The organism is Acinetobacter sp. YH12108 (assembly GCF_013419055.1).
Classification (GTDB): Bacteria; Pseudomonadota; Gammaproteobacteria; order Pseudomonadales; family Moraxellaceae; genus Acinetobacter.
This window is the reverse complement of the sequence record NZ_VPAW01000005.1, coordinates 1-55,819: the sequence shown is the minus strand read 5'-3', so window position 1 is coordinate 55,819 and position 55,819 is coordinate 1. Positions and strand designations below refer to the sequence as shown.

Annotated in this window: 62 protein-coding genes, 6 tRNA genes, 1 other RNA gene, 1 pseudogene and 1 riboswitch (1 of these 71 cut by a window edge); of the genes and pseudogenes, 39 read left to right on the top strand and 31 right to left on the bottom strand. The window is 43.6% G+C overall.

Going from position 1 to position 55,819, the window contains the following annotated elements; genetic code table 11:
• The 3 genes from FTU46_RS04130 to FTU46_RS04120 form a co-directional block, all read left to right on the top strand.
• A protein-coding gene (locus tag FTU46_RS04130) for a LysR family transcriptional regulator (protein WP_004784775.1) crosses the window boundary here: on the top strand, positions 1–294 show its 3' portion. Its footprint begins 696 nt before the window's first position; only the last 294 of its 990 coding nucleotides appear in the window; its start codon lies beyond the left edge, outside the window; the stop codon is at positions 292–294.
• 131 nt (positions 295–425) lie between these two features.
• Entirely contained in the window at positions 426–1,748 is a 1,323-nt protein-coding gene (locus FTU46_RS04125) for a hemolysin family protein (protein ID WP_180104402.1), read from the top strand.
• A 55-nt stretch (positions 1,749–1,803) separates the two neighbouring features.
• On the top strand, positions 1,804–2,082 hold the full coding sequence (locus FTU46_RS04120; protein WP_180052295.1) for a hypothetical protein: 279 nt from the start codon (positions 1,804–1,806) through the stop codon (positions 2,080–2,082).
• A 38-nt stretch (positions 2,083–2,120) separates the two neighbouring features.
• Here FTU46_RS04120 and FTU46_RS04115 read toward each other — a convergent pair whose 3' ends face one another.
• Positions 2,121–2,627 (bottom strand): hypothetical protein, encoded by a 507-nt coding sequence (locus FTU46_RS04115; RefSeq protein WP_159123480.1) that lies wholly within the window; start codon positions 2,625–2,627, stop codon positions 2,121–2,123.
• Between the two features lie 168 nt (positions 2,628–2,795).
• Here FTU46_RS04115 and FTU46_RS04110 point away from each other — a divergent pair, with 168 nt between their 5' ends.
• The 3 genes from FTU46_RS04110 to FTU46_RS04100 all read left to right on the top strand — a co-directional run bounded on the left by FTU46_RS04110 (position 2,796) and on the right by FTU46_RS04100 (position 4,563).
• Positions 2,796–3,524, top strand: coding sequence for a hypothetical protein (locus tag FTU46_RS04110; protein WP_180104401.1), 729 nt, complete (start codon positions 2,796–2,798; stop codon positions 3,522–3,524).
• Between the two features lie 170 nt (positions 3,525–3,694).
• Positions 3,695–3,780, top strand: a tRNA-Leu gene (locus tag FTU46_RS04105).
• A gap of 93 nt (positions 3,781–3,873) precedes the next feature.
• Positions 3,874–4,563: a hypothetical protein gene (locus FTU46_RS04100; RefSeq protein WP_005236809.1), complete on the top strand. Its 690-nt coding sequence runs from the start codon at positions 3,874–3,876 to the stop codon at positions 4,561–4,563.
• 28 nt (positions 4,564–4,591) lie between these two features.
• On the opposite strand, the gene FTU46_RS04095 is transcribed toward FTU46_RS04100, so the two are convergent.
• The 5 genes from FTU46_RS04095 to rlmE form a co-directional block, all read right to left on the bottom strand.
• Positions 4,592–4,906 carry a DUF5713 family protein gene (locus FTU46_RS04095; RefSeq protein WP_125278212.1) on the bottom strand — a complete coding sequence of 105 codons (315 nt, stop codon included), beginning with the start codon at positions 4,904–4,906 and terminating at the stop codon, positions 4,592–4,594.
• Between the two features lie 105 nt (positions 4,907–5,011).
• The gene (folP, locus tag FTU46_RS04090; protein ID WP_180104400.1) at positions 5,012–5,863 is read right to left on the bottom strand and encodes a dihydropteroate synthase; all 852 of its coding nucleotides are present in this window, start codon (positions 5,861–5,863) and stop codon (positions 5,012–5,014) included.
• Between the two features lie 78 nt (positions 5,864–5,941).
• The gene (locus tag FTU46_RS04085) at positions 5,942–6,556 is read right to left on the bottom strand and encodes a GNAT family N-acetyltransferase (protein ID WP_166137819.1); all 615 of its coding nucleotides are present in this window, start codon (positions 6,554–6,556) and stop codon (positions 5,942–5,944) included.
• A gap of 106 nt (positions 6,557–6,662) precedes the next feature.
• Positions 6,663–8,552 (bottom strand): ATP-dependent zinc metalloprotease FtsH, encoded by a 1,890-nt coding sequence (ftsH, locus tag FTU46_RS04080; RefSeq protein ID WP_034170205.1) that lies wholly within the window; start codon positions 8,550–8,552, stop codon positions 6,663–6,665.
• A 133-nt stretch (positions 8,553–8,685) separates the two neighbouring features.
• Positions 8,686–9,336, bottom strand: a complete 651-nt coding sequence (gene rlmE / locus FTU46_RS04075; RefSeq protein ID WP_004784794.1) for a 23S rRNA (uridine(2552)-2'-O)-methyltransferase RlmE — start codon at positions 9,334–9,336, stop codon at positions 8,686–8,688.
• A gap of 196 nt (positions 9,337–9,532) precedes the next feature.
• Here rlmE and FTU46_RS04070 point away from each other — a divergent pair, with 196 nt between their 5' ends.
• Both FTU46_RS04070 and FTU46_RS04065 read left to right on the top strand, forming a co-directional pair.
• On the top strand, positions 9,533–9,856 hold the full coding sequence (locus FTU46_RS04070; RefSeq protein ID WP_180104399.1) for a YhbY family RNA-binding protein: 324 nt from the start codon (positions 9,533–9,535) through the stop codon (positions 9,854–9,856).
• A gap of 11 nt (positions 9,857–9,867) precedes the next feature.
• On the top strand, positions 9,868–10,407 hold the full coding sequence (locus FTU46_RS04065; protein ID WP_180104398.1) for a DOMON-like domain-containing protein: 540 nt from the start codon (positions 9,868–9,870) through the stop codon (positions 10,405–10,407).
• Positions 10,408–10,683: 276 nt separating this feature from the next.
• Here FTU46_RS04065 and FTU46_RS04060 read toward each other — a convergent pair whose 3' ends face one another.
• Positions 10,684–10,908, bottom strand: coding sequence for a hypothetical protein (locus FTU46_RS04060; protein WP_159123475.1), 225 nt, complete (start codon positions 10,906–10,908; stop codon positions 10,684–10,686).
• Between the two features lie 102 nt (positions 10,909–11,010).
• Positions 11,011–11,499 carry a hypothetical protein gene (locus tag FTU46_RS04055; RefSeq protein WP_004784804.1) on the bottom strand — a complete coding sequence of 163 codons (489 nt, stop codon included), beginning with the start codon at positions 11,497–11,499 and terminating at the stop codon, positions 11,011–11,013.
• A gap of 310 nt (positions 11,500–11,809) precedes the next feature.
• On the opposite strand from FTU46_RS04055, the gene carA reads away from it, so the two are divergent.
• The 3 genes from carA (at position 11,810) to greA (ending at position 16,755) form a co-directional block, all read left to right on the top strand.
• The gene (carA, locus tag FTU46_RS04050) at positions 11,810–12,949 is read left to right on the top strand and encodes a glutamine-hydrolyzing carbamoyl-phosphate synthase small subunit (RefSeq protein ID WP_005236823.1); all 1,140 of its coding nucleotides are present in this window, start codon (positions 11,810–11,812) and stop codon (positions 12,947–12,949) included.
• Positions 12,950–12,962: 13 nt separating this feature from the next.
• The gene (gene carB, locus FTU46_RS04045; protein WP_159123473.1) at positions 12,963–16,193 is read left to right on the top strand and encodes a carbamoyl-phosphate synthase large subunit; all 3,231 of its coding nucleotides are present in this window, start codon (positions 12,963–12,965) and stop codon (positions 16,191–16,193) included.
• A gap of 85 nt (positions 16,194–16,278) precedes the next feature.
• Complete coding sequence (gene greA / locus FTU46_RS04040) at positions 16,279–16,755, top strand: transcription elongation factor GreA (protein WP_005236827.1); 477 nt, start codon at positions 16,279–16,281, stop codon at positions 16,753–16,755.
• 77 nt (positions 16,756–16,832) lie between these two features.
• Here greA and FTU46_RS04035 read toward each other — a convergent pair whose 3' ends face one another.
• The gene (locus FTU46_RS04035; RefSeq protein ID WP_180104397.1) at positions 16,833–17,414 is read right to left on the bottom strand and encodes a TetR/AcrR family transcriptional regulator; all 582 of its coding nucleotides are present in this window, start codon (positions 17,412–17,414) and stop codon (positions 16,833–16,835) included.
• Positions 17,415–17,553: 139 nt separating this feature from the next.
• Here FTU46_RS04035 and FTU46_RS04030 point away from each other — a divergent pair, with 139 nt between their 5' ends.
• Both FTU46_RS04030 and FTU46_RS04025 read left to right on the top strand, forming a co-directional pair.
• A complete protein-coding gene (locus FTU46_RS04030) occupies positions 17,554–17,958 on the top strand; it encodes a RidA family protein (RefSeq protein ID WP_180104396.1) in 405 nt (134 codons plus the stop codon).
• Positions 17,959–18,056: 98 nt separating this feature from the next.
• Positions 18,057–18,692: a CatB-related O-acetyltransferase gene (locus tag FTU46_RS04025; protein ID WP_180104395.1), complete on the top strand. Its 636-nt coding sequence runs from the start codon at positions 18,057–18,059 to the stop codon at positions 18,690–18,692.
• Here FTU46_RS04025 and FTU46_RS04020 read toward each other — a convergent pair.
• Positions 18,676–19,401, bottom strand: a complete 726-nt coding sequence (locus FTU46_RS04020; RefSeq protein WP_180104394.1) for a hypothetical protein — start codon at positions 19,399–19,401, stop codon at positions 18,676–18,678. The two genes, FTU46_RS04025 and FTU46_RS04020, sit on opposite strands and share 17 nt — an antisense overlap.
• A gap of 195 nt (positions 19,402–19,596) precedes the next feature.
• Here FTU46_RS04020 and FTU46_RS04015 point away from each other — a divergent pair, with 195 nt between their 5' ends.
• Positions 19,597–20,175: a hypothetical protein gene (locus tag FTU46_RS04015; RefSeq protein WP_180104393.1), complete on the top strand. Its 579-nt coding sequence runs from the start codon at positions 19,597–19,599 to the stop codon at positions 20,173–20,175.
• 57 nt (positions 20,176–20,232) lie between these two features.
• Here the strand turns inward: FTU46_RS04015 and FTU46_RS04010 are convergent.
• From FTU46_RS04010 to coaD, 4 genes are all read right to left on the bottom strand, one after another.
• Positions 20,233–20,309 (bottom strand) — tRNA-Met (locus FTU46_RS04010).
• 72 nt (positions 20,310–20,381) lie between these two features.
• Positions 20,382–20,759: RNase P RNA component class A (gene rnpB, locus FTU46_RS04005), an RNA gene on the bottom strand.
• A 26-nt stretch (positions 20,760–20,785) separates the two neighbouring features.
• A complete protein-coding gene (locus tag FTU46_RS04000) occupies positions 20,786–21,049 on the bottom strand; it encodes a YfhL family 4Fe-4S dicluster ferredoxin (protein ID WP_034581081.1) in 264 nt (87 codons plus the stop codon).
• Between the two features lies 1 nt (position 21,050).
• The gene (coaD, locus tag FTU46_RS03995) at positions 21,051–21,542 is read right to left on the bottom strand and encodes a pantetheine-phosphate adenylyltransferase (RefSeq protein ID WP_180104392.1); all 492 of its coding nucleotides are present in this window, start codon (positions 21,540–21,542) and stop codon (positions 21,051–21,053) included.
• A 138-nt stretch (positions 21,543–21,680) separates the two neighbouring features.
• On the opposite strand from coaD, the gene smpB reads away from it, so the two are divergent.
• The gene (smpB, locus tag FTU46_RS03990) at positions 21,681–22,157 is read left to right on the top strand and encodes an SsrA-binding protein SmpB (protein ID WP_004784822.1); all 477 of its coding nucleotides are present in this window, start codon (positions 21,681–21,683) and stop codon (positions 22,155–22,157) included.
• Positions 22,158–22,208: 51 nt separating this feature from the next.
• Here the strand turns inward: smpB and FTU46_RS03985 are convergent, their stop codons facing one another.
• Genes FTU46_RS03985 through rluD form a run of 3 tightly spaced genes read right to left on the bottom strand, consistent with a single transcriptional unit; the run spans position 22,209 to position 24,644 of the window.
• On the bottom strand, positions 22,209–22,769 hold the full coding sequence (locus FTU46_RS03985) for a flavodoxin family protein (RefSeq protein ID WP_159123468.1): 561 nt from the start codon (positions 22,767–22,769) through the stop codon (positions 22,209–22,211).
• Between the two features lie 40 nt (positions 22,770–22,809).
• Positions 22,810–23,550, bottom strand: coding sequence for a peptidoglycan editing factor PgeF (gene pgeF, locus FTU46_RS03980; protein ID WP_180002112.1), 741 nt, complete (start codon positions 23,548–23,550; stop codon positions 22,810–22,812).
• Positions 23,551–23,591: 41 nt separating this feature from the next.
• Positions 23,592–24,644, bottom strand: a complete 1,053-nt coding sequence (rluD, locus tag FTU46_RS03975; protein ID WP_004784827.1) for a 23S rRNA pseudouridine(1911/1915/1917) synthase RluD — start codon at positions 24,642–24,644, stop codon at positions 23,592–23,594.
• A gap of 71 nt (positions 24,645–24,715) precedes the next feature.
• Here rluD and FTU46_RS03970 point away from each other — a divergent pair, with 71 nt between their 5' ends.
• A complete protein-coding gene (locus FTU46_RS03970; RefSeq protein WP_180104391.1) occupies positions 24,716–25,708 on the top strand; it encodes an outer membrane protein assembly factor BamD in 993 nt (330 codons plus the stop codon).
• A 196-nt stretch (positions 25,709–25,904) separates the two neighbouring features.
• Complete coding sequence (locus FTU46_RS03965) at positions 25,905–27,809, top strand: DNA primase (protein ID WP_180104390.1); 1,905 nt, start codon at positions 25,905–25,907, stop codon at positions 27,807–27,809.
• Between the two features lie 70 nt (positions 27,810–27,879).
• On the opposite strand, the gene hemA is transcribed toward FTU46_RS03965, so the two are convergent.
• Positions 27,880–29,163, bottom strand: a complete 1,284-nt coding sequence (gene hemA, locus FTU46_RS03960; RefSeq protein WP_180104389.1) for a glutamyl-tRNA reductase — start codon at positions 29,161–29,163, stop codon at positions 27,880–27,882.
• 78 nt (positions 29,164–29,241) lie between these two features.
• Here hemA and FTU46_RS03955 point away from each other — a divergent pair, with 78 nt between their 5' ends.
• From FTU46_RS03955 to panD, 11 genes are all read left to right on the top strand, one after another.
• Entirely contained in the window at positions 29,242–30,945 is a 1,704-nt protein-coding gene (locus FTU46_RS03955) for a tetratricopeptide repeat protein (protein ID WP_159123462.1), read from the top strand.
• Between the two features lie 16 nt (positions 30,946–30,961).
• Positions 30,962–31,540, top strand: coding sequence for a lipoprotein insertase outer membrane protein LolB (gene lolB, locus FTU46_RS03950; RefSeq protein WP_180002117.1), 579 nt, complete (start codon positions 30,962–30,964; stop codon positions 31,538–31,540).
• Positions 31,541–31,561: 21 nt separating this feature from the next.
• Complete coding sequence (ispE, locus tag FTU46_RS03945) at positions 31,562–32,392, top strand: 4-(cytidine 5'-diphospho)-2-C-methyl-D-erythritol kinase (RefSeq protein WP_180104454.1); 831 nt, start codon at positions 31,562–31,564, stop codon at positions 32,390–32,392.
• A tRNA-Gln gene (locus tag FTU46_RS03940) sits at positions 32,391–32,465 on the top strand. The genes ispE and FTU46_RS03940 overlap by 2 nt, the downstream gene beginning before the upstream one ends.
• 26 nt (positions 32,466–32,491) lie before the next feature.
• A tRNA-Gln gene (locus FTU46_RS03935) sits at positions 32,492–32,566 on the top strand.
• A gap of 20 nt (positions 32,567–32,586) precedes the next feature.
• Positions 32,587–32,661: transfer RNA gene (locus tag FTU46_RS03930), tRNA-Gln, on the top strand.
• Between the two features lie 91 nt (positions 32,662–32,752).
• Positions 32,753–32,827 (top strand) — tRNA-Gln (locus tag FTU46_RS03925).
• Between the two features lie 36 nt (positions 32,828–32,863).
• Positions 32,864–33,817: a ribose-phosphate pyrophosphokinase gene (locus FTU46_RS03920; RefSeq protein WP_004784839.1), complete on the top strand. Its 954-nt coding sequence runs from the start codon at positions 32,864–32,866 to the stop codon at positions 33,815–33,817.
• Between the two features lie 100 nt (positions 33,818–33,917).
• Positions 33,918–34,214 (top strand): 50S ribosomal protein L25, encoded by a 297-nt coding sequence (gene rplY / locus FTU46_RS03915; protein ID WP_004784841.1) that lies wholly within the window; start codon positions 33,918–33,920, stop codon positions 34,212–34,214.
• Positions 34,215–34,233: 19 nt separating this feature from the next.
• Positions 34,234–34,815 carry an aminoacyl-tRNA hydrolase gene (gene pth, locus FTU46_RS03910; protein WP_005236857.1) on the top strand — a complete coding sequence of 194 codons (582 nt, stop codon included), beginning with the start codon at positions 34,234–34,236 and terminating at the stop codon, positions 34,813–34,815.
• A 143-nt stretch (positions 34,816–34,958) separates the two neighbouring features.
• On the top strand, positions 34,959–35,339 hold the full coding sequence (gene panD / locus FTU46_RS03905) for an aspartate 1-decarboxylase (RefSeq protein WP_004784844.1): 381 nt from the start codon (positions 34,959–34,961) through the stop codon (positions 35,337–35,339).
• Between the two features lie 67 nt (positions 35,340–35,406).
• Here the strand turns inward: panD and FTU46_RS03900 are convergent, their stop codons facing one another.
• Positions 35,407–35,970 carry a GDYXXLXY domain-containing protein gene (locus tag FTU46_RS03900; protein ID WP_180010590.1) on the bottom strand — a complete coding sequence of 188 codons (564 nt, stop codon included), beginning with the start codon at positions 35,968–35,970 and terminating at the stop codon, positions 35,407–35,409.
• Complete coding sequence (locus FTU46_RS03895) at positions 35,967–37,775, bottom strand: DUF2157 domain-containing protein (protein ID WP_180010588.1); 1,809 nt, start codon at positions 37,773–37,775, stop codon at positions 35,967–35,969. The genes FTU46_RS03900 and FTU46_RS03895 overlap by 4 nt, the downstream gene beginning before the upstream one ends.
• A gap of 171 nt (positions 37,776–37,946) precedes the next feature.
• Positions 37,947–38,103: riboswitch (FMN riboswitch) on the top strand.
• 106 nt (positions 38,104–38,209) lie between these two features.
• Here FTU46_RS03895 and ribB point away from each other — a divergent pair.
• The gene (ribB, locus tag FTU46_RS03890; protein WP_159123456.1) at positions 38,210–38,869 is read left to right on the top strand and encodes a 3,4-dihydroxy-2-butanone-4-phosphate synthase; all 660 of its coding nucleotides are present in this window, start codon (positions 38,210–38,212) and stop codon (positions 38,867–38,869) included.
• 58 nt (positions 38,870–38,927) lie between these two features.
• On the opposite strand, the gene FTU46_RS03885 is transcribed toward ribB, so the two are convergent.
• From FTU46_RS03885 to FTU46_RS16670, 3 genes are read right to left on the bottom strand one after another with little or no spacing between them, the layout of a single operon-like run.
• Positions 38,928–39,539, bottom strand: a complete 612-nt coding sequence (locus tag FTU46_RS03885) for a LysE family translocator (RefSeq protein WP_166137851.1) — start codon at positions 39,537–39,539, stop codon at positions 38,928–38,930.
• Positions 39,540–39,584: 45 nt separating this feature from the next.
• Positions 39,585–40,070 carry a DUF1289 domain-containing protein gene (locus FTU46_RS03880; RefSeq protein ID WP_179992824.1) on the bottom strand — a complete coding sequence of 162 codons (486 nt, stop codon included), beginning with the start codon at positions 40,068–40,070 and terminating at the stop codon, positions 39,585–39,587.
• Positions 40,071–40,073: 3 nt separating this feature from the next.
• The gene (locus tag FTU46_RS16670; protein WP_257218376.1) at positions 40,074–40,202 is read right to left on the bottom strand and encodes a hypothetical protein; all 129 of its coding nucleotides are present in this window, start codon (positions 40,200–40,202) and stop codon (positions 40,074–40,076) included.
• 56 nt (positions 40,203–40,258) lie between these two features.
• Here FTU46_RS16670 and FTU46_RS03875 point away from each other — a divergent pair, with 56 nt between their 5' ends.
• The 4 genes from FTU46_RS03875 (at position 40,259) to FTU46_RS03860 (ending at position 42,840) form a co-directional block, all read left to right on the top strand.
• Positions 40,259–41,191 carry a rhodanese-related sulfurtransferase gene (locus FTU46_RS03875; protein ID WP_004784858.1) on the top strand — a complete coding sequence of 311 codons (933 nt, stop codon included), beginning with the start codon at positions 40,259–40,261 and terminating at the stop codon, positions 41,189–41,191.
• Between the two features lie 206 nt (positions 41,192–41,397).
• Positions 41,398–41,676, top strand: coding sequence for an FUSC family protein (locus FTU46_RS03870; RefSeq protein WP_159123452.1), 279 nt, complete (start codon positions 41,398–41,400; stop codon positions 41,674–41,676).
• Between the two features lie 88 nt (positions 41,677–41,764).
• Positions 41,765–42,382 carry a DedA family protein gene (locus FTU46_RS03865; protein WP_159123451.1) on the top strand — a complete coding sequence of 206 codons (618 nt, stop codon included), beginning with the start codon at positions 41,765–41,767 and terminating at the stop codon, positions 42,380–42,382.
• A gap of 29 nt (positions 42,383–42,411) precedes the next feature.
• Positions 42,412–42,840, top strand: coding sequence for an ABZJ_00895 family protein (locus tag FTU46_RS03860; protein ID WP_159123450.1), 429 nt, complete (start codon positions 42,412–42,414; stop codon positions 42,838–42,840).
• A gap of 87 nt (positions 42,841–42,927) precedes the next feature.
• Here the strand turns inward: FTU46_RS03860 and FTU46_RS03855 are convergent, their stop codons facing one another.
• Both FTU46_RS03855 and FTU46_RS03850 read right to left on the bottom strand, forming a co-directional pair.
• On the bottom strand, positions 42,928–43,452 hold the full coding sequence (locus FTU46_RS03855) for a YecA family protein (protein WP_004784868.1): 525 nt from the start codon (positions 43,450–43,452) through the stop codon (positions 42,928–42,930).
• 71 nt (positions 43,453–43,523) lie between these two features.
• Positions 43,524–43,730: a PA3496 family putative envelope integrity protein gene (locus FTU46_RS03850; protein ID WP_004784869.1), complete on the bottom strand. Its 207-nt coding sequence runs from the start codon at positions 43,728–43,730 to the stop codon at positions 43,524–43,526.
• A gap of 373 nt (positions 43,731–44,103) precedes the next feature.
• On the opposite strand from FTU46_RS03850, the gene rpoD reads away from it, so the two are divergent.
• The 6 genes from rpoD to FTU46_RS03820 all read left to right on the top strand — a co-directional run bounded on the left by rpoD (position 44,104) and on the right by FTU46_RS03820 (position 50,655).
• Entirely contained in the window at positions 44,104–45,990 is a 1,887-nt protein-coding gene (gene rpoD / locus FTU46_RS03845; RefSeq protein WP_180002122.1) for an RNA polymerase sigma factor RpoD, read from the top strand.
• Between the two features lie 107 nt (positions 45,991–46,097).
• Entirely contained in the window at positions 46,098–46,385 is a 288-nt protein-coding gene (locus tag FTU46_RS03840) for a YbeD family protein (RefSeq protein WP_159123449.1), read from the top strand.
• A gap of 163 nt (positions 46,386–46,548) precedes the next feature.
• A complete protein-coding gene (lipB, locus tag FTU46_RS03835; RefSeq protein ID WP_180104388.1) occupies positions 46,549–47,208 on the top strand; it encodes a lipoyl(octanoyl) transferase LipB in 660 nt (219 codons plus the stop codon).
• Positions 47,209–47,282: 74 nt separating this feature from the next.
• On the top strand, positions 47,283–47,816 hold the full coding sequence (locus tag FTU46_RS03830) for a hypothetical protein (protein WP_005236882.1): 534 nt from the start codon (positions 47,283–47,285) through the stop codon (positions 47,814–47,816).
• Position 47,817: 1 nt separating this feature from the next.
• Positions 47,818–49,002 (top strand): iron-containing alcohol dehydrogenase, encoded by a 1,185-nt coding sequence (locus tag FTU46_RS03825; RefSeq protein WP_180104387.1) that lies wholly within the window; start codon positions 47,818–47,820, stop codon positions 49,000–49,002.
• 264 nt (positions 49,003–49,266) lie between these two features.
• A complete protein-coding gene (locus tag FTU46_RS03820) occupies positions 49,267–50,655 on the top strand; it encodes an APC family permease (protein ID WP_004784881.1) in 1,389 nt (462 codons plus the stop codon).
• Between the two features lie 69 nt (positions 50,656–50,724).
• Here FTU46_RS03820 and FTU46_RS03815 read toward each other — a convergent pair whose 3' ends face one another.
• The 6 genes and pseudogenes from FTU46_RS03815 to FTU46_RS03790 form a co-directional block, all read right to left on the bottom strand.
• Positions 50,725–51,114, bottom strand: a complete 390-nt coding sequence (locus FTU46_RS03815) for a hypothetical protein (RefSeq protein ID WP_180104453.1) — start codon at positions 51,112–51,114, stop codon at positions 50,725–50,727.
• Between the two features lie 183 nt (positions 51,115–51,297).
• Positions 51,298–51,774 carry a tRNA (cytidine(34)-2'-O)-methyltransferase gene (locus tag FTU46_RS03810; protein ID WP_180104386.1) on the bottom strand — a complete coding sequence of 159 codons (477 nt, stop codon included), beginning with the start codon at positions 51,772–51,774 and terminating at the stop codon, positions 51,298–51,300.
• 34 nt (positions 51,775–51,808) lie between these two features.
• Positions 51,809–53,182: a siroheme synthase CysG gene (gene cysG, locus FTU46_RS03805; protein WP_180104385.1), complete on the bottom strand. Its 1,374-nt coding sequence runs from the start codon at positions 53,180–53,182 to the stop codon at positions 51,809–51,811.
• Between the two features lie 73 nt (positions 53,183–53,255).
• Positions 53,256–54,527, bottom strand: a complete 1,272-nt coding sequence (gene serS / locus FTU46_RS03800; protein ID WP_180104384.1) for a serine--tRNA ligase — start codon at positions 54,525–54,527, stop codon at positions 53,256–53,258.
• A 100-nt stretch (positions 54,528–54,627) separates the two neighbouring features.
• Entirely contained in the window at positions 54,628–55,386 is a 759-nt protein-coding gene (locus FTU46_RS03795) for a DUF3298 domain-containing protein (RefSeq protein WP_180104383.1), read from the bottom strand.
• A 157-nt stretch (positions 55,387–55,543) separates the two neighbouring features.
• Positions 55,544–55,819, bottom strand: a pseudogene (locus tag FTU46_RS03790) (IS4 family transposase); the annotation flags it as partial.

The following is a 55,819-nucleotide window of genomic DNA, read 5'->3' as shown; positions in this document are numbered from 1 at the left end:
TCGGTATTTACCCGTCATTATCAGATGCCTGGTCTTCTGGCTGCCAATGTCGATCTTGTAGCAACATTACCGACCCGTATTGCACGTCTGCAAGCCAAAAACCAGAACTTACTCATTAAAGATCCACCATTCTATATTCCTGAGTTTGAATTGAAGATGGCGTGGTGTCCTTTATTGCATCATCATCCCGCCCATCGCTGGTTACGTCAGCTGATTCTATATGTAGCCCGTCAGATGATCGAAGAAGAAAATCGTGAATTTTTAATGAATAATTCGCAATTTTCGCATTATTGAATTGAATATTAGCTAAATTGCTCATTTTTAAGCTTATACTCTAGAGACTTGAGTTGCTTTATTTGTACCTCAAGTCTTTTTTTGTGTTAAAAATATTTTTAGCTAGATCATATTAATCCACAGGTGGATTCGTGAGCCTCTTTCAAAACATCGTGATTATCTTATTACTCATCGCGGGGGCCGGTTTTTTATCATTAACAGAAATCGCGCTTGCAGGTGCCCGTAAGGTCAAATTAAAAATTTTGGCTGAATCGGGAGATATTCGCGCTCAAAAAGTTTTAGATTTACAAGAAAACTCTGCTGACTTTTTTGCAGCTTCCCAAATCGGCTTAAACGCCGTTGCCATTTTAGGCGGTATTTTAGGTGAAGGCGCCTTCCGCCCTTATATCATCAATTTACTTTCCAGATTTTATCAAGGTCCCTGGACTGAAACGATTGCGTTCAGCCTGTCCTTCACTGCAGTTACTTCATTATTTATTCTGTTTGCGGACTTGATGCCGAAACGTCTGGCCATGATCGCTCCAGAAAAAATTTCTGTCTCGGTGATTAATCCAATTCAGGTATTTATCAAAATCTGTAAACCACTGGCCTGGTCCATCAATGCCATTGCGAACCTGTTGTTCCGCTTATTTAAAGTGAATACCATCCGAGATGATAATATTACCTTTGCGGATATTTCTGCGGTAATGGATGCGGGTGCTCAGGCAGGTGTGTTACAGAAACAGGAACATCACTTTATTGAGAATGTGTTTGAGCTTGAAGAACGTAATGTTCCTTCCAGTATGACCACACGTGAAAATGTGGTGTTCTTTACCTTGAAAGAATCAGAAGCCAGTATTCGTCAAAAACTGGCTGAATTTCCTTATTCCAAGTTTTTGGTCTGTAATGAAAATATCGACGATGTGATTGGATATGTCGACTCCAAAGATATTCTGGTTCGTATTCTGAATAATCAGTCTTTACTTCAGTTAAATGAAAATACCATCCGTACGGTTCTAACCATTCCAGATACACTGACTCTATCTGAATTACTGGATCGCTTCCGTTCAACCAAGGAAAAGTTCGCCGTCGTTATTAATGAATATGCCTTGGTCGTAGGTGTGATTACCCTTTCCGACATTATGATTACCGTGATGGGCGACTGGGTTACTCCCCTGGAAGAAGACCAGCAGATCATTAAGCGTGACAGCAATTCATGGTTGATTGATGGCAGTACGCCCATTGAAGACATCAAACATGCGCTGGAAATTGATGAAATGCCAGATGAAGAGAATTATGAAACTCTGGCTGGTTTTATGATGTTCAAGCTGCGCAAGATTCCACGTCCTGCAGATATTGTGCTACATGCGGGTTATAAGTTTGAAGTTGTCGATGTTGATCATTTCAAGATTGACCAGTTACTGGTTACACGTATGCTAGAAGTGAAAAAGCCACCGACAGAAGAATCAGAATAATCTGGTTCTTCTTCAATTGTTTTAAAATTCCAAAAACAATAATAATGAGATTTTTATGAATATTGCTGCGCTACTCGCCTGTCTGAGTTTTTATTCGGCCTTATATTTAATCTATTTCTTCTTTATGCAAGATCAACAGCCTGTATTTCTGATCCTAGCAATTGTGCTCATTTTACTTTCAATCTGGCTGACTCCCTATCCTTATGAGCGGCGTCGGCAAGGATTTGATTCGACTTTAAGAATAGGCGAATATTTTTATTATCCACTCATCACCTGGTGGCGGCTGTTTATCTTTCCTGTGCGTTGGCTGCTTTCCCTATTTTATTCTCATTAAAAAAGCACCCGAAGGTGCTTTTTTATATTCAATTCAGTTTAGATTTTTGATAAAAGTGCTTCAAGGACTGCCTGATAATGGATCTGGATATCTTCCTGCAAAATTTTGTAGGTATTATCAAATTGCACCATTGGCCAGCCTTCTTTCCAGAATGGGAAAATATTATGTAAGTCATGAGTGACGACCGCATCTTCACGTAGAATCGCCTGTGCAATCTGTGCCAGTACAAAGGCAGTTTCCGCACCATCAATTGCCAGGTAATCAACACCACGCGCTTTTAAAATACGGATACGGTCTTTCTTATAGCGGATTTTTTTGATTTGGGCTTCATTCAGATTCAGGGCCAGAGAAACTGCTTCAACAAATTTTTCTTCAAATGACTGATTCAATACGACCAGCGCCTGTTTATGCGCTTCCTGACGACCCGCTTTACCACCCTGACGAATAACTTCTTTTGCTTCCGTATCTAGCTCATCATTCTTCATGGTTTGAAGGATGTCTAAAATTTCGATGTCGCTTAGCGTCGCAGGAGATTGATCAGTCATAAACTGTCCCTAAAAAATAAATATGCAATGGACTATTTTCGCATAAATCCTCACTAAAAAATTAAAATCTTTAGCTTCAACTCTAATAATTGCAAAATCCGGATCATCTCTATCATTCTGGCGTAAATTGGCTATAGTAGGCGGCAAGTTTCTTATTTACTTTTTATCATGCAAACCAAACAGATTGATCTTTTATTGCAGCAACTTAAACTGCTTTATCCCGCTACCTTCAAAAGAAATTATCTGTTTTATGGCCAGATCAAGACCAAGGGTATTTTAAGTGATCTCAAGGAACTGATTCCCTGGGTGCTGGCTGCCATGATCTTTGTACCGATTAGCCTGGTTCTCAAAGATGTTTATTCCTCTAAGCTATCAACTGCCCCAGACTTTCAGGCGCAAGCTTATGCAATTCTGACTATTCTGTTATTTCTGATGCTGGTGGTTCCACTAGTGATCAAGCAGATCCGGCACTCTTCTCATTCCCTCTATCAGTTTTTAAGACATACACCGATTAAACTCACTGTAGTCATTGTGCTGGAAGCGCTGAATCTGGTTTTTCTACAAAGCAGTATGACCATGTGGATTCTATTCTTTTTCGGGATCAGTTTTGGTTTTGTACGGTTCTATAAAGAAAATATGTTCCGCCCTGCTACCAATAGCACTGAACAATATCAACTGCAGCAGTTACGTCGCATCTGTTTCTGGGCTTATCAACAAACCTGGAAACTACGTCTGAAATTATTTTTTCATTCCAAGCCGACCTCCCCAAATGAAGAATTGAAAAATCAGCTTCAGCACTATGCGGATTTACATACCCGCTTGTTTAAACTGGAACATGAGCAGTGCAAGAAGATTAAATACATCGATATCGATACTTATCTGGACGAGCACCTGTAAATGTTTTATGAATCACGGCCTGAAATAGAAAATTACATGACTTCTCACGCTTATCATCTAGCACTATGGATTTAATTTTTTAATTTAAACTACTGAATTGCTTGAAAATAAAGCAAACATATTGAAATTTACTTGCCAAGCTTTATTTCGTCCTCTATTATTGCGCACATGCCCGAGTGGTGAAATCGGTAGACACAGGGGATTTAAAATCCCCCGCCCACAAAGCGTGCCAGTTCGAGTCTGGCCTCGGGCACCATTTTAATTCTGATTAGAATGGTGCAATGAAAATCTCCAGCATTCAGCTGGTTTTTTTTATGCGTGATTATCACCAATAGAATGTGCCCTTCCCATGTCTGCATCCCGTTCTTTTGATCTAGCCAGATTGCAATTACGCCATCCTGATGCATTCTTTTGCAGCCTCAGCTATGGCCGTTATAAATATTTGAACCAGACCACTGATCTCTATCTGTATTTACGTATTGGTATTCTGATCATGATCACAGGATTTTGTTGCCTGTGCTTTTCGCTGCCGTTTTACCCTGACTTTGTGACTTCAAAATATCAGGCGCTTAGTGCAGGTACTATTGTAATGATCGGCATGCTCTATCCTTATATCTGGCGCGCCCAGTTTCAGGCGAAATACAGTTCTGTTCGCTATGCCAAGCGTTTGCAACTCTGCCTGTATATGCAAACCCTGATTGCGATTCTGTCATTTATAAATTATCAGTATTTTCACTCAGCATTTATTACCTTGCCTTGTTTGGCCCTGCTTGCTTTCAGTAGCCTCGTTCCGGTTTTAGTTGAGCCCTGCTTTAGAGTTTCGACTCGCAGCACCCTATTGGTACGTTTGCAGAAAATCCGTCAGCTGGCTTACTGGTCTTATCAGCAATCGCAAAGCAAAGAGCCGGAACCGGTGCCTTATCAAAAAGATTTAAAACAGTATTATCTGGATTTGCATCATAGCTGCATGCTGGAAGAGCAGAAATTACTGGATGAAATTCATTATAAAAATTTAAAAGACGTATTTTCAGATTATTAAAAAAAAGCCCTGTTTAACAGGGCTTTTTTTACCATTCGCGATTAACGACCAGTTCTTCCATTTCAATATCAAACAGACCCTGCTCTTGCACGACCATCATCATGGCCTCGGCAATATAGTCTGCGGCAGTATCATCCAGAGAAGAGTCCAGATCTTCAAACTGTGGCTTCATGGCATTGATGTCTGCCACAGTCTCATGGGCCAGCTGATATACATCCTGATCTGATAAACCGGATTTAGATACTTTTGAAGCAAAACGTTCGATGTGTTGCTTGATTTCTGCAACCAGAATATCGGGATAATATTCATCATCGAACATGGGGAGAAGTAAATCTGCAAACATTACAGGCACTCTAAAAGATGACAATCTAACTTAAGCGTGCCTGTATAGCACATTGCTGTTTAAAAGCCAAACAGCTTGTGCTCCTATATGTCTTTCAGCCCAGATTTAGGCATTTTGCATAGCTTTCCAGATTTTGATGGCGTCTGCTGTTACCTTGACATCATGTGCTCGAACCATACTGGCACCTTGCTGAATGCTCAGCAAATGCGCCGCAGCCGAACCTACTGCACGTGCTTGTGGTTCTGCACCATTCAGAGCAGCACCAATAAAACGTTTGCGGGATAAAGCAGACAAAATCGGATAGCCCATTTCTGTCAATTTATAAAACTCTTGCAACAGCTTTAAATTTTGCTGGGCATTTTTTGCAAATCCAAAACCAGGATCAATCATGATATGTTCAGCTTTAACACCCACATCTAGAGCATCTTGAACCCGTTGTGACAGTTCCCGAATCACATCCTGAGTCACATCATCATACTGATCCAGATTATTCATCGTAGTCGGCTCACCACGCATATGCATGATGATCACCGGAATATTCAGTTCTGCTGCCGTCTCTAACGCTTGTGGACGAGTGAGCGCGCGTACATCATTCCAGATATGTGCACCCGCTTTCACGGCTGCTTTAATCACTTCTGGCTGTGAAGTATCAATCGAGATGATCACATCATGCTTGGCCAGTTCTTCAACTACAGGCACAACACGACGGATTTCTTCTTCAACTTCCACGACTGATGCACCTGGACGTGTAGATTCACCACCCACATCAATTACGGTGGCACCATCAGTAATCATTTCCAGGGCTTTTACTACTGCCTGATCTTTCTGATTGTGCAGCCCCCCATCGCTAAAGGAATCCGGAGTCACATTTAAAATTCCCATCACATGCGGCTGAGACAAATCCAGTTTCAAATGACCGAAAGTCCAGATCTGTGGTCGTAGTGGCTTCAGCTGCATGGTTCAATCCTAGTTCACAATAACCCCGGTATTGTCTTATGGAAAGATCAATAAAGCAAAGCTCAATCTATTCAATAGCTAGATTTCAAAATAGTTCTTATTGGAATATTGCATCAGCTTGGATTGCAGTAACGCTTTTACATCAACCCATTCGCTTTTTAAAATACTATAGATATAACTATCTCTGAGTGTCACGCCATCTTTACGCAGCATATGACATCTAATGATGCCATCCTGTTTGGCACCCAGAGCTTCAATAGCTTTTTGACTTTTAAGATTCAGATGATCAGTCCGAAAGCCTACCACTTGAGCATTCAGCTCTTCAAATGCATGCTGCAGCAAAAGATATTTACAGACCCGGTTTACATAGGTTCGTTGATAAGGTTTGGCATACCAGGTAAAGCCAATTTCAACACGTGGAATTTCCGGCTTGATATCATGAAAGCTGGTGGTGCCGATTGCTCGGTCTGAAGTTAAATCAATCACGGCAAAAGCCATTCTTTCACCTTTGGACTGCTGTTCAAAAGCTTGGGTAAAGTAGTGTTTAAGTTTATGTAGGTAAGGTACCGAATTATATAACACTTCCCCCAAGTCCCCTTCGGCACATGCATTTTCTAAGTCTGCAAAATGTTCCCAGCTCAGTGGCTCCAAACGTAGCTGATAAATACTGGATTCCAGAACAGGTAAATTCATTCTTATTTTTACTCATTGATTTTTATAAATTGACTATAGCATTCAACTAGATATGATAAAACAATAGCCATAAAAAAACCACCCGAAGGTGGTTTTAATTGTTAACTTAGTTCGCTGGTAATGGCGGAGGAGTCATTGGACCATCAGTCGGTGTTACATCAATCACTGGATTGTCTGAAACATAAACTTTAGGTGGTTTTGGCTCACGACCTTCCATAATGTCACGAATCTGTTCACGATCAATTGTTTCCCACTCAAGCAGCGCTTTCACCATGGCATGGGCAATATCTTTGTTATTTTCAAGGATATCGCGTGCAACCTTGTATTGCTCATCAATGATGCGACGAACTTCCGCATCTACCTGTTGTTGGGTTGCCTCAGAAATCGTACGGGTACCAATGCTACCCATAAATGACTGTTGAGAGTCATCTTCATAGACCATGACGCCTAACTTGTCCGACATACCATATTTGGTCACCATTGCACGTGCCATTTTAGTTGCACGTTCAAAGTCATTCGAAGCACCAGTCGACATCTGGTTAATGAAGACTTCCTCTGCGATACGACCACCGAACAGGATTGAAAGTTCATTCAACATTTTGTCTTTATAATGGCTAGTCTGGTCAAATTCAGGCAACTGCCAGGTAACACCCAATGCCCAGCCACGCGGCATGATGGTAACTTTATGCACAGGGTCTGTACCTGGAAGCATTTCTGCCACAATCGCATGACCTGCTTCATGGTAAGCCGTAGCACGACGTTCTTCTTCACGAAGTACCATCGATTTACGTTCAGGACCCATGTACAGTTTGTCTTTCGCATCTTCAAAGTCATGCATATCGACTGTGTTCTTGTTACGACGGGCAGCAAATAATGCCGCTTCGTTTACAAGATTCGCCAACTGTGCACCTGAGAAGCCTGGCGTACCACGAGCAAGAACTTTGACATCTACACCAGTAGTAGAAGGAAGTTTCTTCAAGTGTACATTCAGGATTTGCTCACGACCTTTAATATCTGGCAGACCTACCATTACTTGACGATCGAAACGACCTGGACGAAGTAAGGCTTTATCCAGTACGTCAGCACGGTTAGTTGCTGCGATGACGATAATGCCTTCATTGCCTTCGAAACCGTCCATCTCTACCAACATCTGGTTCAGAGTCTGTTCACGTTCATCATGACCACCACCGGTACCTGAACCACGATGACGACCGACTGCATCAATCTCATCAATGAAGATGATACATGGCGCATGACGTTTTGCCTGTTCGAACATGTCACGTACACGTGATGCACCGACACCGACAAACATTTCAACGAAGTCAGAACCTGAGATACTAAAGAATGGAACTTTTGCTTCACCCGCAATGGCTTTAGCCAGCAGGGTTTTACCTGTACCTGGAGGACCTACCATCAGGACGCCCTTAGGAATAGTCGCACCCAGACGTTTGAATTTTGCAGGATCTTTCAGGAAGTCAACGATTTCAACCACTTCCTGTTTTGCTTCGTCACAACCCGCAACATCAGTAAATGTTACTTTGATCTGGTCTTCAGATAGCATTTTCGCTTTAGATTTACCAAAGCTCATTGGGCCATTCTTGCCGCCTGCACCGCCACCCATGTTGCGCATAAAGAACATGAATAACAAAATGATTAGAAGTACAGGGAAACTTGCAATCAGCAATTGCATGAGCAAGCCTTGACGTTGAGGCGCTTCACCTTCAACGACTACATTATTTTTAATCAGGCTTGGCATCAGTTCTGGGTCTTGAACTGCCGGGCGAATGCTTTCAAACTCTGAACCGTTTGATTTTTCACCGCGAATTCTTTCGCCATCAATTGTAACTTGTTTAATTTGGCCAGCATTGACCGCGGCAACAAACTCCGAATAGTTCATTGTAGTCGGTTGATTGCGGTCACTGACGTTGCTGAAGATTAACACCAGCACACCCAGTATCACGAGCCACAATACGGCATTCTTAAAAAGATCGCTCAAAGCTTTATTTCCCATTCCAATCTAATTTGATCATGCCCTCGAAGGGTGACCTTAATCAATAAGCTGCAAATCAATTTGCAATAATGTAAAAACCTACAAAATGCACAATTTTTAACGTGTTGGCAAGTAAACTTTATTTCAAAGCCTTCTTGCGTCCCTGTCCGACCAGAAACACTTCTTTCGAACGGGCACGTGATGCAGCAGGTTTAATCGTCTTCAATACATCAAAACTGTTGACGACTTCTTTACGAAATTCATCAAAACCTGAACCCTGGAATACTTTCACTACAAACTGTCCTTTCGGACCAAGTACCTTGTTGGCAAAATCCAAAGCAAGTTCACATAAATAAATCTGACGTGGTTGATCTACAGCTCTATTACCTGATGTATTGGGGGCCATATCTGAAATTACAACGTCTACTGTGCGTCCGTTTAAAATATTTAACAATTTATCGAATACTTCTTGTTCACGGAAATCGCCCTGCAAGAAAGTCACATCAGGTAGCGCATCCATTTCCAAGATGTCTGATGCAATCACCAGACCTTTATCACCGACCAGTTTTCCGGCAATCTGGGACCAGCTTCCTGGGGCAGCACCCAAGTCCACTACAGTCATGCCGGGTTTGATAATGCCGTATTTTTCCTGAATTTCTAGCAACTTGTACGCAGCACGGGCACGATAACCTTCTTTTTGTGCTTTTTTCACATAAAAGTCATCAAGATGCTCTCTCATCCACGCACGACTACTTTTAGATAACTTTTGGTTGGTAATGCGTGTTGCCATAACTCTCTAAATAAAAAAAACTTCTAATGATTCATTGTACGGGAAAAACACATTTTTTGCAGTATACATGTGTATCTAAATCTGAGTATTCCGGTGTAATTTGCGATTATTTACAAGTGATTATTTCCTGAGAATTTACAGCGTTTGTTTTTCGCTTTTGCTATACTAAGCCGTTTTAAAAATCAGGTTATCTCTCATGGCGTCTTTATCTATTCAGGAACGTAAGCGTTTACGTCAAATTGGACATGCATTAAACTCGGTTGTAATGCTTGGTGACAAAGGCTTAACTGAATCTGTAGTTGAAGAGCTAAATCGTGCCCTTAATGATCACGAACTCATTAAAGTAAAAGTGGTGGCTGAAGACCGTGAAGCACGTGCAGCACTCATTGCTGAACTTTCAGAAACTACAGGTGCTGAAGTGGTACAAACTATTGGTAAAATTGCGCTGCTTTACAAGAAAGCTCCAAAGCAAAACCAGAAGTTATCCAATCTTGTCCGTTTTGCCCATCTTTCTAACTAAGTACAGGATTTATGGCCAGTTACGAACTCAGCGCATTTGATCACCGTTTTCAGGCAATCTCATTGGTCGGTGCCATCGAACAGCAAAATCCATGCAGCTTGAATGTCGGATTTTGGTTGCGCGATCCCAACCAGTACGTGCTGTGGCCAGAAATGGTTACTGCACATCCCCGTCGTAATTTTTTGTGGGAACAGACCTGCTTTGAAATCTTTATCGGGGTTCAGGGTGAAGATTATTATCGTGAAATCAATCTCTCTCCTTCTCAGGCCTGGCAAGCCTATCAGTTTGAGGAATATCGCTATCCGGAAGATATGCCGCCACCTGCTGCATACGATATCGAACTGAATCAGCTTAAACGTACCCATTATGGTCTGAATGTCAGTCTGGATCTGACCGAGTTTATGGTTGAGCATAAACTTAAATGGGCAGACCTGTTTATTGGTCTGACAGCAGTATTAAAAACCTCACAAGGTGATCAATACTTTGCGATGCAGCACAGCAGCCCAGAAGCAGACTTCCACAATAAACGGGATTGGCTGCATGTCTTTTAATGCAGATTAAAAGCATTTGCTGGATAACAAAGATATTAAAAAACGTGAGCATTAAAGTCTCACGTTTTTTTATGGGCTTTTCCGGCTCATCCGCTCAAAGTTCGCTGTTATAGCTTGAAGAAAATATTTTTCTGTATTTTCTCTACGTAGATTCAGGTCAATATTAAATTGAAATAATTAGCCTGCTCTCAACACTTAGGGCTGGCTATTTTGATAATGATTTAAACGTTATTTAAGCTGATAGACTAAGAGTTCATTTTAATTGTTTTCGACATTTTAGTGATGTAAGCGGTAATTGTCCTGCACTGATTTTACCGCGGCATAAAAAATTACAGTTAACGTGAAGATGATCAGGATAATCGTGCCAAAAGTTAGTCCAAAGAATCCCAGACATAACATCATCACACCGAGATAAAGTGCACGCATCAACCAACTTTCCAGATTAAGCATCATAATCAGCGTCAGTAAACAAAGTACACCTACAAAATAATGCTGCTGCATCGTGACCCCCTTTCATTATTATTGTGAGTCCGTTTTGCCTCAAAAAGATAAAGGAGAACGTATCCAGTTCTCCTTTCATGCAATTTAAATCAGCGGCTTCCCTTAACTCTTCAGCTCAGGGCTTTTTTCTGAACTTTCAGCTTTTACCATGGGTTTGACCTTTTTTAGAACTTCAATGGTACTGTCTTTTGAGCGCTTGAATGTACCAGTCAGATGCTCTTTATGTTTGGTCGAGATCTGGCTGACATCTTCTTTCAGTTCCTTACCCATATTGGATAAGTCTTCAATGACTGCAGTAAATTCGGTTTTGATAAAGCTGGTTAATTCAGTCAGTTCTTTTTGCGAACCAAATAACTGCTCTTTCAAAGTATCGATCCGTTGCAACAGATCCTGTTTCAACTGACGTAACTGCTCCTGCACAGTATCACCCAGCTGTTTCGCTTCGACTTCAAGTTTCTCTTTGCTTTCTTCGATGGTTTCCACCACCTGTTCTTTGGCTTCAGCTGCTACTTTTTCAAGCTGTTCAGTCGTTTCTGAAACCACGGTATTGATCTTTTTCTTGGATTGGGAAGATTTCGCTGCTGTAGTCATGTGTCTTATTCCTATAGTTATATTACGACTCATCCATATTAGTAGTTTTGATAAAAATTAAGATTTGATTTGTTAGACAATTCTTAATTGCTTACATTTTTTTACGTTGTTCGTAAAACAGACTTTCAAGCAAAAAGCAAGCCATTTATCTCATACTTTTGCTGTAAAGCTATTGGACTTGGGGGGTGGTTCTGCGTATAATGCCGTGTTAAGTTCAAGCGAGCAGACATAGGAGGGTAGGTTTAAAAATTAACCTTCCTTTTTTTTCGTCTACTCGCTTTTTTACAGCCTAAATTTCAGGAGCTTTGGTTTGAGCACCCCAGCAATTTTAGCCCTTGCCGACGGAACTATCTTTAAAGGTACTTCAATTGGCGCATCGGGTTGTACGACTGGTGAAGTCGTTTTCAACACTGCCATGACTGGCTATCAAGAAATTTTGACTGATCCTAGTTATGCACAGCAGCTTGTAACGCTAACTTACCCACATATCGGTAACACAGGTTGCAACGAAGAAGACGCTGAATCAGGTCGTATTCATAAAGTATGGGCAAACGGTTTAATTATCCGTGACCTTCCTTTACTACATAGTAACTTCCGTGCGAATCAATCACTCGGTGATTATTTAAAACAGCACAATGTAGTTGCCATTGCTGACATCGACACGCGACGATTAACTCGAATTTTGCGTGATAAAGGTGCACAAAACGGTTGTATCCTTGCGGGTGAAAACATCACTGAAGAAGAAGCAGTCGAAAAAGCACGTGCATTCGGTGGTTTAAGTGGTTTAGACCTTGCGAAAGAATGCTGTGATCCGACCGGTTTCGAATGGACTGAAGGCTCATGGGCACTTGGCAAAGGCTTTACTCAACCTGAACTTAAATTCCATGTGGTTGCATACGACTACGGTGTCAAAACCAACATCTTGCGTATGCTCGCAGACCGCGGCTGTAAATTGACTGTGGTGCCTGCACAAACTCCTGCTGAAAAAGTACTTGCGTTAAATCCAGATGGCGTATTCCTGTCAAATGGTCCTGGCGATCCAGCTGCATGTGACTACGCAATTGAAGCTGTAAAAACAATTGTTGAAACAACTGAAATTCCAGTATTTGGTATCTGCTTAGGTCACCAGATTCTTGCTCTTGCATCGGGTGCTAAAACGGTAAAAATGCCGCACGGTCACCATGGCGCTAACCATCCTGTACAGAACATCGAAACTGGTACAGTGATGATTACTTCTCAAAACCACGGCTTCGCAGTGGATGAAAGCACCTTGCCTGCGGTATTGCGTGTGACTCATCGCTCACTGTTTGATGGTACGAACCAAGGTATCCATCGTACAGACAAACCTGCGTTCAGCTTCCAGGGTCACCCTGAAGCAAGCCCTGGTCCACATGACTGCGCACCATTGTTCGATCATTTCATCGAACTTATCGAAGCATCTAAGAAGTAATTAAGGAAGCATCATGGCTAAACGTACTGACATTAAAAGCATCTTGATCATTGGTGCTGGTCCGATCGTCATCGGTCAAGCATGTGAGTTTGACTACTCAGGTGCTCAAGCATGTAAAGCGCTTCGTGAAGAAGGCTACCGCGTTATTCTGGTGAACTCTAACCCAGCGACCATTATGACCGACCCTGCAATGGCAGATGCGACGTATATCGAACCGATTACCTGGCAGACTGTTGCAGCAATTATTGAAAAAGAACGTCCAGATGCTGTGCTTCCAACGATGGGTGGCCAGACTGCACTGAACTGTGCCCTTGCACTGGATGCCAACGGTATTCTTGAAAAATACAACGTTGAACTGATCGGCGCGACCAAAGAAGCGATCGAAAAAGCAGAAGACCGTAAACTGTTTGACGAAGCAATGCGTAAAATTGGTCTGGAATGTCCAAAAGCGGCTATTGCTGAATCTATGGAAGAAGCACTTGAGATTCAAGCGCGCTTCGGTTTCCCTGTGATTATCCGTCCATCATTTACGATGGGTGGTTCAGGCGGTGGTATTGCTTACAACCGTGAAGAATTCCTGGAAATCTGTGAACGCGGTTTCGACCTCTCTCCTACTCACCAATTATTGATCGATGAATCATTGATTGGCTGGAAAGAGTACGAGATGGAAGTTGTTCGTGACAAAAACGACAACTGTATCATTGTATGTGCGATCGAAAACTTTGACCCAATGGGCGTACACACCGGTGACTCGATCACTGTTGCGCCTGCACAAACACTGACTGATAAAGAATACCAGTTGATGCGTAATGCATCTTTAGCAGTTCTTCGTGAAATCGGTGTTGAAACGGGTGGTTCTAACGTTCAGTTCGGTATTAACCCGAAAGATGGTCGTATGGTAATCATCGAGATGAACCCACGTGTATCGCGTTCATCTGCACTGGCATCTAAAGCGACTGGTTTCCCGATTGCGAAAATCGCAGCGAAACTGGCTGTTGGTTATACCCTTGATGAGCTGAAAAACGACATCACTGGCGGTACAACTCCAGCATCGTTCGAACCAGCAATTGACTACGTTGTTACCAAGATTCCACGTTTCAACTTCGAAAAATTCCCGCAAGCTGATGCGACACTAACTACACAGATGAAATCTGTAGGTGAAGTTATGGCGATTGGTCGTAACTTCCAGGAGTCTGTGAACAAAGCACTTCGCGGTCTTGAAGTTGGTGCAACTGGTTTTGATGAAAAAATCGAAGTGGGTACTGAAGGTGCGCGCGAAAAGATTCTTCAAGAACTTAAAGTTCCAGGTCCAGAACGTATCTGGTATGTGGCTGATGCATTCCGTCACGGTTTCACTCTAGACGAAGTATTTGCGGCAACCAACATCGACCGCTGGTTCCTGATCCAGATCGAAGACATCGTTAAAACTGAAGAACAAATCAAATCTTTAGGTTTTGGTGATCTTAACGCTGACAATATCCGTTCATTTAAACGTAAAGGTTTATCTGACCACCGTATTGCCAACCTGATGGGTATTTCACAAAAACAATTCCGTAAGCACCGTTGGAATCTGGGCGTAACTCCAGTCTACAAACGTGTGGATACATGTGCAGCAGAGTTTGAATCTGATACAGCGTACATGTACTCAACTTACGATGAAGAGTGTGAATCTAATCCGTCTAACCGTGACAAAATCATGGTGATTGGTGGCGGTCCTAACCGTATTGGTCAAGGTATCGAATTCGATTACTGCTGTGTACATGCTGCCCTGGCAATGCGTGATGACGGTTATGAAACCATCATGGTGAACTGTAACCCTGAAACGGTTTCAACTGACTATGACACGTCTGATCGTCTGTACTTCGAACCGATTACACTTGAAGACGTTCTTGAAATCGTACGTACTGAAAAGCCGAAAGGTATTATCGTTCAGTACGGCGGTCAGACTCCACTGAAACTGGCTCGTGCTTTGGAAGAAGCTGGTGCGCCAATTATCGGTACATCTCCAGATGCGATTGACCGTGCAGAAGACCGTGAACGTTTCCAACAAATGATTCAACGTCTGCAACTTCGTCAACCTAATAACAGCATCGTAAAATCTGCTGAAGAAGGTATGGCAGAAGCAGCTAAAGTGGGTTATCCACTGGTTGTACGTCCTTCATACGTACTCGGTGGTCGCGCGATGGAAATCGTGTATAACGACGAAGAATTAAAACGCTACTTACGTGATGCTGTACAAGCATCGAATGAAGCGCCTGTTCTTCTCGATCACTTCCTTGACGATGCCATCGAAGTTGACGTGGACTGCGTATCTGACGGTAAAGACGTGGTGATCGGCGGTATTATGCAGCACATTGAACAAGCCGGTATTCACTCTGGTGACTCTGCATGTTCGATTCCTCCATATTCATTGTCTGAAGACGTGCAAAACGAAATGCGTCGTCAAACCATCGCTATGGCTAAAGAGCTTGGCGTTGTAGGCTTGATGAACGTTCAGTTTGCAGTTAAAGGTGATGATGTTTACATTCTGGAAGTGAACCCTCGTGCTTCTCGTACGGTTCCGTTCGTTTCTAAATGTATCGGTGAATCTTTAGCAAAAGTAGCTGCACGTTGTATGGCTGGCCAATCTCTTGAGTCTCAAGGCTTTACCAAAGAGATTATCCCTGCTCACTTCTCTGTGAAAGAAGCAGTATTCCCATTCAACAAATTCCCTGGTGTTGACCCGATCCTTGGCCCTGAAATGAAATCAACAGGCGAAGTAATGGGCGTTGGTAAAACATTTGGTGAAGCGTTCTACAAAGCTGTTCTAGGCTCTAACGATCGTTTACCAGGTCTGCCAACTGAAGGCGAAGTGAAACATGCATTCATCTCTGTACGTGATTCTGATAAACCACGTGCGGTAGGTATTGCGAAGCAGCTTGCTGACTTCGGCTTCAAGATTCTTGCGACTGGCGGCACATATGATGTGATTAAAGCTGCAGGTATTGAATGTGAACGTGTAAATAAAGTAACCGAAGGCCGTCCAAACATTGTAGACCGCTTGAAAAATGGTGAAATTCACCTCATTATCAATACCACTGAAGGTAAACAAGCTCAGCAGGATTCATTCTCGATCCGTCGCTCTGCGCTTCAAGGTAAGGTATACCATACCACTACCCTGAATGGTGCTGATGCTGTATGCCAAGCTTTAGCAATTAAATTGCCAATGGATGTATATCGTTTGCAAGATTTAACAGTAGGTTAATTCGTTACTGAGAAGTCCCGTCACCTTCTCGGTGGCGGGCTTTTTTTCATTTATAGACTTTCATTTTTATTACTGAGGGACAACTATGCAACGTTATCCTATGACTCCCGAAGGCAAACTTGCCTTAGAGAAAGAATTACACCAACTGAAAACTGTGGATCGTCCACGTATTACTGCAGCGATTGCAGAGGCACGTGAGCATGGGGATTTAAAAGAAAACGCGGAATATCATGCTGCGCGTGAGCAGCAAGGTTTCTGTGAAGGCCGTATTCAGGACATCGAAGGTAAACTGGGCGCTTGCCAGGTGATTGATGTTAAAGAACTGGAACAAAACGGTCGTGTAGTTTTTGGTGTCACTGTGACTATTGAGAATCTGGACACTGAAGAGCGCAAAACTTACAAAATCGTAGGTGATGACGAAGCAGACTTTAAGATCAACAAGATTTCTGTGAACTCTCCGATCGCGCGTGGCCTGCTGGGTAAAAACGAAGGCGACGATGTGAAAATCGTAACTCCACAAGGTGAAGTTGAATACGAAATCGTAAGCGTTGAATATATCTAATCTTTAAATAGATATTTTAGGCTGTAAGACCCCTCAGATGAGGGGTTTTTTATTGAGCCTAGAAATTCCCATCGATTTTATTTTAAGAAGCCAGATGCCAAGGCTTCAAATGCCTGTAAAGCCTGAGGTAAGACCTGTGCAGGATCCTCACTAGAAGCGACCCATAGTGCTGCATTCATTGCTGCACCATTGAGCAAGACTGCCGTAGCAAGTGCATCAACTGGTTTTAATCTACCTTCAACCAGTAACTGTTCTACGCATTCACGTGTCGACTGCAGGCATTTATTTTGACTTGGCCAATGTGCGGGGTCCCCTAATACTGCCGGACCATCACGTAGCACAATCCGTTGGAACTCAGCATTTAAAGCATGTTCGATATAGGTACGCCCTTCAAGCATCAATCCCTCCCATAGATCATCAGGCTGCTCCAGATGTTGCCCGGCATATTCAGCCATTTCTGAATCAATCTGATCGACCACGGCAGCAAATAAGCCCTTTTTATCACCAAAATGATGGTATAGCGCACCCCGGGTTAGCCCTGCTTCTGCCGTGAGCTTATCCATGGAAGTGTCCGCATAACCGTATTCAGCAAATGCACGACGTGCGACTTCTATGAGTTTTTTGCGGGTTTCCGCCATTTTTTGTTCACGTACAGACATATGTTGTTTCCATCAGCATTGTGAAAAATTTTAATTGACATACGCATCGTATGTCAATTATGTTTACATACGAAGCGTATGTGAAGATTTGAACTGCTTTCTAAAATACGTATAAATTAAATATTGAGCGAGGATTATCATGACTAGAACTGCAATATTTCCCCAAGATCGCCATGCTTTGTATGAACAGCATGGTTATTCTGCCGCAATCAAATCAGAAGATTTATTATTTGTTTCTGGTCAGGTGGGTAGCCGTGAAGATGGCAGTCCTGAACCTGACTTTGAGAAACAGGTAGAACGAGCTTTTGAAAACTTGGCTGCTACATTGGCAGCGGCTGGTTGTACTTTCGATGATATTGTCGACGTCACGACCTTTCACACCAATCCTGAACAGCAATTTGAGAGTATTATGAAAGTTAAAAACGAGATTTTTACGCAAAGGCCCTATCCGAATTGGACAGCTGTGGGGGTGACCTGGCTGGCAGGTTTTGACTTCGAAATCAAAGTCATTGCGCGTATTCCTCAATCCGCTAAGGCCATGTAAAACTTAACCCTGATCAGGCCAGTTATTGAATGGGATTGTTCTCCAGCTTAGAGACCAATTCGCTATAATGGCGTATTCCTTATTTTTGTATTTTGGTTATGGCTGAAAAACTGATTAATTCCCCTGTGAACCATTGGTGCGAGTTCGAATTCATCTCCAAAACCGTGAAGAATCCGAATATTCATATCAAGGGCAATTACAGCTATTACTCAGCTTATTGGGATCAAGGTTTCGAGCGTTGTGTGGTGCGTTATCTGCATGACAAGCCAGCCACACCAGAGAAACCAATTGACCAGCTTTATATCGGTAATTTCGTCTGTTTTGGTGCAGAATGCGTGATTATGATGGGTGGCAACCAATTACACCGCACGGATTGGATTTCAGCATTTCCGTTCGATACACGTAGTTTTGTGCCTGCTGGCGATACTGTCATTGGTGATGGTTGCTGGATTGGCTCACGCGCCATGATTATGCAAGGCGTGACACTCGGTGAAGGTGCTGTCGTTGCTACAGGTGCAGTCGTGACCAAAGATGTGCCGCCTTATGCAATAGTTGGCGGCGTACCAGCGAAAATTATTAAATATCGATTTCCACAAGAAGATATAGAAAAACTGCTTTCATTTAAACTCTATGACTTGGATGAAAAGCAGTTTTTAAAGATGCGCGAGCAGTTGCAGACAAATGATGTAGCAGCATTGATTCGCTGTTTTGAAACTCTTAAGGAGATGGAATAACATTGACTGTCCTCTTTTGTACCCTTTTCCTATTCGTGTGTGCAGGCCAATCTATTTCACTATAAATTAAGTTCCATTGATAAAAGGGTTTTCCAATATCTTCGTAAGTGATCGAAAGTAAGGTGGATTGTTCATCATGGCAGTGAGTATATTTTTTATAATCCTGTTCACTAAAACATGCTTTAATCCGTTCATAATAATAGAAAGGAATATCTTTAAGAACCTGATAAGTTTTTCCTTGAGGTAACAATTGAATGAACTGTGCGGTTTGTTCGCCTCGCCCTCCACCTGAATAGCTTGCAGAAAAACTAGATACCAAAGCGACTGCATAATTATTCCGATTCAACGGATATAAAGCTGGATGGATAAATTCTGTAGCTATTTCATCTTCTTCAACTGCATGAGCTTTCTGATATTTAGCTAAATTCCAATGATCATCTATTCTATATTCACCCTGCTCTTTAGAGACCTGAACGATTCTTAACTTTTGATCAATCAGATAATAATATTTATTCGCCCCCATCTGGACTGACCACACTATTACCTCCTCACTTTTGCAGGCTGGGTTTAACTGCTGACAGATATTTTGTATTTGTGCTTGAGAAATGTGTACAGCTTTAAAAACCAGGGATTTGACAGGTTCATTTGCATTTAGAGGGACGCTGAAAATCACCAGCCAAAAGAGCAAAATTATTTTTTTAATTTTCATAATTTATTTTTGGATTATTTTATATCGTTATTGAAACTGAAATCACTCTTCTGATCAATATAAATAACTTAGCATTCAATACACTGTTTTTATCATTTCCTAACTTCACCCCTATTTTTCAGCCATAGTATTTCCACTTCAACTCATCTATAACTTCAACAAATTAGAAACTAAAGAAAATAATCAGGACACGGCATGACCCGTACAATAAAGTATTCAGGCATTTTTATCCTAGCTCTACTTGCTGCTATTGTCGCAACACTTTGCGATGCCATTCATGTCTATACTCAAACTTTAAGCTATCCAGACTCACAATTTTTCAGTCAGGCATGGTGGGTATTTCCCGGATTCTTTATTGCCTTTTGCAGCATGGCATTCATTTATCTCTGGTTAGCTGATACCTTAAAGCATTGGATTAATTCTACCTTAAGCTGTCACCATGAAAACACCCAGACACTGGTCGAAGCGCTAACCCTATTTGCCCTCGTGTATATCCTGAGTGGCTTTGGTAATTTTGATCCTGTGGCGCTATGCTGGATTTTCTATATCAGCTTCTTGATTCGCTGGGGGTTCAGTTATGAGCGTTTATGGCTACTCATTGTTGCGATTACACTGGCAATTGGCGGGATGTTCTTTGAAGGACTACTGACAGAGTTTGGATTGGTAAAATATCGTCATAGCGACATTTTCAATGTGCCGTATTGGCTCGGTGGCGTATATATGCACGGTGCATTAGCCTTGCGTGCTGGCATGTGCCGCTTTATCTATCGTTAATTTAAAATATTCAGACATAAAAAAACCCACTCAATCGGAGTGGGTTTTTTCAGAATATGGTGGCTATGACGAGACTTGAACTTGTGACCCCCGCATTATGAGTGCGGTGCTCTAACCAACTGAGCTACATAGCCTTAAACTGTGCGCGCATTATGGGTTTTTCTGTTTAGAACGTCAAGCCCATATTGTGCTGATTGATCAAAATTTGGTGAAGTGAGCCGATAAGCCGGGTTCTGTCGAGAACGATCATTCCTCTAGGCGTACAATCACTCATACGCTCAAGCGACCTACCCGGATCCAGCATGGGCCATGCCTAAAGGATCCCTATTTGGTCTTGCTTCCGGTGGGGTTTACCATGCCATGAACTGTTACCAGTCATGCGGTGCGCTCTTACCGCACCCTTTCACCCTTACCTCCGATTCCGATTACTCAGAACCATAATGAAGGCGGTCTACTCTCTGCTGCACTTTCCGTCGGCTCACGCCGCCCAGGCGTTACCTGGCACCTTGCCCTATGAAGCCCGGACTTTCCTCCCCTGCTTCAATCACGGAGATCTCCACAGCAGCGATCGTCTGGCTCACTTCGAGCCGCATAGTACCAAATCTGGCGACTAATTGCTTGATGTTTTTTGAGCAGTCAGTTTTTCATACTTGGCCTGAAGCTCCTCACGCGTCTCGGCATGGTTCGGATCAAGCGGGATACAGTCCACAGGACAGAATAACTGGCATTGTGGTTTGTCGTGATGCCCGACGCACTCTGTACATAAGTCCGGGTTAATTTCATAGATGACGTCACCCATAAAAATTGCCTCATTCGGACAGACAGGTTCACAGACATCACAATTGATACATTCATCGGTGATATATAAAGACACTCTACCAACCTTGTTGAAGTTTACGCTCAAAGGCTTCAACCACGTTTGGCGGAACAAACTTGGTCACATCACCTCTTAAACGAGCAATTTCACGCACCAATGTGGATGAAATAAAAGAATATTGCTCTGAAGGAGTTAAAAACACCGCTTCAAAATGAGAATCCAGTTGACGGTTCATGTTGGCCAGCTGGAATTCATACTCAAAATCGGACACTGCACGTAAACCACGCAATACCGCTGTGGCATTCTGCTCGCGGAAGAAGTTCACCAGCAGGCCATCAAATCCTACAAATTCAACATTGTTCAAATGGCTTAATGACGTTTGGGCCAGTTCAACTCGTTCTTCCAGACTAAATACCGGGTTTTTATGATGTCCGATTGCAATTGCAACTACAACTTCATCAAACATTTTTGCTGCGCGGGCCACCAAATCAATATGGCCATTGGTGATCGGATCAAAAGTTCCCGGATAAATTACACGAGTTTTAGTCATCCATTTGTACTCTGTTTATTGTGTAAGTTTCCATTTTAACAAAATCTTCATTTTTTAGTGAAGAAACTCCATCAATTTAAACACTTCAACTCAATAAAAGTTACGGTACAATAGCTGTAACTTTGGAAGTGTCTGATTATGGCGAAAGCAACTGTAGTTAAAAAAAATAACGGCGGAACGATTGCTCTGAACAAACGTGCCCGTCACGATTATTTTATTGAAGAAAAATTTGAAGCTGGGCTTTCCTTGCAAGGCTGGGAAGTAAAATCCCTGCGTGCCGGTCGTATGAGTATTGTGGAGAGCTATATCACCTTTAAAAATGGTGAGGCGTTCCTGTTCGGCGCACAGATTCAGCCTTTACTGAGTGCATCTACCCATGTTGTCCCTGAAGCAACGCGTACCCGTAAACTGCTGCTGAAACGCCGTGAAATTGAAAAACTCATGGGCGCGATCAACCAGAAAGGTTATTCCTGTGTACCACTGGCCTGTTACTGGAAAGGCCCGCATGCCAAGCTGGAAATTGCGTTGGTAAAAGGTAAACAGTTACACGACAAACGTGCATCTGAAAAAGACCGTGACTGGCAACGTGATAAAGCGCGTATTTTCCATAAATAATGCCAGCAATAAAAAAACCTCCAACTAATGGAGGTTTTTTTATGGATCGAATTAGGCTTTCAGATTCAGACGGGCCAGTGTCAAGGCAATATATTCACCAAACCAGATCGCGGTTTGTAAATCCCCTTCCGGTGGTGTCACTTCAACAGGCGCATTATCAGATTGGGTCATGAGACCCAGAAAGCTCGACATACGATTCAGATCGGTAGTGGCACGACCTGTCGGCATTAACGGTAGACCTGACCACAACATGCCATGTTGCATCGCAAACAGATTAATCTGCTGCAAGACAGCCAGCTTGTCCCCACTTAAGCCACCACCATTGGTAAAGGCTGCTGCCAGCTTGCCTTGCCAGCTACGTGCCAGCCAGCGCTTGGACGACTGCTCCATAAATAACTTCATGGCAGAAGTCAGACTACCCATATAGGTCGGACAGCCAAATACAATTGCATCGGCAGCGTCCAACACCTCCCAATCCACCTGTTCCACATTCATCATATGCACCTGGACACCAGTTTTTTGTGCGCCTTCGGCAATGAAGTTTGCCACTTTAGCCGTGTGTCCATAAGGACTGTGATAAACAATCGCAACAGATTGGGAAGATAGGGACATAACAATCAAAAACCAAGAATTTCAATCAAGTTTAACATTTTCATGCCATAAACACGAATGTTGCCATGCGTCCGGTTTTGGCTTCACGGCGATAGGAAAAGTATTCATCCGCCTGACGATATGAACACTGATCGCCACCTAAAACAGTCTCAACACCCTGCTGCTGTAAGATGTAACGCGCAATCGCATACAGATCCGCATAGTATTTTCCGGCCTGTTCCCCTGCCTGAAATGCACTGTCCAGTTCAGGATATTTGGAACAGAAAGCTTCTTTTACTTCTGAGCCAATTTCAAAACAAGGCTGGCTGATCGCTGCACCGAGCCACGCCCAGGTAGGCTTGGATTGCATCGCGGCAATGGTATTTTCAACGATACCGCCTGCCAGCCCACGCCAACCCGCATGCAGATTGGCTACTTCAGTGCCTTCAGCATTACCCAGTACCACAGGTAAGCAGTCTGCCGTCATCATCATCAAGGCATGGGCCTTGCGCTGTGTGACCAGGCCATCGCCGACCAATGCCTCGAAAGGCATCTGCTCATTGATGGTATGACAAATGGTGCTATGCGTCTGTGTCATCCAGGTAATTTTGTCCACACCAAAAGGCTGGAAGTCTTTCAACAGCTGGATGCGATGCTTCTGTACACGTGCAGCATCATCATTGACATGCAAAGCCAGGTTAAAGCCGGCCAGTTCTGGCTGGGCTGAAGGCTGTACCTGTTCATGATGAACACGGGTCTGACCCACATAAACGCCTTGAGGCAAACCTTGTACAAATTGCATGTCGCTTCCCTTTTTTTAATGACTGCTAATAGAATGAAAAATTAATAGGCCTTGTTTTCGCTACGCAGCACTTCAACCAGATTGGCGAAGTCTTCTGGCCACGGCGCATTAAAGGTCATTTCTTCTTTGGTACGTGGATGTTTCAGGCCTAGAGTCGCTGCATGCAGTGCCTGACGTTTAAAACCACGCAAGGTGTCATCCAGCAATTGCGAAGCACCGGCTGGCATACGCACACGTGGCATATAGACCTGATCACCCACCAGACCATAGCCCAGGTAGCTAAAGTGCACACGAATCTGGTGCGTACGACCGGTTTCCAGACGTGCCTGAATACGGGTGAAATGCTGGAAGCGTTCTTTCACATTGTAGTGCGTCACCGCTTCCTTACCGCCTGGCAGGACTGCCATTTTCACACGATCCACTGGATGACGTTTAATCGGTTCATCAATGGTACCGCCGGCAATGATGTTGCCATATACGATCAGGTCATACACACGGTAGACGGTCTTTTTCTCAAGCTGCTTGCTAAGCGCAAACTGCGCTTCCAGATTTTTAGCGACAACCAATAGACCACTAGTATCTTTATCGATCCGGTGCACTAAACCTGCACGCGCCAGTTCAGAAGATTTCGGATAATGATGCAGCAAGGCATTAACCAGCGTACCGGTCATATTGCCTGCACCCGGATGCACCACCATGCCCACTGGTTTGTTAATGACAATAATGTCATCATCTTCATAGACGATATCCAGTGGAATATCTTCAGGTAGGCTACGGGTTTGTGCCTCCAGTTCAACGTTTAAAGTCAGTGTTTCAAAACCGTCACTTTTAAATTTCGGCTTAACTGGTTGACCATTCACTAATAAATTGCCGTCTTTGATCCATTGTTTGAGCTTTTCTCGAGAAAAATCGCTCCAGACCATGGCCGCAATCTGGTCGATACGTTGCCCGATATAACTTTCATCCAATTGAAATTGCAACGATAAACGTGTTGCAGTTGCGTCTGAAGTATGGTTATCTGCATCCTCAGAATCTTCAAGTAAATTGAAATCAGTATCAGGGATATTAGAATTGGAAGATTGTGCTTGACTCATTTGCTCATTCAGACAAAAGTGGTTTAATAGTGCAATTGTAGCTCATTGCCCGTATTAACAGAGGAATTTTTATGTCGCTACCACATTATAAAATGACAATGCTTGCTGTGACGTTAGGCATTGCATCGGCAATGGTAGGCTGTAGCAGTAATCCAAAAAAAGAAGTCGTGGACAAAGGTCCAGAATCTAGCGAACAGGTTTATATCCAAAAAGCACAGAACGCGCTAGATCGCAAACAATATACTGATGCAGCAAAACAGCTCGAAGCACTGGAAACCTATTATCCAACCAGCCAGTATGCACCGCAGGCGCAACTGGAACTGCTGTATGTCAAATTCCAGCAAAAAGATTATGAAGGTGCAGTGGCACTGGCAGAACGCTTTATCCGTCTGAATCCGCAACATCCAAATGTCGACTATGCTTACTATGTCCGTGGCGTAGCGAATATGGAGCAGAACTATAATGGCCTGCTGCGTTATACCTCACTAAAACAGTCACACCGTGATGTGAGCTACCTGAAAGTAGCTTACCAGAATTTTGTCGATTTCATTCGTCGCTATCCATCAAGCCCCTATGCAGTAGACGCTGCACAACGTATGAAGTTTATCGGTCAGGAACTGGCAGAAAGCGAAATGAATGCGGCCCGTTTCAATATCAAGCGTAAAGCATATTTGGCTGCTGTTGAACGTGGTTTATGGGTAATTGAACACTATCCACAAACGCCACAGATTCCAGAAGCGCTGGCAACTGTTGCTTATGGCTATGACAAACTAGGTGACAAAGCGACAGCACAGCAATATATCGAAGTGCTGAAACTGAACTATCCAGGTCTGGTGAATGCCGATGGTACCGTAAACCTGCGTGCAGCACGTAGTGAAGGCAGTTTCTTCAACCGTGCGACTTTGGGTATTTTCGGTAAAGAAGCCAAAACCGTGACCGATACGTCTAGCCAATCATCTGAAGCACAGGCAGAAAAACGCAGTTTGACCAATCGCATGACGTTTGGTCTACTCGATCGTCCAAAAACCTCTGAAACTGAGCTACCTGAACCGACTGCTGAATAAGCCAACTGTTACAGGTGCATTTTTGCAAAGGGCAAGTTATCATACTTGCCCTTTTGCATTTTCTGAGCAATGCTTGAACAAATTGTGCAAACGGGTTATACCAATTAATTCATTTATAGCGTTGGATAAATCATCCTGCTCTTAATTTTCAATGATTTAACACCTAAATAACGCAGCACGAGAAGCTTAGCAAACCATGGCCATTCCTCAGCATACGATTGATCAGATTCTCGATCGCACCGATATTGTCGATGTGATTGGTCAATACGTGAAACTAAAAAAAACTGGCCGTACCTATTCGGGTTGTTGCCCTTTCCATCAGGAAAAATCGCCTTCTTTTCACGTCTACCGTGACAAGCAGTATTTCCACTGCTTTGGCTGTCAGGCCAATGGTAATGCCATTCGCTTTTTAATGGATATTGGCAGCCGCAATTTCATTGAAGTGATGAAAGATCTGTCCAGCCAGACCGGAATTGAACTGCCTAAAGACAATAAAGATTCCAACCGCTTAAAATACAAACGCGAAGCTAAACCAAAACCGGTTGCAGCATCACCAGCAAAAACTGCGGATACATCTACAAATCCGACGCCTGAACAGTCTGCTTATTTTGATCCATTTGCTGAAATTCAGACACCTGAAGCTGAATTTTATACAGATGACCCTTTTGCCGCTTTTGAGCAAATGCCTACAGCAGAAGCACAAGCAGATGGCAACTTATATGACTTGCTGGAAAATATTGCGCAGTTTTATGAGCGTCAGCTACCCAACAGTCCAAGTGCCCAGCAATATTTTAAACAGCGTGGTCTGACCGCAGAAACGATTGCTTACTGGCGACTCGGTTATGCACCGGAAGACTGGCAACATCTGGAAAAAGCCTTCCCACAGGATATTGAAGGTCTCAAACTTTTAGGTCTGATCCGTACCAGTGACAGTGGCCGGGATTTTGACCTGCTCCGTGATCGTGTCATCTTCCCGATTCGGGATAGTAAAGGCCTTGTGGTCGGTTTTGGTGGTCGTGCACTAAATGACGAAATTAAACCGAAATACATCAACTCACCAGATTCAGAAGTTTTCCATAAAAACCAGTTATTGTATGGCCTGTATGAAGGTCGCAAGCAGAAAGCTCAAGACTGGCTGATGGTGGAAGGCTATATGGATGTCATTGCCTTGCAGCAATATGGCATTCATGGTGCAGTGGCTACTTTGGGAACAGCAAGTAATACTGATCACCTAAATATTCTGTTCAAGCAGAATAACCGGATTACCATTGCTTTTGATGGTGATGCGGCTGGACAAAAAGCGGCACGCCGTACTCTGGAAATTGCTCTACCCTTACTGAACGATGGGCGTGAGCTCAAATTCTTTGTCCTGCCGAATGACCATGACCCAGACTCCCTGATTCGTCGTGAAGGCATTGAAAATTTCCGCCGTCTGCTGGATCAGGCACCGTTGCTCTCTGACTTTGTCTTTGCTCATCTCACCCAGAATCACGACATTGCAACGCCTGAAGGTAAAAGTCAGGTGATGGGCGAGCTGCGTCAATTAACCGAATTGTTGCCAAAAGCTGGCTCATTTCGTTATTTGCTGCAACAGTTCTTCCGGGAAAAACTCGGTTTTAGCCGCAAATGGCAACCCAAAGTCAATAATGACGCATCTCTAAGCTTTAGCACCAAAATTGATGCCGAAGAATATGTCATTGCGATTCTGTTGAATCATCCTTATCTGTATATTCATTTTGAACCACTACGTGCACTGGTCAGTGAAGATCAATTGCTATTCAAGATTCTGAATATATTTAATGTGATTTTTGATGAATTGCCGGATGACCCGGAACTGTCAACTTATTATGTACTCGGTGCCTGTGCTGCACATCATCATGAGTTACAGCATATCCTGCAACATGCCAATGTCAGCGATTACACCTCTTCTCCTGAGCAGGCAGATAAACTGGCGGCAGACTTCTCGATCAAGCTGCAATATCAATGCTTACAACACAAATTAAAATCGAAAAAGTTTAGTAGCATCGCGGAGATGAAAAATCTCAAGATGCGGATTTATGAAATTGATAAAAAACGTTCCATGACCTTACTCGAAGATTAAAAACCAAGAAATAAAAAAGGCGTTTATTTTAAACACCTTTTAAATATCGGAAAGTTATTCCAACATCATTTTAATGTTTAACCTTACGGCGATGCTGTACCACGTCCTGTAAACTGTTCTGTAGCATTTCAAAATAGCTTGGATCTTCAGCTTTGGCAGCTTCACGCAGCATGATTGAGGTCGGATGCAGAAGTTTTTGAGTCAAACGATGAGAAAATTCGGCCAATACTGTTTCAGCACTTTCACCTTTGGCAATACGTTGCATAGCAGTTGCCAGTTCTTCCTGACGTAAGCTTTCCCCATAATCCCGGTAAGCATGAATCGTACTACCCGCCTCACTCACCTTCTGCTGGGTGATCAACTCAGTCGCCAGTTGATTGACCATCACTTCTGCTTCGACCGCTGCCTGACGACGCTGCGCCAGGTTTTCATCAATCACGCTTTGCAGATCGTCCACGCCATAGAGATAAACTCCATCCAGCTTTTCAACTTTTGGATCAATATCACGCGGTACAGCCAGATCGACCAACAGCATTTGCTGGTAACGGCGCTTCTTTAAGGCAGCTTTGACATCCGGATAGTGAATGACTTGATGCAAACTACCGGTACAACTGGAAATCACATCTGCACGATGCAAGTTTGCTGCCAACTGATCAAAATCAATAATCTCGACTTCTGCACGGTGGGCAATTTCCTGCGCCAGATTCTCTGCACGAGCACGAGTTCGGTTACAGATAATGATTTTTCTGACGCCCATTTCTGCCAGATGTTTGGCCACCAGACTGTTCATTTCCCCGGCTGCCACGACCATTACAGTTAACTGCTCAGGCCGGCTAAATACTTGCAATGCTAATTGTGCAACTGCATAGCCCATCGATACTGCATGACTGCCGACTGCTGTTTCCGAGCGCACACGCTTGGCCGCATAAAAGGCATATTCAAAGATACGATTCAGGTTTTGCGAAACGGTTTTAGATTTTTTGGCAAGAGAGAGTGCGGTTTTGACCTGTCCCAGAATCTGCGGTTCACCAAGCATCAGGGAGTCGAGACCACTGGCGACACGCATCAGATGAGTGACGGCTTGCGCATTCTCATAACGATAAACATGATTCTGTAATTGCTTGGGATCAATACCATTGGTCTGGGCGAGCCAGTTCAGCACCATGTCGACATTGTCCGACATCGCGTAAACTTCGGTCCGGTTACATGTAGACACCACCACCATATCATTCAGTACAGGGTGCTGGCTTTGCTCGGCAAGTAAAATGCTTAACTTTTCAGGGTTAAAAGCAATCTTTTCGCGCAGCTCTACAGAGGCAGTTTGATGGTTGACACCCAATGCAAAGAAAGACATATCAGGTCATCATTTCACTAAATTTATGCTATTGTGCAACATCGGTGTCATAAAAAGCATTACTTGGATAAAGAAAAATTGCGTCTAACAACTAGCCGTATAAACGGCCCTACCATTAAGCAATATTCTACCACATTCTTGCTGGTGGTTAGCATGGCTTCAACTGCTCATCTTTATGCAGCAGAAGCAGTTTACCATGCAAATCAAAATTATGATGCGATAAAACAAAGTATGATAGCCGAGTTCGCACTCGCCTATCGCGATATTCCAAACGCTTTACACAACTATACTGTGCTGGCCATTAAAAGCAATTCCACCGCGGTTAAACAGCGCGCACTCAATATCGCCCTCGAACATGAAGACCTGAATGCAGCGCTGGATATTTCTACCCACTGGGTCGTTCAAGAACCACAGGATGTGCCGGCATTATTCTATCTGGCGCATATTGCCTTAAAAGCGCATGAGTACGAACTGGCGGCAGAAACGCTGGAAAAGATCCTGAAAATTGATGATAACGCCGATCTGGAAGAAATTCTGGCCGGGATTGCCCCGGATGAGCCGGATGACCGTGAATATTTAATTCAGGCTCTAAGTACTAGCAAAGCCAAAGACAATCCTTCGATTCTGGTTTTGGTCGCCGGTCTGGAGGCACAAAAAGGTCAGTTAGAGCAGGCTCTCAACACTATTAATCGCGCCTTAAAAAAACGTCCAAAGTCGACTGGTTATATCCTGATGAAAGCCAATCTGTTGGCGGCATTGGGTGATGATGCGGAAACGCTGAAATGGTACGAGAAAGCCAGTCGCAAACATCGCAATAACATGGATATACGTCTGGCTGAGGTTAAATACCTGATCAAGCTAAATGAAGCTGAAAAGGCCTTACAGAAACTAGAAACGATCCTGAAAAAATCACCACAACACGAAGAAGCACTGTTTATTGCCGGTCTGACCAGTATTGACCTGCAGCAATATGAACGAGCTGAAAAATACCTGGTTGAGCTCCGTTATTCGGCTCAGTACCAGAATGAAGCCTATTACTATCTGGCGGTCAATGCAGAACGCAAACAGCATTATGAAACCGCCAAGGCGTATTACCGCCTGGTGGATGGCAGCCTGTATACGGTCTCACGACGCAATATCATTGCGATCTTTGCCGAGCAGGATAAATTGCATGATGCGCTGCGCTTTCTGACTCAGGAACGGGTCAATTATCCGCAACATGCCAGTTTCCTGTATCTGGCTCAAGCGGATATTCTGAAACGCATGAATAATAAGAACGCAGCGATCCGAATTCTGGAAGAAGCCAGCAAAAACCTGCCGGATGATCCGGAACTGGTCTATGCTCAAGTCTTGTTGTTAGATCCGCATGAAGACCGTGATCAACTAGATCAGCTGTTAAAAACCCTGCTTAAAATCGAGCCGAATAGTCCAACCTATCTGAATGCTTATGCCTATACACTGGCGCGACAAAATCGCCGTCTGGATGAAGCACGGCGCTATGCTGAACAGGCACTGGAATACGCACCAGAACAGGCTTCTATTCTGGATACCTATGGCTATATCTGTTATTTGCAAAATGACTTTGCTACGGCTGCCCAAGTGCTGCTTAAAGCCTATGAACTGAATCCAAGTGCGAAAATTGGCGTCCGTTATGCACGTTCGCTTTATATGAAGGGCGATCTACAACAATTCCATCAAGTGTTACAACAATTACAACAAAACCATCCAAATGACCCAGAATTAAACCAACTTAATTCGCTATTGTTAGCACCACAATCCTGAACGAGTCCATTCTTTTATGCGCAACATAAGTACTTTAGGCTGCTGTTTCCTTGCTTCTACTGCCCTATTCATGAGTGGTTGTCAGCAGATGGTGCAGCAAAAAGCGCCTGTCACGCCATCGGTACAGGCTGAAAACCAGTTCCAGCTGCAAGGTAAAATCGGGGTACGTACACCTCAGCAAAGCGGCAGTGCCTTTTTTACCTGGGTGCAGCAGCAGGAAGAGTTTGATATTGAACTGACTGGTATCTTAGGTGCCGGAAAAACCCAGATTTCAGGTACTCCTGGTCAGGTGACGTTGAATAGTGCCAAAACCGGTCTGATCAAGGCAGCAACGGCAGAAGAACTATTGCAACGTGCAACCGGCTGGCAAGCCCCGATTAGTCATTTAGTCGATTGGGTACAGGCACGTCCTGCGACACAATCAGCCCAGATCCAGAAAGACAGCTCACAGCGTATCAGCCAGATTATTGAACAAGGCTGGATGGTAGATCTGAGTTATAACCAGCAGGCAACTGTTCCAAACCGCTTGATTTTAAAGCAGTCGCTTGAGAATGGGGGTGAAAACCGTATTACAATGGTGATTCAAAACCGTTAACTGGTCTGATGCAAGCCTATGATGATTCGTGTTCCCTCACCTGCAAAACTGAATTTGTTTCTCCATATCACCGGTCGCCGTCCGGATGGTTATCACGAGCTGCAAAGTATCTTTCAGTTGATAGATTTGTGTGACTGGCTAGAGTTTGAGCAAACAGATGATCAGCAGATTCAGATTGAAGGTCTAGCCTCAGTCGATTTGGAACAGAATCTCATCTATCGTGCAACGCAGATTTTGCAGCCTTATGCCAAAACGCCTTCTGGTCTGATCATTCGACTAGAGAAGAATATTCCCATGGGTGCAGGTCTTGGTGGTGGCTCATCCAATGCAGCAACGACCTTGATTGTGCTGAATCAGTTATGGCATTGTGGCTTAAATTCTGAGCAACTGGCAGAGCTCGGCGTCAAGCTGGGCGCGGATGTGCCTATTTTTGTTCATGGTCGCAATGCTTGGGCTGAAGGTATTGGTGAACACTTAACATTCATAGACTTAGATCAAAAACAGTTCATTGTGTTAAAACCTGACTGTTTTATCAGCACTCAACAGCTTTTTTCACAAAAAACGTTGACAAGAGACACGAAGCCCTCTAAATTTTGCGCCTATCAGATAAAGCCATCTGATTTCGGAAATAACTTTGAGCCAGTGGCAAGAAGCCTATATCCAGAAGTCGATGAGGCAATGCAATATCTCGATCAATTCGGTGTTGCAAAGCTTACAGGTACAGGTGCTTGTGTTTTTATCGAAGTAACTGATGATATGAATGTGACCGACATTCTTGAGAATGCACCATGTAAATCTTACCTGGTGAACAGTCTGCAAGAATCGCCATTACGTCATTTCAAGGTTCAATAGGGGTATCGCCAAGTGGTAAGGCACCGGGTTTTGATCTCGGCATCCGTTGGTTCGAATCCAGCTACCCCTGCCATTATTCACCTGTAGATGTACTGTATTAGGGGTATCGCCAAGTGGTAAGGCACCGGGTTTTGATCCCGGCATCCGTTGGTTCGAATCCAGCTACCCCTGCCATCTTACAGTTCATCAAATCTAGGGGCGTCGCCAAGTGGTAAGGCACCGGGTTTTGATCTCGGCATCCGTTGGTTCGAATCCAGCCGCCCCTGCCATTTTCTCGAAAAAAGACAGAACATCATTTGCTGTAAGACTGTTAATTTACCTTGACACAATACCGCAAAAATATTAAAGTTCTGCCGCATTAGGGGTATCGCCAAGTGGTAAGGCACCGGGTTTTGATCCCGGCATTCGTTGGTTCGAATCCAGCTACCCCTGCCATCTACTTCCATACATACCAACCGCCAAGGGTGCTTCATGCCCAATCTTGTCGTTTTTAGTGGAACCGCGCATCCACAATTCGCTCAAAAAGTCGTAAGTCACTTACATATTCCTCTAGGCGCTGCCTCTGTAGGCCAGTTCTCTGATGGCGAAATCGCTGTTGAGATCACTGAAAATGTTCGTGGTAAAGACGTATTCATCGTACAACCTACTTGTGCACCGACCAACGATAACCTGATGGAAATCCTGGTTATGGCTGACGCGTTACGCCGTGCAAGTGCTGGTCGTATTACTGCCGTGATTCCTTACTTCGGTTATGCCCGTCAAGACCGTCGTCCCCGTTCAAGCCGTGTGCCGATTACTGCAAAAGTTGTTGCAGATATGCTGACCACTGTAGGTATTGACCGTGTGGTGATGATTGACCTTCACGCTGACCAGATCCAAGGTTTCTTCGATATTCCTGTAGACAACATCTACGGTACGCCAGCCCTGCTTGCTGACTTACGCCAACAACAGCATCATAACCTGATGGTTGTTTCTCCTGACGTAGGTGGTGTAGTTCGTGCTCGTGCTGTTGCGAAACAGATGGGTGATATCGACCTGGCGATCATCGATAAACGTCGTCAAAAAGCGAATGAATCACAAGTGATGCATTTGATTGGTGATGTGAAAGATCGTGACTGTGTGATCGTTGATGACATGGTGGATACTGCTGGTACGCTTTGTAAAGCTGCTGATGCGTTGAAAACTTTCGGTGCCCGCAAAGTAGTTGCTTACGCGACTCACCCAGTATTATCTGGTAAAGCACTTGAAAATCTGAAAAATTCTGTGATCGATGAGTTGGTAGTTACTGACACCATCCCTCTTTCAGAAGAAGCTTTAGCTCTTGGCAAGATTCGCCAGGTTTCAGTTGCAAGCATGGTTGCTGAAACAATTCGTCGTATCAACAACGAAGAATCTATTAGCGCAATGTTCGATTCTTATCTATAATAGTGCGCTGAATTTCCAAAGCCCTGCCATTTGGCGGGGCTTTCTATCACCGGATCGGTCGCAGGTCCGGTTCATTTAAAACTTAAATAGGATGTCTATCATGGCAAACTTCGTATTAAACGCAGAAGCACGTGAAGTAGCACAACAAGGGAAAGGTTCGAGCCGCCGCCTTCGTCATGCTGCTAAAGTTCCAGCGATCATCTATGGTGGCGAAGCTGCTCCTGTAGCTGTTTCTCTTGAACTTCGTCAGCTTGTTAAATTCTTAGAAAGCAACTCATTCTTCGAAGAAGTAATCGAAATTGATGTAAACGGTAAAGTTGAAAGCGTTAAAATTCAAGCGTTACAACGTCACCCAGCTAAAAACACTCCAATGCACGCTGACTTTAAACGCGCATAAGTGTTAATGGTGTAGATTAGTGTCAAATATTTCACTGATTGTAGGTTTGGGCAACCCAGGTTCTGAGTATGCTCAAACCCGCCATAATGCAGGCTTCTGGTTTGTAGAACGCCTTGCAGATCAATATGGCATTAGCCTTAAAAAAGACCCTAAATTCAATGGATTCAGCGGTCGTGGCAATATCGAAGGTCAAGACGTCCGTCTCCTTCTACCTACAACATTCATGAACCTTTCCGGTAAAAGTGTTGTTCCTTTCGCCAAATTTTACAATATCGCACCCGAATCAATCCTGATTGCCCATGATGAACTGGATATGAATCCAGGCATTATTCGCCTGAAAACTGGCGGTGGTCATGGTGGACATAACGGTTTACGCGATATCGTGCCGCATATCGGTCCGAACTTTCATCGTCTACGCATTGGTATTGGTCACCCAGGTTCTAAAGACCGTGTTTCTGGTCATGTCCTGAGTAAAGCACCAAGCAGTGAACAAGAGTTAATGGACGATGCAATTGCCCATGCACTTGCTCGCGCCAAAATGCTGGTGAACGGTGAAGTACAACAGGCAATGAATCAAATCAATGCTTATAAACCGAACTAAACATTCATAAATTGCTGGACAATTCCGCTTGCCTTGCTGGCCATTTAGGCGCAAAATGCGCAAGCCTACCCACTTATCCAGTGTCGTAGAAATTGATTCAACCATAAGATCAAAGTCTTAGGTCAACTAAGGGGACGCTAGCCATGCTATCTCGTTTATTAAAATGCAAAATTCATCGCGCTTTTGTTACACATGCAGAATTACACTATGAAGGTTCATGTGCAATTGATGGCGTTTTGATGGATCTAGCTGGCATTCGTGAATACGAAGAAATTCATGTTTGGAACGTGACCAATGGTAAGCGTTTTACTACTTATGCCATTCGTGGTGAAGATAATTCAGGGATTATTTCTGTGAATGGTGGTGCTGCGCACCAGGCTGATGTTGGTGATATCGTGATTATCGCAACATTTGGTGATTTCACTGAAGCCGAAGCCAATGCTCATAAACCACGTCTGGTTTATGCCAACCCGGATAACACTGTGAATCACACTGCAAATTGCATTCCGGTACAGGTTGCCTAAGCTGGTTCAACAAGATTCTCAAAAGCTCGCTTCTCGCGGGCTTTTTTATGGGCTGATTAAAATAAAACTAACGCCCCTGCCACCAGCTTTTTCGGTTCTCACAGTTTAAGGACTTAAGATTTTGATCTACCAGGTCAGCCAACAAAGTTTCTCCATTTTCTTTTAGCTTTAATTCGGCGAATTTAGCATTACGATAACAAGGCTCAAGTCCCTCAGCGAACATAAAACTGTTGGCAGCCGGATATAAGCCTTCAAAGGTATTCCGTGGATTTTTCAGGATTAGTCGCGCTGAGCGTGGCTGATCCAGCGCACTTCGATCAAAACTGGTTTTGACCACTTTTCCTTGCTCATCAAGCTGTACATAGCTTAGTACACGGGACTGGTTTTCAAAATCTTGAATACTGATTTTAGGTTCTGATTGTTCTGATCTATTCTCCGCTGCTAGTGCACTAAAATGCAGATCATAATTCAGCGCCATGTAATCTCCTTGCAGAATTGATCGCGGATCTACTGGTGCCAGCTCCACATAAATACTTTGGCTATCTCGAAGATGCCATTCATGTTGCGCAATCAATCCACAAAATAAGGCAATACTGAAAATAGCTAGATGCAAAGGAAGAAACTTTTTCATCTTGCCTCTCCTTGCTCATGTTGCAGTTTTGATGACTGCTTCAACATATATGCCAACAACAAGACCAGTATCCCAGAAGCAAAGATACTGATGCTTTTTAATAGAAAACTTAAGCCCAGATTGTAATACAGCATCCATAACCAGAAGATTAACAGCAAGATGGTTAAGGCCTGAATCAAGGACTGCTTATAAACAATGGCCCACGCCATAAGCAGCATAATAATAAAAATCTCAAAATAGCCCAACAGAATGAGTAAGATGCCAAATACAGGAATCAGCCAGAGCAATTTTTCAGAAAATTGCTGCCAGTTTTGCCAGATAAAACCAAGCAACAATAAGCTCGGAAGAACATAAAACAGTAGAACGTGGTCAAGGCTGATCTGCCCGATGCCCTGCCAGTGCTCTAATCCAGTCACAGATTGAACCACGGCTGAACCTGTCAGCATAGCAATGATCCAGAGCAGAATACTTTTCTGATAAATTGAGGACTGCCAATATCTAGCGGTTAGAATTAGCCCGATAAAAATGACATAGTTCAAGCTTAGGGCAAGCGTGATTACAATATCATCATGCTTAAAGGAATTCTCTAATGCCAAAACCACAATTGCTAAAGCATGAGCTATCAAGAGCTGTAAGGTTAGAATGAACCAGTGCATCCTTTTGATCACAGTCAGAGCCAGCATCATTAATTGCAACAGCCACACTATAAACAGACTATCGGTGAGCAGTTCCGTATGAATTAATACCGCAGCTTGCCCGCAAACCCAAAGACAATAGGCAAACTGACGTAGAAATATGGAATTCTTTTGACTTAATAATTTCCAAGCGATGCCAATAAAAATGAGACCTAAAACAATTGAAACTGCTTTCCAATAGGTCAGTAATAAGACTGCCAGAATAATTCCAGCTATCCATGCACCAAGTGCCAAAGGAATGACGGAGAATTTGGTTTGTGGAAAAATTTTCTTTAGGGCAAAACTGATCAGCGCAAACCAGCCAAAGATCAGCATTGCCAAGATAAATAAGCCCGCTGCTGAATTGGTAAGCTGATCGTCCACCAGTTCAAACAGCCATAGGCTCAAACTGGCAGCCAAGCCTGCAATCAGTAAAATGGTTTCTAGTGCCTGATGCTTACGATAAAAATAAAATGCAGCCCCTGCTGGTAGAACAACTGAAGAAGCCAGATAGATCAGCTGAAAATGATGGGTAAACTGCATCATACTGCTGATCGAAATCATGATAATGAATGCAATAAACAGATATCGCAGTAACGAATAATAACGTATGGCAAAGGCAAAGCTGATGGCCGTCAGTAGATTCAAAGTCAGTAGATATAATCCTTCTGCCCGTATCATCCAGAAACTTTGCTTAAAGTAAAAATACAATGCCAGCTGACTGACCACACAAAGCATGGCAAAAACCCCGATATTTGGTCGATATAGCCACGGCAACAGCAATACGGCCCAGAGCAGAAATAACTGATAACTATCCGCACCAGTCTGATAGATCTGCCCAATCACCACCAGACTTAAGCCCAGCATCAGGCCAGATACAGTATCCAGACTCTGTCTGATCCATTCCCGCTGATTAAAGTAAATGCTGGCTATTGCACTACAGAGTAAAACCAGCATTGGAATTGCTAACTGTACCTGATTCGGTAGCATCCACCAGTTCGCAGCCATTAAATACAGCAAACTGACTGCAATCAGCGCAACGCCCAAAATATTGAGATAACGCAAAACCTTTGCATCACAAAACAGCAAGGGAGAAAATGGATTATTATGGATCAGCTCGGTTTTCTTCATTGTCAGAATGATTGATCAATTTCTATTGTTAATAGCAACATAACATGTTTCCAGTTTTTTGCTAAAGGACTGTAGTAATTCAGATAATCTGTTTTGCTTATCTGAAATTCTGCAAATTCGTGACTGGCCAAACTATCCCATCTTTTAAAAATCAGGACTATAATGGCCCTACATCGCTTCAGGGCGGGGTGAGATTCCCCACCGGTGGTAATTTCAGGGTAGTAAATCTCTATTCCTAAATCAGCCCACGAGCGGTCAATTTCGATTGATCTGCAGATCTGGTGCAAATCCAGAGCCGACGGTATAGTCCGGATGAAAGAAGACGAAAGCAGTACACCCTGTTTTATGCCTGGCATGAAACTGTTTTGCTATAAGCCTATTTTCACTATGTCCTGAAATGTTCAATCGTACTTTTACTTTACGTGAGCGTTTCAATGTCAAGTTTGATTCAACCCGAAATTTTCTTTTCCGCTTTAGCTCCCGCTGAACAGCGCATCCAACAAGCACTCGAAGACATCCGCCAAGGCAGACCTGTTCTGGTGATGGATGACTTTGACCGCGAGAATGAAGCCGACCTCATCATTGCAGCAGAGACTTTGACTGTAGAAACCATGGCTCGTATGATTCGTGATGGTTCCGGTATTGTGTGCCTATGTCTGACTGATGAACTGGCCAATCATTTAGAACTGCCACCTATGGTGCAGGATAACTCTAGCCAGTTTAAAACTGCATTTACTGTCACCATTGAAGCTGCGGAAGGTGTGACGACTGGTGTATCTGCCAAAGACCGTACCACCACGATTAAAGCAGCCATTAAAGACGGCGCAGTTGCCAGTGATCTGAATCGCCCAGGGCATGTCTTCCCTTTACGTGCCCGTGAAGGCGGTGTGCTGACCCGTCGTGGTCATACCGAAGGTACGATTGATCTTGCACGTCTGGCTGGACTGAAACCTGCCGGTGTTCTGTGTGAACTGACTAACCCCGATGGCACCATGGCTTCTGGCATTCAGGTATTGTCTTATGCACAGACTCATCAGCTGACCGTGATCACTATTGATGAACTGGTGCATTACCGCCAGCAGCACAATGTCTAAGATGTAAAGATAAAAAATCCCGACTTAAGACCGGGATTTTTATTTTATATAAATATTTTTAGATGAGTACAGACAATATTCCATAGACTGCGACTACCAATAAAATCAAACCGCACAAACCAAGCAAATAAGGATACAGCCTGGATTTAGCAAAGCGTTGAAAGCCTAAATAAACTAATGACAGAGTCAAAAAATCCAGCACAATCCAGCTGATCGTCAGAATCACTAAGCTGGAATCTAAGTTTGGAGTAATGCCAATAAACTGCGGGAAAAACGCAGCAAAGAAAATAATATCTTTGGGGTTGGAGATCCCCACCAGAAAACCGGTTCGGAAGCCACCCTGTACTGGCTGCAAGCCTTGTGAACTGGTTGAACCCTGCCCTTGCCAGACTTCCCGGAAAATCTGGATTCCCAGCCAGGCAATATATAAACAGCCAAGCAGCTTGATGCCATTCAGCCAGTTTTCATTAATGACCAATAAGCCTTTTAAGCTAAAAATAGATAAGGTGATCAATACCAGAGAAGCAAAATTCGTCCCGAAAATGGTCTGCAAAGCATGCTTATAGCCACCTTTCAGTCCAGCACTAGCGACCAGCAACATCACAGGCCCAGGTGTGGCAATCATGATAACGACGGCCAGACAATAGAGAATATATTCACTGATATTCATGCCATTTCCTCAGCTATCATGATTTTACTAAATAAAAAAGAGGACTTAGTCCTCTTCCTGCATATGAATCAGATGCTGGCTGATCCCATCTGCCCGTAAAAAAGCCAGGTCATAACTGGCTTTGGCGAGTGCCAGTACCCGACGTTCGAATTCATCCCAAAGCGGACGCACCTGTTTGTAATGAATGCCTAAACCGCTTTCATCAGTAAAATGACGGTTCTTTTCACAGAGTTTTAAGGCATGGTAAAGCTTACGACCTTTAGTCGCATCTTCCCGCAGACGCACCCGTTTAGACAGGACAAATGTTTCCACTTTGGCCAGATTCGCCATCGGCAGCATCGGGACCAAAATCTGATCTAGCTGTGCATCCAGCCGCTGCCAGACTGCAGTATGTTGATCTGCGTTATAACTATTCCAGTGAATCACTTCATGATTAAAACGGCGGCAACCACGACAGACCGCATCCCCAAATACGGTTGAGCAACGCCCTGCGCAAGGGGTTAAAGATGCAATACGACGATCCGAACTCAAAACTTACTCCAACTGTGCTGCAACTTCCAGCATCTGCATCATTGCATCAAAATCCTGGGTCGGCATGACTATACACGCTCTCCCTATCGATTTGAAGTCCGTTAAAACCCGGCCTTTTACTCGCTTATTCATTCAAATCACGTTAAAATATGCGCCTTTCAAATTATCATGCTACGTTGGAGTATTCCATGAACGCTACTGTAGAACAGCTTGCACCTGTAGAACAGCAAGCGACGACTGGTTGGGTTGTTGCCGCACTTTATCAATTCAAAGAAGTTCAAGATCCTGAGGGTCTGCAACAACGTCTTTTAGACTTGGTAAAAACCATCAACCTTTGCGGTACTCTAATTGTGGCAGGTGAAGGCATTAACGGGACTGTTGCGGGTAACCGTGAAGCTATCGACAAAGTACACCAGTTCCTGCTTGATGAAGGCTTCAACGAAATGGAATACAAAGAATCTCATAGCTCTGACAAACCATTCCGTAAAATGAAGATCAAGCTGAAAAAAGAGATTGTGACTTTAGGTGTACCGGTTAAGCCACGAGATCTGGTTGGCCATTATCTTGATCCTAAAGAATGGAACGAGCTGATTGCACGTGATGATGTGATTCTGGTTGATACCCGTAATGATTACGAGTACAAAGCCGGTACCTTCAAAGGCGCAATCGATCCAAAAACTGAAACTTTCCGTGAATTCCCTGAATACGTGAAAAAGAACCTGGAACAGCACAAGGATAAGAAAATTGCCATGTTCTGTACCGGTGGTATTCGTTGTGAAAAATCAACTTCTTTATTGCTTCAGGAAGGCTTTAAAGAGGTGTATCACCTGAAAGGCGGTATTCTGAAATACCTAGAAGAAACTCCAGCTGAAGAAAGTCTTTGGGAAGGTGAATGTTTCGTATTTGATGGCCGTACTGCAGTTACACATGGTGTGGAAGAAGGTCAAAATACCAAATGTCATGCGTGTGGCTGGCCATTAACGCCTGAAGAGGCAGCGCTGCCAAGTTATGAACACGGCGTATCTTGTGTGTACTGCATCGATAAAACTACCGAGAAACAAAAAGAAGGTTTCCGTATGCGTCAATCGCAAATTCTGGCTGCAAAACGTAAACGTCTCTAATTCCAGTTTTGTAACTAAAAATATCTAAGCCCTCTTCGGAGGGCTTTTTGTTTACATAAGCATTACATCTGCAATAAAAAACTTACCAATCCCTTACCAAGAACAGCATATTTTTACAGCTAAGCTTGATAGTCTTTATATCACATTACTTTGTTACCATAAGTCTTTCATTATTAATTAATTTTTTAAATGAAAAGGAAAACAAAATGGCCAATTCACTTGCTCGGGATCCAGATAATATTGTTAGATTCCAACCTAAAGAAAATACAAAACTGGAACGTATTACCCAACTGACAGATGAGCTAGAAGCAGAATCACATCTGTTTATTGTGATCTTGGGAACTATCATTGGTGCCATTCTTGCCCTGTTTATTGGCTACCATATTGAGGCTACAGCAGCACACTATTTACTGCTCAGTGCTCTGCCAGTTTGCCTGGCTTACAGCTTACGTAAAGTTTACATTTATACCTTAACCCATAGTTAATCCGCACTTGGCCATTTATATAACTTAACTTTACCCTCTTAAAAATACTGCTTAGGATACAAGCAGTATTTTTTATTTTGCCAATTTTATGAATCTGACTGAATGGATTATTTCTGTCATGGAACAGCTGGGCTACTGGGGCATTGCCTTGCTCATGTTTCTTGACAATGTCTTTCCCCCGATCCCCTCTGAAATTATTATGCCTTCTGCCGGCTATTCCGCATCTCAAGGAGAATTACTGCTGGTTGGAGTCATTATTGCAGGCAGTATCGGTTCGTTATTGGCAGCGGCATTGCTCTATTGGATTGGCTATAAATTTAACCACGACAGTATTTTCAGATTCATAGACCGATATGGAAAATTCTTGTTTATCAAATCTGAAGACGTGAAAAAATCTCTGGAATGGTTCGAGCAGTATGGACACCGGATTGTATTCTTTGGCCGGATGGTTCCGGCAGTACGTTCCCTTATCAGTATTCCGGCTGGCATGAGCCATATGCCTTTCTGGAAATTCATGTTCTATAGTGGACTAGGTACTGTTATCTGGACCACGTTCCTGGCCTGTGTCGGTTTTTATTTTGGTGAAAATCAGGAATTGATGCACAAAATCTTCAGTCAGGTCAGTTATGTGATTATTGCGATTGTCGTGATCATCATGGGCTGGGTTTTATACCGTAGACATCAACGTAAAAATCGTCCATCCTGAAGAGACCTCAGCATAAGGAGGCTAAAACGATGTCGCACTATCTTAAATATTTTGCCACCGTTTATCTGACTCTGGTCTTAATAGTCGGCATACTCATCTACGTGTTCAATCTGGGCGCCATTCTGCTGATTCCTGCCCTGATTGCCTCCGCCTTTCTCAGCGCCCGGTACTTTGTAAAAAAAGAACTCCGACTACCCACCCAGGAAGAGAAAAGCAGACTGGTCTGGGGTTCCACGATTATTGCCATGACCTTCGGATTTATCTTTTTGTTTATAGTCATCTGGCTGCATCCGCAGACGGAGGAAATCTATAGAAGGATGGCCTATACAGGACGCGGGCCAAATTCGTTTCTGGTAGCTGCAAGTATTGCTTTACATGCCTTGCTGTTCCATATCGCCTACAATGGCTATGCGCGTTACAGCTTGAGCAAGCGTACCGGTGCTGATCATAAACCTTAGATTAAATCATCCACTAGTCCAAACGTTGTACAAAACACCTGAGCTAAAAAAAGCACCTGACGGTGCTTTTTCATGGCGGCGCATGACTTATTCTGGTGTGTGGTACATCAGATATAATTCATTCAAGTTTTCTGGAATCTCTTCTGCAAGCTCATCCATTAACTGGCCATTGCGACGGAAAGATTCCATTTGCGGATCTTCTTCATCGATGCCACTGAATACCATAATTGGCAGCGTTAAATCGACCAACTGTTCTTCAAATTCTTCTGTAAACCAGGCTTCTTCGTTCAGGAACATGGCATCTACAAAGCCCACGCTCCAGTCACCTAGACTTGATTCGGTATCTGCTTCTTCAATTTCAAACGGGAAAGTGATCCCTTCTTCATTGGCCAAGCTTTGACGGATTGACTCTAACCATGCTTTAACCTGATTGATGATTTCTGCAGGCACTTTTTTCTGGTTGCCTTCAAAAAGTTCATCCATCCATTTGTCAAATTGCGGGCCTACTGCGATAGCACATAAGAAACCATGAGTTGCCGCAAAATCCAGACCATACTCATTTTGGTCGCCATCCAGATATTCACTCAACAGGTCTAAATCTAAAGCACTCATTTAACATCCAAACTTAGAAAACCGAAAGGATTAGCATAGCATTTATTCAGGCTATGCTAAATCTGAATTCGTTAATCTTCGTCGTCAAAGTCGTCATCATCGTCGAAGTCATAATCAAAATCTTTGAGTTCGCGTTCCAGGCGGCGTTGCGAGAGCAGATCATCAATCAGACGACGTTTTTCCAACGACTCTTTCGCACTTAGCTTACTCGATGCCTCATCGAAATTAACATCATCATCACCGTAGCTATCATCTAGTTCAAAATCTGTCGAAGACACTAAAACTACCTCGTAGTGAAAAATGTAAATGGGTCTAGGCGCTATTTATCTTGCCTTTAAAAACTTGTCAAGTTTTATTTATATATTTTGTATGTTTATACTAGTTGGCTCTTGTTTTTCTACAGCATAATTGTGTATTTATTAGCTGGTTAGATAGTGAACGCTTTTTATCCCATGGATGAGGGACGTTTCTAAAATTAGATTGGGAAATACACTTGAAAAGATAAACTTAGACCCAATATCGATATTCAATTGTTATTCAAACATATTTATAAAATCATGCTTGACTGATCAATTCCAAAACTATTTCAGGTGAATTGTGCTATCATGCACGGTTTTTCACTGCCACAGATTCAACGAAGAGTAAGCAAAGATGAGCGATATGACTTCCCCTACTTCTCAAGTAGCGGCTCTGATTAGCCGAGGCAAAGAACAAGGTTACTTAACCTTCGCTGAGGTTAACGATCATCTCCCGGACTCCATCACAGAAAGCGAACAGATTGAAGACATCATTCAAATGCTGAATGATGTGGGTATTCCTGTCCATGATCGTGCGCCTGAATCTGATGATGCAATGTTCGAGGATACTGCAGAAGCTGCTGATGAAGTTGCAGAAGAAGAAGCTGCGGCTGTACTTGCATCTGTAGAAAACGAACCAGGTCGTACGACTGACCCTGTACGTATGTACATGCGTGAAATGGGTACCGTTGAACTTTTAACGCGTGAAGGCGAAATTAGCATTGCAAAACGCATTGAAGAAGGTATCCGAGACGTTCTTCACTCTATTGCTTACTGGCCGAATGCTGTAGAAGTTGTACTACAAGAATACAAAGATTATGAAGCTGGCGAACGCCGCCTTGCTGACATTCTGTCAGGTTATTTAGACCCTGAATCAGATGAAGAAATTCCAGAAGTCCTGGAAGAAGTCGCTGAAATCGAAGAAGACGAAGAAGCAACGACCAAGTCAACCAAAGATGTAAAACTGGATGATGACGAGGAAGATGAAGAGTCTGATAGCGATGACGATTCTGAAGGTGACTCAGGCCCAGATCCAGAAATTGCCAAAGTTCGTTTTGCCGAACTTTCCGATGCCTGGAAAAATACCAAAGCGGTACTGGAAAAACACGGCCGTAACAGCAAAGAAGCAGAAGAAGCACTTCAAGCGCTTGCTACTGTGTTCATGATGTTCAAGTTCACGCCGCGTCTGTTCGATATCATTTCTGAAATGATTCGTGGCACACATGACCAGATCCGTGGTGCAGAACGTGAAGTGATGCGTTATGCCGTCCGTCGTGGCCGTATGGACCGCACCCAGTTCCGTACAACCTTCCCGGGTCAGGAATCGAATCCAGCCTGGTTAGATGAGCAGATTGCGAAAGCACCTGCTGATCAGAAAGCTTATCTGGAAAAAGTACGTCCTGACGTATTGGCCTTCCAGCAAAAAATTGCAGATATCGAAAAAGATCTTGATCTTAAAGTTCGTGACATCAAAGACATTGCCAAACGTATGGCAGTCGGTGAAGCGAAAGCGCGTCGTGCCAAGAAAGAGATGGTTGAAGCAAACTTACGTCTGGTGATTTCGATCGCGAAGAAATATACCAACCGTGGTCTGCAGTTCTTGGATCTGATTCAGGAAGGTAACATCGGTCTGATGAAAGCGGTAGACAAATTTGAATACCGTCGTGGTTACAAGTTCTCGACTTATGCAACCTGGTGGATTCGTCAGGCAATTACCCGTTCAATCGCGGATCAGGCACGTACCATTCGTATTCCAGTACACATGATTGAAACGATTAACAAGATCAACCGTGTATCTCGTCAATTGCTTCAGGAAATGGGCCGTGAACCGACTCCGGAAGAACTAGGCGAACGTCTGGAAATGGACGAAGTGAAGGTTCGTAAAGTACTGAAAATCGCTAAAGAACCGATTTCGATGGAAACACCGATCGGTGATGATGAAGATTCGCATTTGGGTGACTTCATTGAAGACAGCAACATCACCTCTCCTGTTGATGCTGCAACTTCAGAAGGCTTGAAAGAAGCGACTCGCGAAGTGCTGGAAAACCTGACTGAACGTGAAGCGAAAGTCCTGAAAATGCGTTTCGGTATCGACATGCCAACGGATCATACTTTAGAAGAAGTCGGTAAACAGTTCGATGTAACCCGTGAACGTATCCGTCAGATTGAAGCGAAAGCACTGCGTAAGTTACGTCACCCTTCCCGTTCTGAACACCTGCGTTCATTCCTGGAAAATGATTAAGATTTAATACAATTTTGGAGACTTGAAATTTCATCTCTCGTCTCCATTTTGTATTGCAATACACCCAAACGCCTGCGCTATGCAGGCGTTTCGAATAGGGGGACTACATGTTAGACCGTACACCATCTCGTGAACTCCGCGAAGATCTTTGGGTTTTTCCAATGGATTACCCAATCAAACTCATTGGCCTGGCAGGTGAAGAACTGCTGGATGCAGTCGTTGAGATTTTTACCAAGCATTTCCCTGACTTTGATGGCGATAGCGTAAGCATCACTCCATCTCGTACTGGTAAATATCATTCGATCACTGCTCAGCTACGTTTCCTTGAACTGGAACAGGTGCATGCCGTATATGCTGATCTTGCAGCTTGCCCACTAATCAAGACTGCACTTTAAGATTATTCTGCTCCAACCTTGGCAAATTAAAAAACACGCTTTCGGGCGTGTTTTTTATATGTGTGACTAGCTCACCAACAATTACTACGAATCTCTCCCCTATCTATTGCTGAAATCATTATAATTATTTGCAGTATGATTTAATTTTCTAAGGACGCACACTGTGACAGCTGCGGTTCAAAAACCCTCCCTGATTATCCGTCAATATAATAACCTGACTCCCTACGAAGACCGTTTTCTGGAAATGAAAAGCTTCACGGAAAACCGTGATGAAAATACGCCTGATGAGTTATGGATTTTGCAGCACCATGATGTACTGACCCAAGGTCAGGCCGGTAAACCGGAACATATCCTGATTCCAACTGATATTCCTGTCATTCAAACCGACCGTGGTGGTCAAGTCACTTGGCATGGTCCTGGTCAGCTCGTCGCATACTTTATGTTTGACCTGAACCGTCTAAGCTGGAATGTCCGTACATTGGTGTCTTATGCCGAAAACCTGATGATTGAACTACTTAAAAAGCATGAGATTGAAGCCTATGCCAAACCCGATGCTCCGGGCGTCTATGTGAATGAACGTAAAATTGGTTCTCTCGGCTTTAAAATCCGTAAAGGCCGTAGCTATCATGGCTTATCTTTAAATATTGATTGCGACCTGACTGGTTTCCATACCATCAACCCGTGCGGCTATGCAGGCCTGGAAATGGTGCGAATTAATGACCTCGTCAGCAACCCGCCAAAGTTTAATGACTTGTGTGTTGAAATTATTGAAACTTTAAGCAGCAGCGGTTACTTTAAGCAGGTGAACGTCGAGCAAAGATAAAGCCTTTGCATTTTAACAATAAATAAATTAGAGTAATTACTCTAAACCAATAATATCAAGATAGGGATCATCACGTGATTGCGACAAAATCCGTAAAACCCGCTTTGCAGCTTGCCTATGTCAAACTGATGATGGATATCATTGGTCGTGGCTTGGTTATGGCAAGTCAGGTAGACCCAGAAATCAAACAGGAAGTTGCCCAGTTTCCCGCCAATTTTAGGCTTTCAATGAATGTTTTTCCGCATGGCCCGGCCTTCGTTGCCCGGGTCACGGAACAACATCAGCTGGAACTGGTCAAAGACAGCAGCATCAAGCCAGACCTGACCATTACCTTTAAGCATCTGCATCATGCCTTTCTGGTGTTTTCCTTTCAGGAAAGCACGTCTCAGGCCTTTGCCAATGACCGCATGATTGCCGATGGTGATATTTCCTATGCGATCCGTCTGGTACGTTGCCTGAATAAAATGGAAGCGCTGATCTTGCCGAAAATGGTGGCGCAACTGGCAGTAAAAGAATACCCGAATAATCTGGGACTCAAAGATAAAATCATGGAAGCGAGCAGCATCTACTTAAAAGTCGCTCAATCTTATTTGAAACGGAGTGTATAACATGGCAAAACCTTATTATGAATTTTTCTGCCCAGTCAAAGTAATTGCTGGTCATGCCGCGTTAGAACACATTCCTTTTGAACTGGCCACTTTAGGTGCCAAATGTCCATTGATCATTACCGATAAAGGTGTACGTGCCAATAACCTGCTGGCACCGATTGAAGCTGCTTTTGAATCGACCGATGCCAAAATTGCAGCGATTTTCGATGATGTCCCGCCAGACTCCAGTTTAGGTACAGTGCGCAGCGCAGCACAGCTTTATCGTGATCATGATTGCGATGCCATTATTGCTGTTGGCGGCGGTTCAGTGATTGATACCTCAAAAGCGACCAATATTTTGGTCTCTGAAGGTGGTGACGACTTACTCAAATATTCTGGTGCGCATAACCTGCCTAAACCGCTGAAGCCATTTTTCGTAATTCCTACGACTTCTGGTACCGGTTCTGAAGTGACCATGGTTGCTGTGGTATCGGATACCGAAAAGAATGTGAAAATGCCATTCGCATCTTATTATCTGATGCCGCATGCAGCGATTCTGGATCCACGTATGACTCAGACCCTGCCACCGCATCTGACTGCCATGACAGCCATGGATGCGATGACACATGCTGTAGAAGCCTACACCTGTATGGCAGCCAATCCAATTTCAGATGCCTATTCCACAGCTGCCGTGAAAAAGGTCAGTGCCAACCTATTTAACGTACTCGACAACCCAACTGATGCCCAAGGTCGTCTGGAGCTGGCTCAGGCCTCTACCATGGCCGGAATTGCCTTCTCCAATTCAATGGTGGGTCTGGTGCACTCCCTTGGACATGCTCTAGGTGCAGTCGCGCATTTGCCGCATGGCCTATGTATGAATCTGTTCCTGCCTTATGTACTGGAATACAACAAGGAAGTGAATGGCGACAAGATTGCCGAGCTGCTGCTGCCATTGGCGGGTGCAGACATCTATGCACAAACACCAGCACACTTACGTGCAGACAAGACCATTGCTACAATTTTAACCATGCGTGATCGAATCTATAGCTTGACCAAATTACCGCGCACATTAAGTGAAACAGGTAAGATTTCTGAAGCACAGCTGGATGAAGTTGCTGAAAAAGCATTAAATGATGGTTCCATCATTTACAACCCAAAAGAAGCCAGTTTGGAAGATTTGAAATCTATCTTAAAAAAGGCTTGGTAATTACTGAAAAATAAGCCAATATAGCGAAAAATTTAAGCCTGATGTTTTTTTAGACATCGGGCTTTTATCTTGCAGGAAATCGCCGTTTTTTGCTTCGAATGGCACATTTCGTGCAGGCCTAAATTCAAAAAATAGCTAGTAAAAGCCGTAATTTTAAAGTAGATTGGCGCGCTTTTATAGAAAATTGTAGGGGGGATCGTTCGTCTCAAACGATCCTTATTAAATATGACTGATCCTTGATCAACGATTAAGAGGATAACGCCGTTGACAAATTTCTCTGGGACTCAATCGGCAGCTAAACTGCAAAAAACGCTAGGGCTCTGGCACATCATTATTATTGGTTTAGCTTACATTCAACCAATGACCTTATTTGATACTTTTGGTTTGGTATCTGAAGAAAGTCATTTGCATGTTCCTACTTCTTACATCATTGCCCTAATTGCAATTTTGTTTACATCGATCAGCTATGGTCACATGATTCGCCGCTACCCTTCTTCGGGTTCGGCCTATACCTATGCCCAAAAATCGATTCACCCGAATATTGGCTTCATGGTGGGCTGGTCTTCCTGGCTGGATTATCTGTTATCACCAATGGTGAACATCATCCTGGCAGTGATCTATCTTGAAGCACTGTTTCCTGATGTGAACCACTGGGTCTGGGTAATCGTGCTGACTGCCTTCATGACCGGGGTAAACCTGCGCGGTGCACGCTTCGTGGCAAACTTTAACAGTTTGATCGTACTGGTACAGTTACTGGTGATCGGTATCTTTACCTGGATGGTCTTTACCAAACTGCAGGCCGGTTTCAATGCTGATGGTCCGATTACAGCTGAACAGCGTTACCAGCTTTGGAGTCTTGAACCGTTCTGGAATGAACTGACTTCGGTAGGCGCCCTGATTACTGGTGCGACCTTACTGTGCTTCTCATTCACCGGTTTTGACTCTTTAAGCTCTCTGGCAGAAGAAACCAAAGATACTGAAAACACCTTGCCTAAAGCGATTTTCTTGACTGCTTTAATCGCTGGTGTGATTTTCATTATCAGCACTTATTTCATGCAGCTGTACTTCCCTTCTACACCGGGTTCTTACTTCAAGAATATTGCTGAAACTCAGCCAGAAATTCTGCTTCTTGTAGGCGGCTCACTGTTCCAGTCTTATGTTCTGACTTTTGCGATCATTACCGTAATGGCGTCTGGTATCTCTGCTCATGCAGGTGTATCTCGTCTGATGTATGTCATGGGCCGTGATGGCGTGATCAACAAGAAAATCTTTGGTCATATCAGTCCGAAAAGCTATACACCAAACTACAACATTCTGATTGTAGGTGCAGTGGCCTTAACTGCTGGCTTCATGGATCTGGATATCGTGATTTCAATGATTAGCTTCGGTGCCTTGACTGCGTTTACATTCGTGAACCTGTCAGTGATTTCCCGTTATGCACTGCGTGATGGTCGTACTAAAACTGCAAAAGATATTTTCAGCTTTGTGGTCATCCCGATGCTTGGTTTTATCAGCATCTTTGCGATGTGGCTGGAAATTGAAGAAACTGCACTGAAATACGGTTTATGGTGGGCGATGTTCGGTATTTTGTACCTGGGTTATAAAACCAAGGGCTTTAAGCACCCTGCTCCACAACATAACGAGTTTGAATAATCGATATTGTTCATACCTAAAAAAGGCGCTTTATGCGCCTTTTTTATTTTCTTGGATAATAGACTGAGCTTATTGCAGACGACAATCGAAGCCCATCTGGGTATTTACCCGGTTATTCTGAAAGCCCAGTTTTTCAATAAACAGATCACGATTGGATAATAGTTTCTGATCTTCCGGACTGAGCCGAGCCTTGTTTTTCACTGCCATTTGATACATTTCATTCACCACGCCCTGAAAAATATCGCAAACTTCCTGACGTTTGGCAGGTTTCATCTGACGTCCACGCCAAGTCCACTCGAAATCATCACGTCTAAGGGTTTTACCCCACTGCTCAATGCGGCTATTCAAGCGCTGTTGCATCGCTGCCAGCCCTTGGCGGATTTCTTCCTGAGTAATGGGCTGAACTGTATCTTGTAATGATACTAATTGCTGTGGCGCTTCTTGAGCCTGTGTCATCATGCTGGCCAGCAACAACGTACTACAGCCTGCTAAAAACCATCCTTTTTTCACATCTTGTTCCTTTTTTCTACATTCTCAAGAGCTTATCTACAAGATTACCTGAAAGACCTAATATGTACCCACATCTGTTACATAAAATAAAAAAGCTGCCCTTAGGCAGCTTTTTAAATTGGTACGATAAACTTAAAGCGGTTTAAAACCCTGCTGACGCCATGCTTCATAGACAATCACAGCAGTCGCATTAGACAAGTTCAAGCTACGTGAATTCTCTGCCATTGGCAGACGAATCCAATGCTCTTTCGGGAACATCATACGTACATGCTCTGGCAAGCCACGAGTTTCTGGTCCCATCAACAAGGCTACAGAACGATTTAGATCTGAGGTATGCGGGGTTTCAAAACCTTTGGTGGTCAGCGGATAAACTGCATCTACACCTACGCCCTTAGCAGCCAGATCGGCCAGACAGTCATCAATATTTTCCCAAATCTGCATATTGGCATATTCATGATAATCGAGACCGGCACGTCTTAGTTTTTTATCATCCAGTTCAAAGCCAAGTGGCTTGACCAAATGTAACTGTGCTCCCGTATTTGCGCATAGGCGAATAATATTACCTGTATTGGCAGGAATTTCAGGTTCATATAAAACAACATGGATCACAGCTTTTCTCTACTTTTGGGAGTCCAATGGCCGTTTAGGACCACTTCAATTTTTCACGTAAACGCACCACTTCACCAATAATGGTCAAGGTTGGTGCCTGAATATGGTGCTCATTCACTTTCGATGCAATATCTTGGAGCGTTCCCACCACGACTTTTTGCTCTGGTGTGGTGCCTTTTGAGACTAGGGCTACTGGCATATCTGGACGCTGACCATGCTCAATCAATTGTGCACAGATTTTTTCCAGTCCAACCAGTCCCATATATAGTACTAAGGTCTGGTTTTCATAGACCAGTTCATTCCAAGGCAGCTCTGGTGAACCTTCTTTTAAATGACCTGTCAGGAAGCGCACGCTTTGCGCATAATCACGATGAGTGAGCGGAATACCAGCATAAGCTGAACAGCCTGAAGCTGCAGTAATGCCAGGCACGACCTGAAAGGCCACGCCAGCAGCAAACAGCTCTTCAATCTCTTCACCGCCACGACCAAAGATAAACGGATCACCGCCTTTTAGACGACAAACGCGCTTGCCTTCGCTGGCATATTTCACCAGTAAGGCATTAATTCCTTCTTGTGGCACTGCATGATTAGACCGCGCCTTACCGACATAGATCTTCTCTGCATCACGGCGACAGAGATCCATAATTGGTGCAGAGACCAAACGGTCATAGATCACCACATCGGCTTGTTGCATCAAACGTAAGGCTTTTAGCGTCAATAACTCTGGATCACCCGGTCCAGCACCGACCAGATAAACCTCACCTTTTGGCTTTTGCCATTCATTTAAGGCTTGTTCAATCAGACGGTCAGCTTCAGCCAGATTGTCATTAAATATCTGTTCTTTCAAAGGACTGGCATATAAATCTTCCCAGAAGATACGGCGTTCATCGGGATTAGTGATCTTGGCTTTAACTGCACTACGCCACTTACCAGAGAACTCAGCCAGTTTACCCATACCATGCGGAATGGTAGCTTCAAGCTGAGTGCGGATCTGACGAGACAATACCGGTGAAGTACCGTTACTCGCGACTGAAATAATCAGTGGTGAGCGGTCGATAATCGCTGGTACCATGAAACGGCAATGTGGTGGATCATCAACACTGTTGACCAGCACATTTTCGGCTTCACAGTCTTCAAATACCTGACGGTTGACTCCAGCATCATTGGTCGCTGCAATCACCAGACGGTAGGAACGTAGAGGAATTTCAGAATTGAAAGGTGCCTGAACATATTGACCGGCGGTCGCTTGAACAATCTCAAGCAGTCTCGCTTCAATCTCAGGTGCAACCACCGAAATGACTGCCCCTGCTTTCTGTAGCAATACCGCTTTACGGTATGCAATATGTCCACCACCGACAATCAGACAAGGTTGCTGTTGCAACTTTAACGAGATTGGAAAGATATCCACAAAATGCCTCAAAAAGTTTTAAATCTGACTGTCTAAGCAATTTTCATGCACATTTTGGTGCATACACCGAAATTTAGTCGATATAAGTTGCACCACCCATATACGGACGCAGTACTTCAGGGACCTCAATTGAACCATCAGCACGTTGATAGTTTTCCATGACCGCCAGTAAAGTACGACCTACAGCCAGGCCTGAACCATTCAACGTATGCACGAATTCAGTTTTTTTCTGGTCAGCACGGTAACGCGCTTTCATACGGCGTGCCTGGAAATCCCACATATTTGAGCAAGATGAAATTTCACGATATGTATTTTGGCTTGGTACCCAGACTTCAAGGTCATAAGTTTTGCACGCACCAAAGCCCATATCACCGCCACACAGAATGATTTTACGGTATGGCAGACCTAATGCCTGCAAAATACCTTCTGCATGACCAGTTAACTCTTCCAGTGCCTGCATAGAGTCTTCAGGTTTAACGATCTGAACCATTTCAACTTTGTCGAACTGGTGCTGACGGATCAGACCACGGGTGTCACGGCCATAAGAACCGGCTTCACTACGGAAACATGGGGTATGTGCTGCATATTTTAGTGGCAGACGGTCGGCATCAATGATTTCATCACGTACGAAGTTGGTTACAGGTACTTCAGCCGTTGGAATCAGATAGAATTCTTTCTCGCCTTGCAACTTGAACAGGTCTTCTTCAAATTTCGGTAACTGACCAGTACCGCGTAGAGAGTCTGCATTCACCAAATAAGGAACATAGGCTTCGGTATAGCCATTTTTAGTGGTATGCGTATCCAGCATAAACTGGGTAATCGCACGTTGCAGACGCGCTAAAGGACCTTTCAGAACGCTGAAACGTGAACCGGTCAGTTTGGTCGCAGTTTCAAATTCCAGACCGCCCATCATTTCGCCCAGGTCAGTATGGTCTTTGATTTCAAAATCAAATTCGCGTGGTGTACCCCATTTCAGGACTTCCACATTGTCATTTTCATCTTTACCTTCAGGTACAGATTCATCTGGAAGGTTTGGAATAGACAGTGATTTTTCTTCTAGTTCAGCTTGCAGTTCAGCCAGAGCAGCTTCAGCAGCCTTAATTTCATCACCAATCGCAGCCATGCGTGCCATAATTTCAGAGGCATCGCCACCTGCTTTTTTGATCTGACCCACTTGCTTGGCACCGGCATTACGCTCAGCTTGCAAGGATTCAGTTTTGGATTGAATCTCTTTACGTCGAGCTTCTAATGATGCCCACTCCTCAACATTCAGTTGAACACCACGTTTTGCCAAGGCTAAATTTACAGCCTCAATATTATTTCTAAGTAATTTCGGGTCGATCATAGCCAATCTTTGGATAAGAAAAAAACTGGCTATAGTGTAAGCTCTTAACGTCAAAAAATACAGTGACTGACCTACCGGCTGGAGTTTATTAGCGCAATATTTAAAGGCTTGTTTGAGGCAAAAGCGATAAATATTCAGGCCGGATGATCTCGCTTAATGCTGTATAAGGTACTTTTAATTCTGCCATGTCACTGATTGGCTTACTCAACTCACCTGCCGGATAAACCAGTACCAAGCCCTGACCGTCAAAATAATAATTGTCGCTCAATGCTAATTTCTGCTGGGTGATTTGATAGCGATCTAGCCAGTCTTTATTTGCTTGATATAGAGCCTGTTTCAGTTTTTCATCTGTATTACCGCGCACAACCTGATGAAGAGCTAGACGTTTCTTCTGTTTTATATCTAGATTGACATATTCACTATGAGATTGTGACTGGGCACGTTCAGGCTGATGAGTAGTTTTGAAGATAAAAGTAGCTAGATGAGCATGCTGATTCAGGTAACTCACCTGAATGGAACGCTGATCAATAAATTTCGGCTCATCCTTTGCTTTAATTTTATTACTGGTCACTTTGCTAAAAGCGACCGGCTCAGTACGCTGGATCCGCTCCATAAAATACTGATCAATCCAGCTTATATTGGTATCTACAGTCTGCAAATCAAAACGCACACAACCTTCGATTTCACACACGACCTGATTAGCATCTTTAACCGGAATTGTTTTGGACTGAATTTGCCCCGTGTCTTCTGATTGCGCGGATGTAGTGACTGAAGAGGTTTGAGGCTGACAGGCAAATAACCCCAGATTCAAACATAAGATACAACCGATCCAGCCTATTTTATATAAAGTGATTTTCATCCTGAGCTCCTAAAATTTTGCAATTTCATTGACTCAACTTTTGTTTATTCTAAAACACCCGAACTTCTAGATATACGCCAACCTTGTAATGACTCCAAATCCATCCCGATCAGGAACAAAAAAAGCAACCCGGAGGTCATTGCTGTCCCACAATTTTTCACAAGAGGAAGCTCATTTGAGCTTCCTCTTGTTTTATGGGTATTTTATCGGGTGAAAATAAAGCTTTTAAAGTTCTTCTTTCAAACAAATTCACTTGAATTATTCTGAGTAAACGTTGAACTGTCCAACCTGTTTTTCCTAAATGTCGAGCGAAACTCACCAATAAATAGGCGATCATCGCAATCCAGATTTGTGTCTGAATTGCGTTCCTGCTGCGGCCTAGAAACGCTTTTAATTTGAGATTCTGCTTAATCGCCTTAAAGAACAGCTCAAC

What these genes read in the sequence shown, in the direction of transcription:
- FTU46_RS04120 (WP_180052295.1), top strand. Translation starts at nt 1,804, where the DNA reads ATGAATATTGCTGCGCTACTCGCCTGTCTGAGTTTTTATTCGGCCTTA.
- FTU46_RS04115 (WP_159123480.1), bottom strand. Translation starts at nt 2,627, where the DNA reads ATGACTGATCAATCTCCTGCGACGCTAAGCGACATCGAAATTTTAGAC.
- FTU46_RS04110 (WP_180104401.1), top strand. Translation starts at nt 2,796, where the DNA reads ATGCAAACCAAACAGATTGATCTTTTATTGCAGCAACTTAAACTGCTT.
- FTU46_RS04100 (WP_005236809.1), top strand. Translation starts at nt 3,874, where the DNA reads ATGTCTGCATCCCGTTCTTTTGATCTAGCCAGATTGCAATTACGCCAT.
- FTU46_RS04095 (WP_125278212.1), bottom strand. Translation starts at nt 4,906, where the DNA reads ATGTTTGCAGATTTACTTCTCCCCATGTTCGATGATGAATATTATCCC.
- folP (WP_180104400.1), bottom strand. Translation starts at nt 5,863, where the DNA reads ATGCAGCTGAAGCCACTACGACCACAGATCTGGACTTTCGGTCATTTG.
- FTU46_RS04085 (WP_166137819.1), bottom strand. Translation starts at nt 6,556, where the DNA reads ATGAATTTACCTGTTCTGGAATCCAGTATTTATCAGCTACGTTTGGAG.
- rlmE (WP_004784794.1), bottom strand. Translation starts at nt 9,336, where the DNA reads ATGGCAACACGCATTACCAACCAAAAGTTATCTAAAAGTAGTCGTGCG.
- FTU46_RS04070 (WP_180104399.1), top strand. Translation starts at nt 9,533, where the DNA reads ATGGCGTCTTTATCTATTCAGGAACGTAAGCGTTTACGTCAAATTGGA.
- FTU46_RS04065 (WP_180104398.1), top strand. Translation starts at nt 9,868, where the DNA reads ATGGCCAGTTACGAACTCAGCGCATTTGATCACCGTTTTCAGGCAATC.
- FTU46_RS04060 (WP_159123475.1), bottom strand. Translation starts at nt 10,908, where the DNA reads ATGCAGCAGCATTATTTTGTAGGTGTACTTTGTTTACTGACGCTGATT.
- FTU46_RS04055 (WP_004784804.1), bottom strand. Translation starts at nt 11,499, where the DNA reads ATGACTACAGCAGCGAAATCTTCCCAATCCAAGAAAAAGATCAATACC.
- carB (WP_159123473.1), top strand. Translation starts at nt 12,963, where the DNA reads ATGGCTAAACGTACTGACATTAAAAGCATCTTGATCATTGGTGCTGGT.
- greA (WP_005236827.1), top strand. Translation starts at nt 16,279, where the DNA reads ATGCAACGTTATCCTATGACTCCCGAAGGCAAACTTGCCTTAGAGAAA.
- FTU46_RS04035 (WP_180104397.1), bottom strand. Translation starts at nt 17,414, where the DNA reads ATGTCTGTACGTGAACAAAAAATGGCGGAAACCCGCAAAAAACTCATA.
- FTU46_RS04030 (WP_180104396.1), top strand. Translation starts at nt 17,554, where the DNA reads ATGACTAGAACTGCAATATTTCCCCAAGATCGCCATGCTTTGTATGAA.
- FTU46_RS04025 (WP_180104395.1), top strand. Translation starts at nt 18,057, where the DNA reads ATGGCTGAAAAACTGATTAATTCCCCTGTGAACCATTGGTGCGAGTTC.
- FTU46_RS04020 (WP_180104394.1), bottom strand. Translation starts at nt 19,401, where the DNA reads ATGAAAATTAAAAAAATAATTTTGCTCTTTTGGCTGGTGATTTTCAGC.
- FTU46_RS04015 (WP_180104393.1), top strand. Translation starts at nt 19,597, where the DNA reads ATGACCCGTACAATAAAGTATTCAGGCATTTTTATCCTAGCTCTACTT.
- coaD (WP_180104392.1), bottom strand. Translation starts at nt 21,542, where the DNA reads ATGACTAAAACTCGTGTAATTTATCCGGGAACTTTTGATCCGATCACC.
- smpB (WP_004784822.1), top strand. Translation starts at nt 21,681, where the DNA reads ATGGCGAAAGCAACTGTAGTTAAAAAAAATAACGGCGGAACGATTGCT.
- FTU46_RS03985 (WP_159123468.1), bottom strand. Translation starts at nt 22,769, where the DNA reads ATGTCCCTATCTTCCCAATCTGTTGCGATTGTTTATCACAGTCCTTAT.
- pgeF (WP_180002112.1), bottom strand. Translation starts at nt 23,550, where the DNA reads ATGCAATTTGTACAAGGTTTGCCTCAAGGCGTTTATGTGGGTCAGACC.
- rluD (WP_004784827.1), bottom strand. Translation starts at nt 24,644, where the DNA reads ATGAGTCAAGCACAATCTTCCAATTCTAATATCCCTGATACTGATTTC.
- FTU46_RS03970 (WP_180104391.1), top strand. Translation starts at nt 24,716, where the DNA reads ATGTCGCTACCACATTATAAAATGACAATGCTTGCTGTGACGTTAGGC.
- FTU46_RS03965 (WP_180104390.1), top strand. Translation starts at nt 25,905, where the DNA reads ATGGCCATTCCTCAGCATACGATTGATCAGATTCTCGATCGCACCGAT.
- hemA (WP_180104389.1), bottom strand. Translation starts at nt 29,163, where the DNA reads ATGTCTTTCTTTGCATTGGGTGTCAACCATCAAACTGCCTCTGTAGAG.
- lolB (WP_180002117.1), top strand. Translation starts at nt 30,962, where the DNA reads ATGCGCAACATAAGTACTTTAGGCTGCTGTTTCCTTGCTTCTACTGCC.
- ispE (WP_180104454.1), top strand. Translation starts at nt 31,562, where the DNA reads ATGATTCGTGTTCCCTCACCTGCAAAACTGAATTTGTTTCTCCATATC.
- FTU46_RS03920 (WP_004784839.1), top strand. Translation starts at nt 32,864, where the DNA reads ATGCCCAATCTTGTCGTTTTTAGTGGAACCGCGCATCCACAATTCGCT.
- rplY (WP_004784841.1), top strand. Translation starts at nt 33,918, where the DNA reads ATGGCAAACTTCGTATTAAACGCAGAAGCACGTGAAGTAGCACAACAA.
- panD (WP_004784844.1), top strand. Translation starts at nt 34,959, where the DNA reads ATGCTATCTCGTTTATTAAAATGCAAAATTCATCGCGCTTTTGTTACA.
- FTU46_RS03900 (WP_180010590.1), bottom strand. Translation starts at nt 35,970, where the DNA reads ATGAAAAAGTTTCTTCCTTTGCATCTAGCTATTTTCAGTATTGCCTTA.
- FTU46_RS03895 (WP_180010588.1), bottom strand. Translation starts at nt 37,775, where the DNA reads ATGAAGAAAACCGAGCTGATCCATAATAATCCATTTTCTCCCTTGCTG.
- ribB (WP_159123456.1), top strand. Translation starts at nt 38,210, where the DNA reads ATGTCAAGTTTGATTCAACCCGAAATTTTCTTTTCCGCTTTAGCTCCC.
- FTU46_RS03885 (WP_166137851.1), bottom strand. Translation starts at nt 39,539, where the DNA reads ATGAATATCAGTGAATATATTCTCTATTGTCTGGCCGTCGTTATCATG.
- FTU46_RS16670 (WP_257218376.1), bottom strand. Translation starts at nt 40,202, where the DNA reads ATGAATAAGCGAGTAAAAGGCCGGGTTTTAACGGACTTCAAATCGATA.
- FTU46_RS03875 (WP_004784858.1), top strand. Translation starts at nt 40,259, where the DNA reads ATGAACGCTACTGTAGAACAGCTTGCACCTGTAGAACAGCAAGCGACG.
- FTU46_RS03870 (WP_159123452.1), top strand. Translation starts at nt 41,398, where the DNA reads ATGGCCAATTCACTTGCTCGGGATCCAGATAATATTGTTAGATTCCAA.
- FTU46_RS03865 (WP_159123451.1), top strand. Translation starts at nt 41,765, where the DNA reads ATGAATCTGACTGAATGGATTATTTCTGTCATGGAACAGCTGGGCTAC.
- FTU46_RS03860 (WP_159123450.1), top strand. Translation starts at nt 42,412, where the DNA reads ATGTCGCACTATCTTAAATATTTTGCCACCGTTTATCTGACTCTGGTC.
- FTU46_RS03855 (WP_004784868.1), bottom strand. Translation starts at nt 43,452, where the DNA reads ATGAGTGCTTTAGATTTAGACCTGTTGAGTGAATATCTGGATGGCGAC.
- rpoD (WP_180002122.1), top strand. Translation starts at nt 44,104, where the DNA reads ATGAGCGATATGACTTCCCCTACTTCTCAAGTAGCGGCTCTGATTAGC.
- FTU46_RS03840 (WP_159123449.1), top strand. Translation starts at nt 46,098, where the DNA reads ATGTTAGACCGTACACCATCTCGTGAACTCCGCGAAGATCTTTGGGTT.
- FTU46_RS03825 (WP_180104387.1), top strand. Translation starts at nt 47,818, where the DNA reads ATGGCAAAACCTTATTATGAATTTTTCTGCCCAGTCAAAGTAATTGCT.
- FTU46_RS03815 (WP_180104453.1), bottom strand. Translation starts at nt 51,114, where the DNA reads ATGATGACACAGGCTCAAGAAGCGCCACAGCAATTAGTATCATTACAA.
- serS (WP_180104384.1), bottom strand. Translation starts at nt 54,527, where the DNA reads ATGATCGACCCGAAATTACTTAGAAATAATATTGAGGCTGTAAATTTA.
- FTU46_RS03795 (WP_180104383.1), bottom strand. Translation starts at nt 55,386, where the DNA reads ATGAAAATCACTTTATATAAAATAGGCTGGATCGGTTGTATCTTATGT.